Source organism: Pedobacter sp. MR22-3 (assembly GCF_026240075.1).
Classification (GTDB): Bacteria; Bacteroidota; Bacteroidia; order Sphingobacteriales; family Sphingobacteriaceae; genus Pedobacter.
In genome coordinates this window covers 1-57671 of the sequence record NZ_JAPIVF010000011.1, presented here as the reverse complement: position 1 = coordinate 57671, position 57671 = coordinate 1, and the positions used below count along the sequence as shown (strand labels likewise).

Genomic DNA, 57671 nt, shown 5'->3' with positions numbered 1-57671 from the left:
TCCAGCGATGGAGAAATCCTGGTAAACGAGGTGGCGCCGCGACCACACAATAGCGGTCACCATACCATAGAGGGCAATTATGTTTCTCAGTTTGAGCAGCACTTAAGGTCTATCTATAATTTGCCTTTGGGCGATACCACCAGCATTACCAATGCCGTAATGATTAACCTGTTGGGCGAAAAAGGTTCAGAAGGCGTTGCCAAATACGAAAACTTGGAAAAAATAATGGCTATTGACGGTGTTTTTGTTCACCTCTATGGAAAAAAATATACCAAAGCTTTTCGTAAAATGGGACACGTAACCATTGTTGACATCGACAGGGATAAGGCCATTGAAAAAGCAAGATATGTACAAAAGACTCTTAAAGTAATTGCTTAAATAAATAAAGAGCAAGGAACAAAGACTAAGGATTAAGGACAATAAGCGATAAAATAAATATCATGAGTGCAAAAGTAGGAATAATCATGGGCAGCAAATCAGACTTACCTGTTATGCAGGATGCCGCTGATGTGTTAAAGGAATTTGGGATTGATTATGAAATCACCGTAGTATCTGCGCATAGAACACCTGAACGCATGTTTCATTATGCGAAGGATGCCCATGCCAGAGGTTTAAAAGTAATCATCGCCGGAGCTGGCGGTGCAGCTCATTTACCCGGAATGGTGGCTTCTATTACCACATTGCCTGTAATTGGCGTTCCGGTAAAATCTTCCAACTCCATTGATGGCTGGGACAGTATTTTATCTATCCTGCAAATGCCTAATGGCATTCCGGTAGCCACAGTTGCACTTAATGCCGCTAAAAATGCCGGCTTACTGTCTGTTCAGATTTTAGCTACGGCAGATGAATCTTTAACCTTAAAAATGCAGGCCTACAAAGATGAGTTGAAAAGAAAAGTGGAAGAAAGCGCTGAAAGCATGTAATCCCCTATTTCCATTTTATGAACGCTCAAACTGAAGTACTCAATGCTAAAAACCATTATCAGATTCTGGATGGTTTACGTGGTGTAGCCGCTTTTTTTGTGGTGATGTTTCATATTATGGAAGCATTTGCGATGGGCAACCGTTTCGAACAGCTGTTAAACCATGGTTATCTGGCCGTTGATTTTTTCTTCCTGTTATCTGGTTTTGTAATTGCTTATGCTTATGATGACCGTTGGGAAAAATTAACAAAATGGGCATTCATTAAACGGAGACTGATCAGGTTACAGCCCATGGTCATCATCGGGACGATTATTGGTGCCGTTTTATTTTATCAGGGCGCAGGAGCAACATTCCCACCCATTGCGCAAACGCCTGTCTGGCAGCTCATATTAATTATGTTAGTTGGCTTTACTGTAATCCCCGTATTACCTTCTATGGATATCAGGGGCTGGCAGGAAATGCATCCTTTAAATGGTCCGGCATGGTCCTTATTTTTCGAATACATTGGTAATATTTTATATGCCCTACTGGTAAGAAAATTTTCTAAAACCGCATTATCCATTCTGGTTTTATTGGCTGCCTGTTTATTAATTTACCACACCGTATTGGGGAAGCAGGGCGATGTAATTGGCGGCTGGTCTGTGAATACCGAACAACTTACCATAGGTTTTACCCGGTTATTATTTCCTTTTTTTGCAGGTGTGCTGTTATGCAGGTTTGGGAAACTCATTCATATAAAAGGTGGATTTTGGATCTGTGCCGTTTTATTGCTTACGGTATTATCCTTTCCGAGGTTGGGTGGACCAGAAAAGCTTTGGATGAATGGATTATATGAATCAGTTGTAATTATTTTTATTTCCCCACTGATTGTTTCTATTGGTGCCGGAAGCCATATTGCTGGAAAAACCAGCCAGAAAATATGTAAATTTCTGGGCGATATCTCCTACCCGCTTTACATCACCCATTATCCACTTATTTACGTTTACACGGCCTGGGTGATTGACCATAAAATTCCAATGGAAAAAGGACTTCCAATGGGCTTATTATTATTTGCAGGAAGTATTGGTATTGCCTATTTAAGTTTGAAATATTACGATGAACCCGTTCGAAACTGGTTGCAGAAGAAATTCCTGAAAAAATTTAAAGCCTAATTTAAACTCGGATCAATCGGAAAATTGCTTACATGTGCATATTTGGGTCCGAGATTTACAATTACATCCCGCCAGAGTTTTTCATCATCATTACCAAAAATAAGATTGAGATCAGATACTTCGCTTACCATCCAGGCATTTTGTTGCAATTCTCTGTCCAGCTGCCCGTTATCCCAACCAGAATAACCCATAAAAAACTTAACCTCATGCTCATCGATGGCATTGGTATTGATTAAAACTTTAAGCGTTTCAAAATTACCGCCCCAATACAAGCCATTGCCAATGGGCTCCCCGCTTTGCAGTTTATCATAAGCCCTGTGGATAAAATGCAGGGTATCAGCAGCAACAGGTCCGCCGAAATAAATATGATTTTGAGCTTCCCATAGATCCTGCATCACATCTTTCAAAATAACATTCGCCACCTGATTTAAAATATAACCCACAGAACCGTCGTTGCCATGCTCAGACAATAATACCACAGACCGCTTAAAATTAGGATCAGACATAAAGGGTTCAGAGATCAATAAACGACCTGTTTTTGGTTTTATATTGTTAAGCATGATGATAATCATTTGTAGCACCATAAAAGATGCCTATTTTTGTTTTATGCAAGTTACTAATGAATATCTACAAAACCTGCGCCAAGAATATAAAAGCGCCACGTTAGATGAGTCTGACGTAGATAAAAATCCTATTACACAATTTAAAAAATGGTTTGACCATGCAGTTGAAGCGCAAATTTATGAGCCGAATGTGATGACCCTGGCTACTGCTGATAAATCAGGAAGACCAGATGCCCGTATTGTGCTATTGAAGGGAGTGGATGATGATGGATTTCGCTTTTACACCAATTACTTAAGTGCAAAAGGTAAAGAATTAAAAAGAAATCCTTATGCCGCACTGGTATTCTTCTGGCCAGAGCTGGAAAGACAAGTAAGAGTGGAAGGAATGGTAGAAAAGCTGGATAAGGAAACTTCAGAAGCTTATTTTAATACCCGTCCGGTAGCAAGCCAGATTGGCGCCATTGCATCACCCCAAAGCCAGGTGATTCCAGACAGATCTTTTTTAGAGGAAAAATTTGAGGATTTAAAAGCCAAAAGTGAAGATAAAGCCATTGTAAAACCAGCACATTGGGGTGGTTATATCGTTAAACCTACTCGCATCGAATTCTGGCAAGGCAGAAGAAGTCGCCTGCACGACCGCGTGAATTTTGAATGGATTAAAAATGAATGGGTTAGAACCCGATTGGCGCCATAATAATCTATCTAAAATACAATAGAGGTCTCCCATCCGGCAAGATCTCTATCTTTAACCAAATCATTAGCTATAATTTCAAAGGAAGTGTATATATGAACAAAACAGCCAAAACGATTAAAAACATCTCAGTAATCGGGTCCGGAACTATGGGAAATGGTATTGCACATTTGTTTGCACAGTTTGATTACCAGGTTAGCCTGATCGATATCAATGCATCTGCACTTGAACAGGCCATAAAAACCATTGATAAAAATCTGGACAGACAAGTGAGTAAAGGATTATTAACTCCTGCACAGAAAACAAGTGCCCTCCAAAACATCAAAACCTTTACATCCATCAGTGAAGGCGTGGCTCATGCAGATTTAATTGTGGAAGCGGCAACTGAAAATGTGGATCTGAAATTAAAAATATTCAAGGATCTTGATCTTTATGCGCCAACTGGTGCCATTTTAGCATCCAACACTTCATCCATTTCCATTACACAAATCGCGGCGGTTACACATCGCGGAGCACAGGTTATTGGAATGCATTTTATGAATCCGGTTCCGGTGATGAAACTGGTAGAGGTAATCAGGGGTTATCAAACCAGTGATGAAACCACCAAAACCATCATGTCGCTTTCCGAAAAGCTTGAAAAAGTTCCTGTTGAAGTAAACGATTACCCCGGTTTTGTGGCTAACCGGATCTTAATGCCCATGATTAATGAAGCCATCTATACTTTATTTGAAGGAGTTGCTGGCGTTTATGAAATTGATACCGTAATGAAAATGGGTATGGCTCATCCCATGGGCCCGCTTCAACTGGCTGATTTTATCGGGCTTGATGTTTGTCTGGCCATCCTGAAAGTACTACATGAGGGATTTGGAAATCCTAAATATGCACCATGCCCGTTACTCATTAATATGGTTGCTGCTGGTAAAAAAGGTGTAAAATCAGGTGAGGGATTTTATAAATATCATGCCGGTTCAAAAGATTTAGTTGTTGCTGAAAAATTCATTAAATCCTAATTTTTTTAGTATTTTATTTTATATTTGCAATATGAACGAAAATCTTGATCCGGATCCAAGCCAGCTTTCACCTACAGATCGTGACATTGAAAGGGTACTGAGGCCACAGGCATTTGAAGATTTTACGGGCCAGGAAAAGGTGATGGAAAATCTGCGCATTTTCGTTCAGGCAGCCAAACTTCGTGGTGAAGCACTCGATCACGTATTGCTGCACGGCCCGCCGGGTTTGGGTAAAACCACACTTTCTTATATTATTGCCAATGAAATGGGCGCCGGAATTAAGGTTACCTCAGGCCCGGTATTGGATAAACCGGGAGATTTAGCCGGACTTTTAACCGGCCTGGATGAAGGCGATATCCTTTTTATTGATGAAATCCATCGCTTATCACCTTTGGTAGAAGAATACCTATATTCTGCGATGGAAGATTTTAAGATTGACATCATGCTGGAAACCGGCCCAAATGCCCGTTCTGTTCAGATCTCGCTTAATCCTTTTACATTAGTTGGTGCCACCACCCGATCTGGTTTGCTGACTGCACCGCTTCGGGCAAGATTTGGAATCAACTGCCGTTTGGCTTACTATGATGCCAAATTACTAACCACCATTGTTCTTCGTTCGTCAGATATTTTAAATACCCCCATCAGTGATGAAGGTGCTTTTGAAATTGCTCGCCGAAGCCGGGGTACGCCGCGTATTGCCAATGCCTTGTTGCGCCGAACCCGTGATTTCGCACAAATTAAAGGTACAGGCAGCATCGATCCTGAAATTGCCAACTATGCCTTAAATGCACTAAATGTGGATGAGCATGGCTTGGATGAAATGGATAATAAAATACTGACTACTATTATCGATAAATTTAAGGGCGGCCCGGTGGGTTTAAAAACCATTGCCACGGCTGTTGGTGAAGATGAAGGTACCATTGAGGAAGTTTATGAACCTTTCCTGATCCAGGAGGGATTTATCATGCGTACTTCACGTGGAAGAGAAGTAACAGAAGCTGCCTACAAACACTTGAAAAAGAATTATCCGGCACAAACCGGAAAATTATTCTAACCTCATCATATACACTATAGCTGCATGTTAATAATAATGATGCTATGCAGAATGGTTTCCCGCTGATCAGTAAGGATTATAGCTGATTGAAATTGTTAATGCCCAAACATCACTTAAGATCTGCGTTTATCTTCAAAAATCTGCGGGAGAATATAATTGTTAATGGTTCCCGCTGATCAATAAAGATTATCGCTGAGTGAAATTGTTAATATCCACAACATCGCTTAAGATCTGCGTTTATCTTCAAAAATCTGCGGGAGAATATAAATGTGGATGGTTCCCGCTGATTAATAAGGATTCCCGCTGATTGAAATTTTTAATACCCAAACATCACTTAAGATCTGCGTTTATCTTCAAAAATCTGCGGGAGAATATAAATGTTAATGCTTCCCGCTGATCAAAATTGTTAATACTCAAACATCATTTAAGATCTGCGTTTATCTTTAAAAATCTGCGGGAGAATATGAAAATATTGTCACTCAAAAGGTCTCGCAAATCAATTAACCATCAATAAAATATACTGAAAAGGATATGAGCTCCATTTTTGAATCTGTTTTACTATTATAATTATTATTTAACCAAACATTTAGTGACGCCATCCGTTCAGTTAGGGTAAAACCAGCAAATTATGAATATTGAATTACGTAAGCTAACGCTAGAAGATTACGCCGACTTAAAAGAATCCATGTTGCAGGCCTATGATAGTATGGGCGGGTCTATATGGCCAAAAACCAGTATCGCCAAACTCCTGAATATTTTTCCTGAAGGACAAATCTGTATCGCCGTTGATAATAAGGTGGTAGCCTGTTCACTTTCCATTATTGTAGAGTATGATGAATATGGCGACCGGCATACATACAAACTTATTACAGGTGATTATTCTTTTACAACACATGATCCAAATGGTGATACGCTTTATGGTATCGAAATTTTTGTTCATCCTGATTTTCGCGGATTAAGACTTGGAAGAAGACTATACGAAGCCAGAAAGGAACTTTGCGAGAGTTTAAATTTAAAAAGTATCATTGCCGGCGGAAGAATCCCCGGATACCATACCTATGCCCAGACGTTGACACCAAGGCAATACATTGATAAAGTAAAGGCGAAAGAAATTTATGATCCAACCTTAACTTTTCAGATTTCCAATGATTTCCACGTGAGAAAGGTTTTAAAGAATTACCTGCCCGGGGATAAAGAATCAAAGGAGTTTGCCACCTTAATTGAATGGAACAACATCTATTATCAGGGGGTAGATGCCTCTGCCCGTTCGGCCATGACGATCAGGCTTGGTTTGGTTCAGTGGGAAATGCGTTTGTTTCCGGATATGGACGTATTTTATGAGCAGGTAGAGTTTTTTGTGGATGCCTTGAGCGGATATAAAGCTGATTTCATCATGTTCCCCGAATTGTTTAATACCCCGCTCCTTCAACCTTATAACCACCTTCCGGAAATTGAAGCCATGCGTAAGCTGGCCGAAAAAACACAGGAAATTGTTGACAGAATGCATGAATATGCCTTAAGTTATAATGTCAACATTATTACAGGTAGTATGCCTTTACTGGAAAATGGCAAACTATACAACGCCACCTATTTATGCCACCGTACAGGTAAAATAGATGAGTATCGGAAAATACACATCACCCCAAATGAGCAGAAATATTATGGAATGATCGGCGGAGATAAAGTACAGGTTTTTGATACTGATTGTGGTAAAATCGGAATTTTGATTTGCTATGATGTGGAGTTTCCTGAACTGAGCAGAATTTATGCGGATCAGGGGATGCAAATCCTCTTTGTACCATTTTTAACCGACACACAAAATGGTTATACCAGGGTAAGGCATTGCGCACAGGCCAGGGCCATAGAGAACGAATGTTATGTAGCCATTGCAGGTTGTGTAGGGAATTTACCGAAAGTAAATAACATGGATATACAATTTGCGCAATCAGCTGTTTTTACACCATCTGATTTTGCTTTTCCAACCAATGCAGTAAAGGCTGAAGCTACACCCAATACAGAAATGGTACTGGTAGTTGACGTGGACTTACATTTACTGGATGAGTTACACCATTATGGAACGGTTAAAGTCCTTAAAGACAGAAGAACAGACTTATACCAAACCAAATTATTAAAATAATTTTTTTTGCAGGTTCACGTTCTGCTTTAATCTGAACCTAAAAAAACATCATAAAAAATGCCGGTTGCATCAACAACCGGCATTCAATTTAATCTAAAGCTACTTATTTTCTTAAAGCAAACCATACGATCAATCCGATAATTACAGCAATCGGTAGGATCCATTTTAAAACAGAACCTGCGCCATTCTCATCTTTTTCCGTCACAGCTGGCTTTGCTGGTCCGGGATCTTCTTTATGATTTTCATAATCTTTCTCAATCGGTTTAGGAGCTTCTCCTGATTCCGTATGTTGTGGATCTATATTTTCCATATTTAGTTTATTGAGTAAACCCCTTAAATCTTCATTTCTGATTCATTAAGAAATACTATAAATTAATTTAGTTTCTAATTCAAGAACACGTGATTAATCAAAATGTTTTAAATCCTAAGCCTTATCTTTGCGTCAACGTGTACAATAATGCCGCAAAATATAGCCTGCTGATAAAAAATGAAGCCAAACGTCTTGGGTTTTTAGATGTGGGTATTTCAAAGGCCGAATTTCTGGAAGATGAGGCACCCCGGCTGGAAAAATGGCTTCATCAAAATTACCATGGTGAAATGAAGTACATGGAAAATTACTTTGATAAACGCCTTGATCCGAGATTGCTGGTGGAAGACGCTAAATCTGTTATTTCATTATCGCTCAATTATTATACGGACGAAAAGCAATTGGATCCCGATGCACCTAAAATCTCCAAATATGCCTACGGTCAGGATTACCATACCGTCATTAAAGATAAACTGAAGGCACTGACCTTTTTTATTGAAGAAAATATCGGAGCAGTATCAGGTAGGGCTTTCGTAGACTCTGCTCCAGTTCTGGACCGTGCCTGGGCAAAAAAGTCAGGTATTGGTTGGATAGGAAAAAACTCCAATCTGATCAGTAAAACAGAAGGCTCCTTTTTCTTTCTGGCGGAACTGATTGTAGATCTGGAACTGGATTACGATCATCCCTTTCAAACCGATCATTGCGGTACCTGCACGCGCTGTTTAGATGCATGCCCAACAGATGCTATTATTGCCCCACAGGTGGTAGATGGAACGAAATGCATATCTTATCTGACTATTGAGTTGAAAAATGAAATTCCTACAGAATTCAAAGATAAAATGAGCAACTGGATGTTCGGCTGTGATATTTGTCAGGATGTTTGCCCATGGAACAGGTTTTCAAAAGCCCACAATGAAGATGCTTTTAAACCAGAAAACGGACTTCTGGATTTAAGTGTTCAAGACCTGACCGAAATTACAGATGATGTATTTAAAAAGGTGTTTAAGGGTTCGGCTGTCAAACGCACTAAATTTGCAGGATTGAAAAGAAATATTGATTTTCTTAAACCAGAATAGCTTTAAAAGCAAAGTGGCCTTAATGACTAAGGCCACTCTGGTAAATATAAATTTAGCTATTTAATTCACATTAAAAGTATTATCGCCTTTTGCTTTATCCGGAACATGGCTGCTACCCATTACCACTTTATTGAGCTTTTTAGTTGTTTTAACCGGAATTAAAACTTCCTTGGCTCCCTTTTCCCATACCCCGATTGTCGTATGGCTTTTCGCTGTAGTGCCATCGCTGTAAGTCAGCGTCAGGTCTACAGGCAGTGGTTTGATTCCTTTGTTTTCTACAGCAACCATATACCCGTCATTGGTTTTATTTACAGCTTTAATACCTAAATCTAAAATGCCACCTTCAAAAAACCAGGTTTTCCAGAACCAGTTCAGGTTTTTACCGCTTCCTTCATTCATGCTGTTAAAAAAATCGTATGGCATAGGATGTTTGCCGTTCCAGTTTTTAACGTAAGTATGCAGTGCTTTGGTAAACAATTCATCACCCAGGTAATCTTTCACAAACAGATAAGCTAAACCGGGCTTAGGATAAGAATTTGTAAATGAACCCGAACCCTTCAAATCCGTTGTCAGCGTCATAATAGGTGAATCATCTTTTCCTCCTGATGATGAAGCAGTAGGCTGAACGCCGTATTCATCCACCATTGTCGAATCAATCATAGGAGAAATCAGCCACTCCCCAATCGTTGCCCAGCCCTCATCCATCCAGCCATATTTGGTTTCATTAATCCCCATATAAAATGGAAACATGGTATGGAAAATTTCGTGATCGGTAAGGGTAATGGCATCCTCGCGATTACTAACCGGATTGTCATTTACCATCATCGGATATTCCATTTGATCTAAACCATCAAAAATAGTTTCATGATTGTATGGAAAAGGCCATTTAGGAAAAACAAAACTCATCGATGATACTGTTTTACGCGCAAAATCTATCACCTCATAATAATCTTTATGCTTAGGATTAAATACCGCATCTACACGGGTTCTTCTCCTGGTTTTAGGATCAACCACCAAGCTGGTTGATTTCCATAAATAATGATCACTCAGGGCGAAAACAAAGTCAGTTACATGCTCAGCTTCAAACTTAAAAGTATTGAATGCATTGTTTTTAGTCACTTTTTTAGTTGTCAAATCCTGATCTGTGATCACATCAATCACTTCATCCTTCTTTTCTGCAGCTGCAAGTCTGGTCACAATCTGCTCCTGAAAAACGTCTGACGCATTTTTTAGATCACCTGTTGCCCAAACACCGTATCCGCCCGGAACTGTGATTTCTGCGTTAAACTGATCAAAATCATTATAGAACTCTTCGGCACCGGTATATGGAAATTTATTCCACCCATCCACATCATCATATACTGCTATCCGTGGAAAAAAATAAGCCACAAAATAAGCACCTTCATCTACCTGACCGGTACGCAGATGTGAACCTTCATTTAAGGTATAATGATAATCGATATCAAATTTAATTGTTTTGCCAGGTAGAACTGCAGGTACTTTAACCGTCATGTTTGTACCGTTAATCTGGTAATCGCTGATGATCCTTCCTGTTGCTTTTAGTTTTTCAATGGCTACTCCTTCGCCTAAATCAGATTCTGCGATTTTAGATTTACGGGGGGTACCTTTTTGGTAAATATTAGGATATAGCTTAAACCAGATTTCGGTTAAAGTATCCGGACTGTTATTGGTATAGACTACGCTAACCTTACCTTTTAATAAGCGATTTACCGGATTGAAATCTATTTTAAGATTATATTTAGCAGCATTTTGCCAGTAATTTTTACCGGGCTTTCCATTCACATTTCGGGTTTCATTTTGATAGGTTTTCTGAAATTCAGGCGCTATGGGTAAAATGGTTTGTGCACTGGCATAAAATGCCGTGCCCAATAGCAGGCTAAATATTTTTATAAATTTCATTTTTTTTAAACTTTAGGGCGAAGTGCCTGGCACATGGCAATCAGTCAAGCAATTAAACAATTTACGTTTCGCAAGCAATTAAATAATCTAAACAGTTACCCAATTATCTATTTTCCAAACTTCATTTTTAACTGTTCCAGCATATCGGTATTGATCGGCTCGGCAGGTTTTTCAGGTTTGGGCTGCGGTTTTTTAAACTGCGGACGAGGTGCGGATGGATTTTGCGGTGGCTTCGGTGTCTTGTTCTCGTTTTTCCGGGCATTAAACTTCGCCCATTCCTCATCCAGTTTCTTTTTGGTGTAAAGCGGGAAATCACCATTTTTCATCCAAGCATAATAGCTTGGTTCTACCGCAAAAACCTGTTGCGCGGTTTTGCCTTTATGCTTTCCGAAGTTAAAACAAACTTCATCCTGATCATTATAAACTAAACGACCAGCAAAATCTACAGGCTTATTTATGTTGGTAAAAGTGTGCAAAGCATCTACATCATTTACAACCGGAATGCTTTTAACCCCCTGTTTGCTTTCAAATTCAGTTTCCTTATACATTTCCAGCTGACCCAAAAGCACTTTATAGGTTGCTATTACATCTGCTTCAGCGGCATGTGCATTAACCAAATCTTCCTGGCAATAGAATTTATAAGCTGCTTTCAGTGTGCGCTGCTCCATCTGGTGGAAAATATTCTGCACATCAACAAACTTTCTTTCAGTCATGTCGAAATCAACTTCTGCCCTCAAAAATTCTTCCAGGAGCATCGGGATATCAAATTTATTGGAGTTATAACCGGCAAGGTCACTATCACCGATAAAATCTGCTATTTCTGTGGCCAGCATTTTAAAGGTGGGTGCATCGGCAATGTCTTCATCATAAATTCCGTGAATTAAAGAGGTTTGCAAGGGAATAGGCATTTCAGGATTTACACGCCAGGTTTTGACCACTTCAGTTCCGTCAGGCATTGCTTTTAAAACGGCAATTTCTACTATTCTGTCTGCTCCTACATTTATACCTGTTGCCTCAAGATCAAAAAATGCCAGAGGTCGCTTTAAATTTAATTTCATCAGTTTTACTATCAGATTGAGATGAAGCTGTAATCAACATCCATTAATATATATTTATTCAAAAGTGCTAAAAAGGATTGGTTTGTTTGTACAACACATTTATTTAATTCAAAATATTTCCTGGTTATCTTTCCGAATATTAAATTGCGAAAAAATTACGCTTTACATGAAAACCTTCTTGTTATCTCTTGTGCTTTGCTTTTCTGCATGGTCTGCATTTGCTCAAAATTTTACTTACGGACAGGTTACCCATGATGAGATGGACTTTGACCGGAAAAAAATCGACAGCAATGCGAATGCGGTTGTATTGAAAGAATTCGGAACAGCTTGCATCCAAAAGCATGACATCAGTGGGCAGCTTGAGCTCGTTTTCGAATACCATACCAAAATTAAAATATATAATAAAAACGGTTTCAGTGCAGCAAACATCATTATCCCAACCTATAAGGGTGCCAATTATGAAGAGCTTATTACTGAGTTGAAAGCCTCTACATTTAATTTTATCGATGGAAATTTCGCAGAAACCGTTATGGATAGAAAAGCTGTTTTTAAAGAAAACAGATCGAAATACATCCAGTTAACGAAGTTTACTTTACCCAACCTGAGAGAAGGTGCGATCATTGAATACAGTTACAAATTAAAATCGCCAAGATTGTTCAATTTTAAAACCTGGGAGTTCCAGTCTGATCTGCCTAAAGTATCAAGCGAATACCAGGTTTTTATCCCGGGTATATACAACTATAATGTTTCATTAAAGGGCTACCAGAAGCTTAGCGACCAAAAGGCTGAACTTTCTAAAGAGTGTTTAAGATTTGACGGGGCAAATATAGATTGTTCCAAAATCACCTACCTGATGAAAGATATTCCTGCATTTGTGGAAGAAGAAAATATGACGGCTCCAAGTAATTTCAAGTCTGCTATTTACTTCGAACTATCTGATTTAACTTATCCGAACGGTGCTAAAACTTCATATACCAAAACCTGGAAAGATGTGGATTATGAACTTACTACTGATCAGTCATTTGGTTCGCAAATGAAGAAAAAAGACATTTATAAAGATCTGATTGCAGGTATAATTCAAAATGCTCCGGATGACTTGCAGAAAGCCAGGGCCATTTTTAATTATATTAAAAAACAAATCAAATGGAATAATTACTATGGCGTATTTTCAGAAAACAGTATCAAAAAATCTTTGGAAAGCAGATCCGGCAGCGTGGCTGATATTAATCTTAACCTGATAGCAGCCTTATCAGCAGCTAACCTGGATGCAGAAGCTGTTATTTTATCAACCAGAGAAAACGGCACCATCAATAAATTATATCCTGTCATCTCTGATTTTAATTATGTGGTAGCTAAAGTGAACATTGGCGATAAAAGTTATTTATTAGATGCTTCTGAACCCCTGCTTCCATTTGGTTTATTACCATTGCGATGCATCAATGATCAGGGCCGGGTGATTAACCTTAAAAAGGCCTCTTACTGGATTGATTTGAATGCAAGCCAGAAAAGCATAACCAGTTATATTTTAGCAGGCAAATTAAATGCTGAGGGTAAGTTAACCGGAAATTTAATTACTTACACACAGGGTTATGCGGCATACAATAAAAGAAAGGACATTCAGAAATCCGGGTCAATAGATGAATATGTAGAGAAAATTGATGAGCGTTTACCGCGAATAAAAATCTTACACCATGAAATTGATAATTTGGACAGTATTGAGAATATACTCACTGAAAAATATGAAGTTGAATTTACGGTGAATGACGGCAGCTCAAACAAACAATTTTATCTGAGTCCGTTTTTTATTAATGCCATTACCAAAAATCCTTTTAATCTGAATGAAAGAAACTATCCTGTAGATCTGGGTGCAGCTACTGATGAGCGGATATCCATTCAGATTACGCTGCCTGATCAATATGAATTATTGGAAAAACCAAAAGACATGGCCATAGGTCTACCCGAATCCGGGGGAAAGTATCTGCTAAATACCTCACTGGAAAACAATCAGTTGTCACTGCATCAGGTTTTACAATTGAACAAAGCAGTTTATGAGCCATCTCAGTATCTGTATCTGAAAGCATTTTACAGTAAAATCATTCAGAATCAAAAAAGTGAGTATTTACTTAAGAAGGCAAATTAATGAAATATATCATTGCACTCGTATCGCTTTTACTGCTACCGAGGCCGGGTTTTACCCAATTACATTTTGATGCCGACCTGATCTCGCCACAGCTTCGCAACCGGGCAAATGCCTGTATCAGAAATGAAGAAATTACGGTAGATATGATTGCAGACGATCATGTAACTTACCTGCAGAAAAAAACAATTACCGTATTTAATCAAAATGGAGATGATAATGCACGCATAGCCATTGGTTATGATAAAAATAATGCTATCAAAAGTATTAAGGGTGAAATATACAATGCTGGCGGAATATTGATCCGGAAATTTAACCAGAACGATTTTTCTGATATGAGTGCTGTAGATGGGTTTTCTTTATTTACCGACAGCAGATTAAAGCTTTTTACACCATCCGTAAATCAGTATCCCTATACCATTTCTTATGATGTGGAAATCAGAAATAAACAGAACCTGATCATTCACGACTGGATGCCAACAGCTCAGCATAATGTTTCTGTTGAAAAGAGCAGTTATACTTTTATCAGTAAACCTGCGGATCAGGTTCGGATTAAAACCCAAAACTATCCCGGTAAGCCTATAGAAAGCGCTGATGAAAAGCATAAAAAACTATGCTGGTCCATTAGTAACCATTTTGCCACGAAATCAGAACCTTTTAGTCCTGACCCTGAAAATTACCTGACCAAGGTACAGATTGCCCCCCGGCAGTTTTATTATTACGGGCATAAAGGAAATTACAATAACTGGCAGGATCTCGGTCAGTGGATATATGATGACCTGTTGAAAGAGAGGACTGTATTACCTGCAGCTACTGTACAAATGGTTAAAGACCTGGTTAAAGGCGAAAACAATGATAAGGAAAAAGCCCGAAAGATATATCGGTTTTTACAGGAAAAAACACGCTACATCAGTGTTCAGATTGGCATTGGTGGTTTCCAGCCTGTTGCTGCCAGTGAGGTAGATAGGCTTGGCTATGGAGATTGTAAGGCACTGGTGAATTATATGCAAAGCTTACTTAAAGCTGCTGACATCGAATCTTATTATTGTGTTGTGCAAGCAGGATCAGTTAAAAAAAGTGTTGATCCCGATTATGCGAGCATGACGCAGGGCAACCATATCATTTTATGTATGCCACTCAAGGGAGATACCACCTGGCTGGAATGTACCAATCAGAAAATCCCTTTCGGATTTTTAAGTGATTTTACAGATGACAGAACCGTTTTTGCCTGTACGCCAACAGGCGGAAAGCTCATGCATACGCCCAAATTAACTACACAGCGTAATCTTCAGATCCGTAAAGCAATGCTGACCGTTAACCCTGATGGAGATGTTACTGGTAAAATGAATACGATATTTTCAGGAGGACAGTATGATAACCGTGAATCAATAACCGATAAGCCTTTAAGTGAACAATATAAGCTTTTAAGAGCGGTATATAATATTGATAACATCAATATTGAAGGTGTTCTCTTTACCGAAAAAAAAGAAAGCAACCCTCAGCTTACGGAGGATGTTCAGTTTAGTATCAGAAGTTATGCACCTTTAAATGGCCGTAAAATGTATCTGCAGTTGAATGCGTTTAACGTTCAGCCAACAGTTCAGGAATTGCGAAACCGCACGTTACCGGTTTACATTAACCGCGGTTTTACAGATGAAGATACGCTGGAATTTAATTTACCAGATAACTTAAAACCGGAATTGGTTTTGGTGGAAGATAAGCATTTTAATAATCCATTTGGCGAATACCTGCTTAAGGTGAGTAAAGAAGGGAGCAAGCTAACCTACTTCAGGAAAATGGTACTGCATGACGGCACCTTCCCTGCTGAAAAATATGCTGATTTTTCAAAGTTTATCAACGATGTTCACATGGCAGACCGCCTAAAACTGGTGCTTAGCTTAAAATAATAATGCCCAGCCCGATTCCAATGATCATGATGAGATACATAATAATTTCAGTTGATGCAAAGCGTTTGTATTTGGTCCAGAAAGAGTAATCATGATCTTGATTTGGCATAATTGAAATTTAAAACGCTAAAATAAGTAAATTCAGCTAATGATCAGTCCGGTATTTTGTGATTTGTCTGGCCATCCCCCTGAAGAGTACCAGATGAAAAGGCCACATGGTGTACCAATACATACGTCCCCACAATCCGCGGGGCCTAAAAGTGGCAACCTGTGATAAAAATGCCTTACCATGAAAATTCACCAATTTTAATTCCAGCCAGGCCTCTCCCGGAACCTTCATTTCCGCATAGAGCAAGAGCCTTTTATTTTTTTTATCGGCCAGTAATACCCGCCAGAAATCCAGAACATCTCCGGCCTGCAAATCCGTACTGCTGGTTCTACCACGTCTGGCGCCCACTCCGCCGAACATTTTATCTAAAAATCCCCTTAACTGCCATAGCCAATCCATATAATACCATCCCCGCTTTCCACCAATGCTCCATATATTTTCAAAAACTTCTTCTGCTTCCCTGTCAAACTGCATTTTCACCTTATATTCCAGCGTGCCATTTTGCGGAACTTTTATCTGATCCATAAAATCATTATCCAAATAGCCCCTGTTGAGGGCATCTTTCCAGCTGGAAACAATAGAATTCTGATCAATTTTTTCAAATGCAAGGTGCAAAGCTTCTGCGTAAGTTAAGCACTTTCTAGGCACCACCCTCTGAATACGGTTATCTTTACAAACGACCTCATTTTTCATGCTATCAACCAAACTTCTGGCCAACGCATATGGCACTGGCGTAATCATATTCAGCCAGAGTGACGATAATCTTGGAGTTAATACGGGTACGGTGATAATCCAGCGTTTAAGTTTTCGCTCTTTGGCATAACCTAAAAGCATATCCCTATAGGATAAAATATCGGGTCCGCCGATATCAAATGTTTCATTATAAGCTTTTTCATTATCCAGTACTCCCGTCAAATAAGCCAGCACATCACGTATACCGATAGGCTGACAAAGTGTTTTAACCCATTTAGGGGCCACCATCACGGGGATTTTCTCTGTTAAATCACGGATAATTTCAAAAGAAGCACTACCTGAACCAATAATAATGGCAGCCCTTAAAATGGTACAGGCTATTTGTGATGATTTCAATTCATCTTCTACCGCTAATCTGGAACCAAGGTGTTTGGAAAGATGCATATCATTTGCAATTCCGGTTAAATAGATAATCTGCCTGCAATTCGTTTTTTTTATGGCTGCAGAAAAATTTACAGAAGATTTTCTTTCCATATCAGAAAAACCCTCAGCACTTGACGACATGGAGTGCACCAGGTAATAAGCCGCATCTATATCTTCAGGTATTTCGTTCAGCGCATCAGCATTTAAAAGATCACCTGAAATCACCTCTACTTTGCTTTGCAACTCTGATGCTAAAATAAACCTTCTTTTATCCCGAACCATACAAACCACTTCGTGATTCTGATCCAAAAGTAAAGGCAATAAACGGGTCCCGATGTATCCATTTGCGCCTGTCAATAAAATTTTCATCTGGTATTTATTTTATGCATAACAGATTTGACGGTACTTTGTTACAAAATGCCGCATGAGTTTAAAAGTTTAATGATAGCCAAGTAAAACCTGGATGATCAGTCACAGAAAAGTAAAACACTTTGTAATGATAAATTTACAGCATTTCGCTTACAATAAATCTTTTTCTACCTCGTATAAGTACCAGTAATTTACCAAATATTCCTGAATGAGAAAAAGCATCCCTGGCCTTGCTGTGATTTTATTAGTGATCAGCATGGTTTGCACAAGTTGGACGGTAGTGGAATTTCCAAAACAACAATTATCTTTATTTACACCTGTTAAGGATAGTATTTATAATCTCTATGTTTCTAATATTTATCATCAGGCTAAACTCGACTCTGCCGGGTTAAGTGAGGTTGTATTTGAAAAAGCATTTACAGGTTTCTACAATCTGAAATACTCAGGCTTAACACAATCAAAAGACATCCTGTCTATTGTGGATTTTGATCAGGAAAGTTGTAAAAAGCGCCTTTACATTATTGATCTTAAAGACAATAAACTGCTGATGAATACCTGGGTGGCGCATGGTCAAAATAGCGGACATGATAAACCCGACAGTTTTTCGAACAAGCCCAATTCCAATCAGAGCAGCCTGGGTTTTTACCTTACCGGTGAAATTTATAATGGTAAACATGGCCGCTCGCTTAAGCTTGACGGAATGGATGTTGGTTTTAACGATAAAGCCCGTGAAAGAGCCATTGTATTGCATGGCGCGAATTATGTTTCGCAGGGAACAATTGATCAGCTCGGGCGGTTAGGGCGAAGTCAGGGTTGCCCGGCAGTTGCTTCCAAACTTTCAGATCCGATTATTAAAATGATATCAGGCAGAACGGTATTATTTATAAATCGTTCTGATCAAGGTTATAATTCTCAGTTTTTAAATGAAACCCTTGCTGCAAGTATGGTGTCCAATCAGCAGGAAGTTTTTGCTGTAAAAATGGATTAAAATCAAAATAATTAAAATTTTTCACTTATTTAAACTTCAAATTTGTAATTTATTTTATACATTTAAAGTATAATCAAAATCACTCTATTTTTTATACATCCCGGTTAATACCTGATTATGAAAATATTGTGTTTTTTGGTGATATATGTATCTGCCAACTGCGTTTATGCGCAAAATAGTCAAGGGCCCAGGCTCACCGCTCTTGCTGATAACGGAACTGCCGTAAATGATATATGGACATTACAGGCCAATCCTGCCGGAATTACCTTTCTCAATCATCCGGCTGTTTCATTAAACTACATCAAACATCTTTTAAGTGATGAAATCAGCACCCAGGCATTCGTTGCTGTAATTCCTTTTAAAAATAATTATGCAGGTATCAGTTTTCAGCGTTATGGATTTGCGTCCTACCATGAAAGTAAAATAGGCTTCGCCTACGCTAAAAAATTCGGACAAAAACTAGCATTAGCACTCAATGGCAATTATCATCAGTTAAAGATCGAAGATTATGGCGCATCAACTGCTTACACTATCGATGCGGGTGTATTATATCAATTTAATCAGCATTTCAGCACAGGTGCTTTCAGCAGTAACGCATCACGGCAGCAGTATAGTGCCAGTTTGCGCTCCGCGAAAATACCTGCTTCATATAATATCGGGGCTAGTTATCTGGCCAGTAAAAAAGTATTAATTGCAACAACGGTATCCAAAATTACAGATCAACCAATTGATGTCAGGATAGGCGTAGAATATCAACTTTTTGACTTACTAAGTCTTCGGGGCGGCTTAAGTACAAAGCCTTTTAAGCAATATGCGGGTTTTGGGATCAATTGCAAAAAATTTGTATTGGATATGGCTACTACTTATGAAGCCAGTCTGGGTTATGCACCTCAAATTGCAATCAGCTATGTATTTTAGGATCTTCACCGCCTTATTTGTAATAATGGGATTTATTGCAAATGCACAAGTTTCAGAACAACAGGTAGAAATAAGGGATATCCTGGAAAGTGTTGCAGATCATCTTCCTGATGATTATGACCTCACTGAACTGGTCGATGTTTTAATGCGTTACCGTAAAAATCCGATTAACCTCAATCAAACCAATCCGGATGAACTAAAAACGATTATTTTCCTTTCTCCATTACAAATCAGCAATTTCTTTAGCTATATTAAAGAAAACGGAAACCTGATTAATGTCCTGGAGCTTCAGTCCATTGATGGTTTTGATGAAAGAACAGTTCAAAATCTTCTGCCATTCGTTACCCTTCAGGATATGGGCGAATATGAAAAACTATCTTTTAAAAAGATGATGCAGTCTGGCGAAAATGATTTTTTGATGCGTTTTTCACAAATTCTGGAAAAGCAGAAAGGATTTACAGATTTACCCGGCAACAGGTATTTAGGTTCGGCAGAACGTTTTCAAAGCCGGTATCGATACCACTATGGTACTATATTATCTGCGGCCATTACCTTAGACAAAGATGCGGGTGAAAAATTCATAGCCAGGCCTTTTGACTTTTATTCAGGAAATATTGCACTGTTTAAACTTGGAAAGATCCAAAAACTGGTTATGGGCGATTACACCTTGCAGTTTGGACAGGGATTGACGTTATGGTCCGGGTTTTCATTTGGTAAAGGCCCTGATGTCACCAGCGTTGCCAAAAAGGACCTTGGGTTAAGACCTTATAACTCCACTAATGAATATTCTTTTTTCAGAGGAGTTTCCGCAACCATCAACCTGTACAAAGGCTTTGATATTACGCCGTTTGTTTCGTTTAGAAAACTGGATGCAAGTCAGGCACTAGACAATAATGGAGATTTGGTACAGTCAACCGTTAACCAAACTGGTCTGCACAGAACACCTTCAGAAATCGCCAATAAAAATGCATTAAATCAACAGGTTTATGGTGCCACACTGCAGTACCATAAAAATGAATTTTCACTTGGTACCATTGCTTACCATAGCCAGTATGGAAATCGTTTTATTACCCAAAAAGCATTATATGATCAGTTTAGTTTTACCGGAAAATCGCTAACTAATCTTGGCATATATTATAATTATACTTATAAAAACATTTATCTCTATGGCGAGGTTGGCAAAAGTATGCCGGGGGGCATGGCCTATCTGAATGGTGCACTTATCAGCTTATCGCCAACGATATCAGCAGCCATTACACATCGGAATTACCAGCGGAATTACCATAACTTTTTTAATCAGGCTGTGGCCGAATCAAGTGAAGCAGTCAACGAAAAAGGAATTTATATGGGTTTGAATATCAATCCCGATAAACACTGGGCCTTCTCTGTTTATGGCGATTATTTCCGTTTTCCATGGCTGAAATACAGGGTTGATGCCCCTTCAAAAGGTTATGAATTGTTAGGTCAGGTGATTTACACGCCAGATAAAAACTATAAAATACTGCTTCGTTTTAAAACAGAGATCAAACAGCAAAATACAGATACAAAGGTCCCTGTAAATTTTTTAGATGATGTAAAAAGAGAGGGCTACAGGCTCGAATCTATCTGGCAGGCCAGTCCGAAGTGGCGTTTCCAAAACCGGATGGAAGTATCTCAGTACCACAAAGGCCCTGGCAGACCTGAATTTGGCTACCTGATTTATCAGGATGTAGATTATTCTCCCATGTTTGCGCGCATAACAGGCAATATAAGGCTTGCATACTTTCATACGCCAAGTTACAATAGCCGGATTTATGCTTATGAGGATGATGTGCTCTACAGCTTTGCTTTCGGCATGTACAGTGGCGAGGGATTCAGAACGTACCTGAACTTAAAGTGTAACCTCGGCAAAAAGTTAAATATATGGGCCAGATATGCCATGTTCTATTATCGGGATGTGGAAAGCATTGGCACCTATTTAGATGAAATTCAGGGAAACCGGAAATCAGAGATAAAGATTCAGTTGCGGTATCAATTTTAACAGATGCTTAAGGAAGAATATTTTTTCGTCAGAATATTGGCAGCCCTGATACCTGGAATTGTCTTTTTTTATTTGGTTTCAGGAGATCATATGATTAGTGTACTTGGTACGGTTTGTTTTTTGCTGTACCTAACCATCTGCATGCTAAACATTTTTTATAAAAAACTAAATGCCTATCGGTTTAAAGGTTATACCGGACTGTTAATTTACCTCCTGTTTTTTTTCCTGGGTGGCTTATTAACTTTTATGAATAAGGAAGAGCTTAAGCCAGATTATTTCACTAAAAAAACTGTTGATTATTTAAAGGTTATGGTAAACAGTGAACCGGCATTTAGTAAAGGGATACTCAGGTTGAAGGTTAAAATAATTTCAGGATACCTGGAAAACAAACCTGTCAAACTGAGCGGACAAATACTCCTGGCCATCAAAACAGATCGCTTTAAACCATTGAAACTCCGATATGGGGATGAATTATTTATTCTGGCTAAATATTCGGCAGTAGAGCCGCCCTACAATCCCGGAGAATTTAATTTTAAGCAATGGCTGGCTATACAAAACATTTATGAACAAGCCTTTATCAATCAAAACCAGTTCATTAAAACAGGTCGAAATACGGGAAATCCCATGCTTAGGTTTGCCATAAACTGGAGGGAACAACAGGTTATTAAATACAGAAAATACATTAAAAATGATGAAGCTTTTGCAGTAGCCTCTACACTCATTTTAGGCTATCGTGCCGATCTTTCTGCAGAAACACTGTCGGCCTATGCTAAAACCGGGACCATACACGCCCTTTCCGTGTCAGGAAGCCATGTGGCCATCATATTTTTTGCGCTCGATTTTTTGTTGGTATTTCTGGATAAACAAAAAGCACTTAAAATTTTTAAATTCATGCTTATCTGTACACTAATATGGACCTATGCTTTAATTACAGGTTTATCCCCTTCGGTTGTTCGTGCTGCGATTATGATCACGATATTTATCATAGCAAAAACTTTTGCCCAAAATAAAAACAGTTATAATATACTCGCATTTGCTGCTTTTTGCCAGTTAATCTATCAGCCTTTTCTCATCTGGGATCCCGGATTCCAGCTTTCCTATCTTTCTGTTTTTGGTCTGTTGTACCTGCAGCCTAAAATTTACACCTGGATTTATCTGGAAAACAAATGGTTAAATAAAATCTGGGAATTGACCGCACTTTCGATTGCAGCACAGTTGGCTACATTTCCGCTCTGTGTATATTATTTTCACCAGTTCCCGGTTTATTTTCTGCTTGGAAACTTATTTATTTCCCTTCCGCTGATGATCATAATGGTTTTAGGTATTGTGATACTGCTCCCCTTTTCAGGCAAACTTACACCCTTATTTGAATGGATTATTGTAACGACGAACCAGGTTTTAAAATGGATTGCCGGTTTACCTTATGCTACTTTTTCATCCTGGTGGATCACACTACCCGGATTAATACTGCTCAGTTTATCACTTGCATTTTTTGTATATGCCATGGCAAAATACAATAAAACCTTTCTCTTTGCCGCTATGCTCACTTTCATAATTTACCAGTCAGTACTCTCTTATGATCGTTACAAAGCAGCCAGGCAACAAAAAATTATCTTTTTTACCTTGAGAAAAAATTATGCTGCAGCATTTATTCAAGGTTATCAAGCCATCTTATTAACAGATTTAAATCATGATGATCAGACATTTCACTTTTCAGTGAAACCGGCATTAGACCAATTGCAGGTGAGCCATATTAGCATAATGCATTTAAAAACAGATACCATTATACCCAATTTTATCTTCCAAAACCAACAAATTATCTTTCACGGGTATAAAATTCTCATTATCGATGAATCGTGGAATAATAAAAAAGTGCAGGCAGCAGGTAAATTTAATGCCATCTGGCTTACAGGCAATACTACTTTTAAAATTGAGAATCTTCCTGAAGAAATTCAATATGAAAATATTATTCTGGATGCTACCAATAAAGACTACAAAATTGAGCGGTTTAAAAAAAATGAATACAATTATAAAGCACGGCTTCAAATTTTAAAGAAAAATCCTGCATATTTGGTTCAATCAACAGAATAATATGGAACAACTGGTTTTATACAATGTAAGTGACCGAATAGCGACTATCACCATCAATCGTCCTGAAAAGCGTAATGCCCTGAATCCGGAACTGATTGAAGCATTGACAATCGCCTTTCAGCAGGCCGAAGAAGATGAACGCGTTAAGGTTATCATATTAAACTCTAACGGATCAACCTTTAGTGCCGGCGCAGATTTAGAATATTTACAACAATTACAAAACAACAGCTTTGAAGAAAATGTGGCAGATTCAAAGCGATTAAAGAAACTTTTTACCACTATTTACTACCTTCCAAAAATTGTAATTGCCCAGGTAGAAGGTCATGCCATTGCCGGCGGTTGCGGCCTGGCTACCATTTGTGATATTATTTTTGCCACACCTGAAAGTAGTTTTGGTTATACTGAAGTAAAGATTGGGTTTGTACCGGCCATTGTTTCCTGCTTTCTGATGCAAAAAGTAAATGAAACCATCGCAAAGGAGATTTTACTTACCGGAAAAACCTTCCCTGCAGAACAGGCCTTAAAATTTAATTTAATCAATTTTGTAACAAAATCAGAAGAAATAAATCAAAAGGTTAAAGAATTTGCCTTAAGTTTGTGTGTAGGGAGTTCAGGTAATTCATTAATGATTACAAAACAACTCATTAGCCACACCACTAAACCGCTTCTAGAAAAAACTTTAGAAACCGCTATACAAATTAATGCCCGTGTTCGGGAGAGTGCTGATTTTAAAAAAGGTATCGCATCCTTTCTGAATAAAGAAAAAATTAACTGGTAAATAACTAAAACTGAAATAAAAACATGTTCAAATCAATTAAAACAAGTGTTGTAGCCTTTATCTTGGTAGGTACAGCCGTAATCGCTCATGCGCAAAAGAAAATCACCGAGGGTACAATTACCTACGGATTGGAATATAAATTAACTGACGAGCAAAAATCTGCCATGGGCGGACAAGAGCCACCTGCTGAATTAAAAGTGAAGTTTAATAATGGCCTTACAAAAATTGAAATGGAACAAGGTCCGGCAATGATTGGAATCGTTTCTGATAACAATGATAAAACTGGTTTACTTTTAATTGATGTGCCTATTGCTCAAAAACAATTTGCCGTAAAACAATCAAAAGAAGATGTGGCCAAAGTAATGGGCGATATGCCAAAATATTCGGACTTCAAAGCGACCGGACAGAAACAAACTGTTGGTGGTTTCAATGCAGAAAAATATACTTTTAAAGACGATAAAGGAGGAGCACACGAACTTTGGGCAACTAAAGAATTAGATTTACCAAACGTTGGATCGCAGAATTATTTCCCAGGTCTTGGTGCTTTTCCGGTAAAATATACTTTGGTTCAAAGAGGTATAGAAACCACTACTACCTTAAAATCTATTGCTGAAGGTAAAGTTGGTACGATTTCTAAAGATGTTCCGACTGGATATGAAGTTGTAACCATGGAAGACCTTGCTAAAATGCAGGGTGGTGGTGAATAATTAAACACAATCAATTAATATATGGCTTTTTAACTGCCGGCTTTTTATTTAAATTAGCCGAAAAGTTAAAAAGCTTTTTTTATGACTAAAAATTTATGATTAAATACTTCCTATTCAGATTATCCATCATTTGCATTGCGCTTTTTGCTGTGTGCGATGCAAATGCTCAAGGTATTAATTGGGCAAAAGACGGAAATTCCTATTATCAAATCTCAAGTGGAGAGATTGTACTGGTTACCCTACCTAAAAATGACAAGAAAACTGTTGTTTCCAGAGGTTTACTTACACCCGCGGGTCAAAATAACCCCATCGCTGTCAGGAGTTTTCAGTTTTCAGCAGACGGAACTAAAGCATTAATTTACACCAACAGTAAAAAAGTATGGCGTTATGATACCCGTGGTGATTATTGGCTGGCCGATTTAACCAACAATAAAATCATCCAAATAGGAAAAGATAAACCAGCCTCTTCCCTGATGTTTGCAAAAATATCTCCTGACGGCACTAAGGTAGCCTATGTGAGTAAGCATAACCTCTATGTAGAAAATACCGACGGATCGGGAGCAAAAGCCTTAACCACTGATGGAACAGACCGGATGATTAACGGAACTTTTGATTGGGTTTATGAGGAAGAATTTGACTGCAGAGACGGTTTCAGATGGAGTCCGGACAGTAAAACTATTGCTTACTGGCAAATAGACGCCACCAAAATCAAAAACTTTCTGATGATTAACAATACAGATTCCATTTACCCTTATACCATTGCGGTAGAGTATCCAAAAGTTGGTGAAAATCCCTCGGCCTGCAAAGTAGGTGTGGTGAATATCGCAACAGCTAAAACCAACTGGCTAAAGGTTCCTGGCGATAACATACAGCATTACATTCCACGTATGCAGTGGGTTCCGAATAGCAATGAAATTATTTTACAGCAACTTAGCCGTGAGCAGAATGAAAGTAAGGTTTTTCTATGCGATGCAAATTCAGGTGCTGCAAAGGCAATTTATACTGAATCGGCAAAAGCCTGGATTGATGCACAAGATGAGTGGAAATGGCTGGCCGAAGATAAGGAATTCACCATTTTATCAGACAAGGATGGCTGGAACCACCTGTACAGAATAAGCCGTGATGGTAAGAAACAAACATTGGTAACCAAAGGAAATTATGATGTCATCGATATTAAACTTATTGACGAAAAAAATAATTATGTTTATTTTATGGCATCGCCGAATAATGCCACACAAAAATATTTGTTCAAAACCAAACTAGACGGCAAGGGTAAACTGGAGCAGGTAACGCCATCCATCCTGCCGGGAACACATAACTATGATATCTCCCCGGGTGCCACTTTTGCACGTCATACGTATAACAGCTCGGTGGTTAGACCCATTGCGGAATGGATGAATTTTACCACAGGAACTCCTTTTACGATGGATGGAAGCATTACCACACAATTATCTAAACAGGAAGCTCCAAAAAATAAAGTAGAATTTTTTAAAGTAACCACAGAAGATGGCGTTGAATTAGATGGCTGGATGAAAAAACCAGACAACTTTAACCCTGATAAAAAATATCCTGTAGTATTTTATGTTTATGGCGAACCAGCTTCACAAACAGCGGCTGACACTTATGGCGCAGGTGTGAACAAGTTATATGCGGGAGATATGGCTAAAGATGGCTATATCTATATTTCTATGGATAACCGTGGCGCACCTGTTCCGAAAGGAGCTATGTGGCGCAAAAGCATTTATAAAAATATTGGCGTCCTCAATGTACATGATCAGGCCATGGCCGCAAAAAAACTATTGGCAACAAACTCTTTTATGGATAAAGACAGGGTGGCCGTTTGGGGCTGGAGCGGTGGTGGTTCATCTACTTTAAACCTGATGTTCCAGTATCCGGAAATTTATAAAACGGGAATTGCCATTGCGGCAGTAGGCAACCAGCTGACTTATGATAATATCTATCAGGAGCGTTATATGGGTACACCTTTTCCAAGTAAGGAGGCCTATATTAAAGGGTCACCTATTACTTATGCCAAAAACCTGAAAGGTAATCTACTCTATATTCATGGTACAGGAGATGATAATGTTCATTACCAGAATGCCGAAATGCTGATCAATGAACTGATTAAAAACAAAAAGGTTTTTCAATTGATGAGCTATCCAAACCGGACCCATAGTATCTCTGAAGGCGAAGGTACCAGCGAACATTTATCACTTACCTACACCAAATTCTTAAAAGACAACTGTCCTCCGGGAGCGAGATAATTGGTATCACTTAAATCATTTAGCGGGGAATCGGTTGTCGATAGCCCCGCTTTTTTTTGGCCTGGTACCAGGTAATGATTAGTCTATGCCTGAAATCCTTTTTATCTGTCGTATACGTTTAAAAGATTAATCTTCTTTTTCAAAACAATTTACTAATTTTGTTAGTATTGAAACGATCAGGCAGCGCAGATTTACCATTACATTATGGCCACGTACCACCATGGCTGGCGCAGCGTATGGCCAGATTAGGTCTCGCCATTGTAGAGTCTATTTTAATGGAATATGGCAAGGCTGAAGTCATCCGCAGACTAAGTAGTCCGTTCTGGTTTCAAAGCCTGGGTGCAGTAATGGGTATGGATTGGCATTCATCAGGTATTACCACTTCTGTAATGGGTGCACTCAAAAAATCCGTTAATCCACTATCCAAAGAATTAGGGATTTATATTTGCGGTGGCAAAGGAAAATTTAGCAGGGAAACACCAAATGAACTTTTAAAAATTGCTGATCAAACTGGTTTAAATGGCCATGAACTGGTACGGGCAAGTAAATTGAGCGCAAAGGTAGATAATACTGCTGTGCAGGATGGTTTTCAATTGTACCTCCACAGTTTTATACTGAGTAATGAGGGCGACTGGGCAGTGGTTCAGCAGGGAATGAGTGATGCCAGCTCTACCGCCAGAAGGTATCACTGGCATTCTGAAAACTTAAAATCATTTATTGAAGCGCCACACTCGGGTATTTGTGGCATTAACCAGGGACAGATTCTTAATCTTACGGCTAATGAAGCGCATATTACGCGTCAAACGATGATGAATATTACCACAGAATCACCTGGCATAATGATGTCTGAAATTCAGAAACTGGTGCTGCCTGATCATCATGAAGTGAAAGCAAAAGATGTTGACCTGAAACGATTAGGTAGCATACTATGGTTGGCTCAGGAGAAACAGCCGGCTGATTTTGAGGAACTTTTGTTACTGGATGGCATGGGTCCGCGGACCTTACAATCACTGGCTTTGGTGAGCGAAGTTATTTATGGTACTCCATCCCGTTTTTCAGATCCGGCCAGGTATTCCTTTGCACATGGCGGAAAAGACGGTCACCCCTTCCCTGTTCCCGTAAATGTTTTTGACGAAACCATCAATGTTTTACAAAAAGCCGTTGAGAAAGCTAAGATTGGAAATTCAGATAAGCAGCAGGCGATTAAATCGCTTCATCAGATTGCCAGGAATGCTGAAAAGGATTTTATTCCAAACCTGAATTTTGAAAAAGTGATTGAACAGGAAAAAGCAGAAAGCTGGAAACATGGGGGCAGAACAATTTTTGGAAAAGAGCAAGCACCAACAGATCAATTAAGTTTGTTTTAATGACTGTTTTGGTCGCTGTTGAATCAGGTTAAGTATGTTGAGCATTGCTAAGAATTGTAATTAAGCAAAATTATCATCTTTAGCAATTCAGAAAAATCATCATCCGCTTCATCATCAGGATCTGCTAAAAAAAAGGTCATGGTTTGCACCATGACCTCAAAAAATATAAAAATTCAACCTACTTAAGCATAAGCAACAGCATCTTTGGAGGCGAGTTGAGTCACGCCCATTAAGTATTCATCTACTTTACGGGCGGCCTCTCTCCCTTCAGAGATGGCCCAGACTACTAATGACTGCCCTCTACGAACATCGCCTGCGGCAAAAATTTTACCAATATTGGTTTGGTAGGTATGTTCAGAAGCTTTTACATTTCCAAGGTTATCCAGCTCAACTCCTAATTTTTCAATCAAGCCTTGCTTTTGTGGATGCAGGAAACCCATGGCTAAAAATACCAGTTCACAAGGTAAATCCCTTTCGGTACCGGCAACCTCTTTAAAAGTTACCGGCCTTCCCAATGCATCAATTTCCCATTCTACATCCACTACCTTTAATGCTTTCAGGTTTCCATTTTCATCAGCAATAAAGTTTTTGGTATTAACTGACCAGGCCCTTTGTGCACCCTCTTCATGAGAAGAAGTGTTTTTTAACAACATGGGGTAAGTTGGCCATGGCATATTTTCTGTACGTGCCTGTGGCGGCATAGGCATAATTTCAAATTGCGTTACTGACTTTGCCCCGTGTCGGTTTGAAGTTCCGATACAATCCGAACCAGTATCTCCACCACCGATTACAATGACATTTTTACCTGTAGCTAAAATATTTTCGGCAACAATTTCTCTATTGGCTACACGCTTGTTCTGTTGTTTCAGGAAATCCATGGCAAAGTGAACACCTTTAGCCTCACGTCCCGGAATTGGCAAATCACGTGGAATCGTTGATCCGCCAGCCAGAACAATGGCGTTGTAATCTCTGAGCAAGGTGCTGATTTCGACATTTTCACCCACATTGGCATTGCATTTAAACATGATGCCTTCTTCTTTCATCAAATCAATCCGACGGTCGACCACATTTTTTTGCAGTTTGAAATCCGGAATTCCATATCTCAATAAACCACCCGGTGCATCGTCACGTTCAAAAACGGTAACTTCATGACCAACCTTATTTAATTGAGCAGCGGCAGCTAAACCTGCCGGACCTGAACCAATAACCGCCACCTTTTTACCTGTTCTGATCAATGGGGCCTTTGCCTTAATGAAACCCTTATCAAAAGCGATTTCAATAATGTGTTTTTCAATTTCTTCAATGGCAACCGGCGGACGGTTAATTCCCAACACGCAGGCTGATTCGCATGGTGCCGGGCATATTCTCCCTGTAAATTCAGGAAAATTGTTGGTGCTTAATAAAATATTGGCAGCGAGTTCCCATTTTGCCTGATATACAGCATCATTAAACTCCGGAATCACGTTACCTAACGGACAACCTGACTGACAGAAAGGTACACCACAATCCATACAGCGGGCGGCCTGATTATTTAATTCCTGTGCGGGTAATTCATGTAAGAATTCCCCATAATGTTTTACACGAGTTTTAGCCTCTTCTCTTGTGGGCGCAACTCTATCGTATTCCTGAAATCCTGTTACTTTTCCCATGGCTTAGTGTGTTTTTACTTGTTGATTACGTTTTGCTAAAACTGCTTTATATTCTTTAGGAAATACTTTTATAAAGTGGTTCGACTGTGTTTTCCAATCGCTTAAGATAAATTCGGCCACCTTACTGTCTGTCAAACGGATATGTGTTTTAAGTAAAGCCATTATCCTTTGTTCATCTTCAGCTTGTAACGGATCAAGATCAACCATTTCCTTATTGCATTTGCGTGCAAAAGTTCCATTGGCATCATAAATCCAGGCCACCCCACCACTCATTCCCGCGGCAAAATTGCTTCCCGTATCTCCAAGAATTAAGACTTCCCCACCAGTCATGTATTCGCATCCGTGATCACCAACACCTTCTACAACTGCTGTTGCACCAGAGTTACGTACAGCAAAGCGTTCACCAGCTTTACCCCGTGCGAATAACTCTCCTGAGGTTGCGCCATAAAGTGCTACATTACCAATAATAATATTTTGTTCCGGAACAAATGCACAATTAGCGAAAGGATAAATGGCTAAACGCGCACCGGATAAACCCTTACCCACATAATCATTTGCCTCACCCTCTAATGATAAGGTTACACCACGGGTGTTAAATGCACCAAAACTCTGCCCTGCAGAACCCACAAACTTAAAGTTGATCGTATCAGGCGGTAAGCCTGCGCCTAAATGTACTTTTGATATTTCATTGGATAACATGGTACCCAGAGAACGGTCTGTATTTTTTATGGTAAAGCTGGCAAAAACCGGTTCATTATGCGTAATGGCTGGCTGCGCAGCGGCAATTAACTGATGATCCAATACATGTGTTAGTCCATGATCCTGTTCTTCCGTATTAAATAAAGGCAGGCCATTATCTGCAGCTTTATAAAGAATGGCAGAAAGATCCAGGTGTTTCAGCTTCCAGTCTTCAGCGGGCAATTCACGCACTTTTAAAATATCGGCCTGTCCGATCATCTCATGAATGGTTCGGAAACCAAGCTCAGCCATAATCTCACGTAGTTCTTCTGCCAGGAAATGAAATAAATTCACCACATGATCTGCATCTCCGCTAAACAATTTTCGCAATTCCGGATCTTGCGTTGCCACACCCACCGGGCAAGTATTTAAATGGCACTTACGCATCATGATACAGCCTGCTGTTACTAAAGCTGCAGTGGCAACCCCCCATTCTTCGGCACCCAACAAGGCTGCAATGGCGATATCCCGGCCGGTTTTAAGCTGTCCGTCTGTTTGCAGCACAATACGGTTCCGCAATTTATTTTTCACCAAAGTCTGGTGTGCTTCAGCCAAACCAAGTTCCCATGGTAAACCGGCATGCTGAATGGATGTCAGCGGTGATGCTCCGGTACCCCCATCAAAACCAGATACTAAAATCACATCGGCATGTGCCTTGGCCACACCTGCCGCAATGGTTCCAACACCTGCTTTAGAAACCAATTTCACATTAATTCTTGCGGCACGGTTGGCGTTTTTTAAATCGTAAATCAGCTGCGCTAAATCCTCAATAGAATAGATATCGTGATGTGGTGGCGGAGAAATTAATCCTACGCCAGGTGTAGAGTGACGCACTTTTGCAATCCAATCATCCACCTTATGGCCGGGCAACTGTCCACCTTCTCCGGGTTTGGCACCTTGAGCCATCTTAATCTGCAACTCATCCGCATTGGTTAAATAATAACTGGTTACCCCAAAACGAGCAGATGCCACTTGCTTAATCGCCGAACGCATGCTGTCTCCGTTTTCCATTTTGGTATAGCGCATTTCATCTTCCCCTCCCTCGCCGGTATTGCTTTTCCCGCCAATGCGGTTCATGGCAATGGCTAAGGTAGAGTGTGCCTCATGAGAAATGGAACCGAATGACATGGCCCCTGTGGCAAATCTTTTTAAGATGGCTTCAGTAGATTCTACCTCATGTAAAGGAACGGCAGGACGACTATAATTAAAGTCGAACAAACCGCGAATGGTATAAGCCTGTTGTGTTTGTTCATTTACCAGTTTAGAGTATTGTTTAAAGATACCGTAATCATTTTTACGGGTTGCGTTTTGAAGTAGATGGATGGTTTGAGGATTAAACAAATGTGCCTCCCCCTTACGTCTGAATTTATAAGTACCACCTGCCGGCAATAAATTTTCCGTTTGCGTGGCTGGCCCAAAACTACGGTGATGCTTAATCAGCGTTTCTTTTGCAATTTCATCTAGGCCTAAGCCGCCGATACGCGAAACCGCACCTGTAAAATAAGTATTAACCACCTGCTTGTTGAGTCCTAAAATTTCGAAAATCTGTGCACCCTGGTAAGATTGTAAGGTGGAAATCCCCATTTTGGAAAAGATCTTCAGCAAACCGCTGTTAACTGCATAGATATAATTCTTGGTTAGCTGTTCTGCTGATAAACCAGATTCGCTCTGAAAACCGTTGATGGTTTCTAAAGCCAGGTAAGGATTAATTGCAGTAACACCAAAGCCCAATAAAGTAGCAAAGTGATGTACTTCCCAGATATCCCCTGCCTCAATCACAATGCCAACTGCACCACGGTAACCTTTACGAATTAAATGGTGGTGAACTGCAGAAACGGCCAGTAAAGATGGCATCGCCGCATGTTCAGAATCAATTGCCCTGTCTGTTAATACAATTACCTGGAAACCATCTTCCACCGCATCTACTGCATAACGGCATAAACGGTCAAGTGCTTTGGCCATGGCACCCGGTTTGCCATCCGCCCTGAAATAAGTTTGAAGTGTTTTCGCCTGGAATACCCCGGTATCGATACTTCTCAGTTTTTCCAGTTCCTGATTGGTTAAAATAGGATGTTTGATGGCCACACAATGCGCCTGCAAAGGATTTTGTTCCAGCAGGTTTCCATTGCTACCCATAAAACTAGCCAGACTCATGACCACCTTTTCGCGAATCGGGTCGATAGGTGGATTGGTTACCTGCGCAAATAACTGTTTAAAATAATTTGATAAATGCTGTGGGCGTTTGGATAAAATGGCCAGTGGTGTATCTGTACCCATTGAACCGATAGGTTCTTTGGCCTCGATAGCCATTGGTTTCAGCAATAAATCGATATCTTCTCTGCTGTAACCAAAAACCTGCTGATATTTAAAAATAGATTCTTCAGATAAACCGGTGAACATTACCCTCGGATCAGGCAATTCTTCCAGGCGAATCTGGTATTGATTGATCCAGTCTGCATATGGACTACCACCACAAACTTTGGCTTTGATTTCTTCATCACTGATGATCCTACCCTGCTCCATGTCGACCACAAACATTTTTCCCGGGGTTAAACGGCCTTTTTCGATAATGGTGCTCTGATCAATTGCCAATGCACCTGCTTCTGAACCCATAATCACCCGATCATCTGAAGTGATGGCATAACGCGAAGGGCGTAAACCATTACGATCCAGTGTTGCACCAATCAGTTTACCATCGGTAAATGCAATGGCTGCAGGTCCGTCCCATGGTTCCATTAAAGTAGCGTGGAATTCATAGAAAGCTTTTTTCACCGGATCCATATCTTCATTGCCATCCCAGGCTTCCGGAACCAGCATCATTAATACGTGTGGTAACGTCCTTCCGGCATGGAGCAATAATTCAATCACGTTATCCAAACAGCCTGAATCAGAGTTGGTTTCATCAATTACCGGCAATAACATATCCAGCTCTTCTTTGGTAAAATAGGCGGAAGCAAAAGATTTTACACCAGCCCTGAACCAGTTTAAATTTCCCTGCAGCGTATTAATTTCTCCGTTGTGCGCAATGAAGCGGAAAGGCTGTGCCAACCGCCATGAAGGAAAGGTATTGGTCGCGAAACGGGAATGCACTAAGCCCAAAGCTGAAACCATGCGTTTGTCGCTCAGATCTGTGAAATAGGTACGTACCTGTAAAGAAGTCAGCTGGCCTTTATAAATAATGGTTTGTGCGGAAAGTGATACAATATAAAAATCTTTACCGCCGTTAACCGTGTTGGCAATTAATTTAATGAGGTAGTTTTTAAAAACATAAAGTTTCCGCTCAAAATCTACACCTGGATTCACCACATAAGGACGGGCAATAAAAACCTGTTCAATTTCAGGTTCTACTGATAAAGCCATATTGCCGATATCAGTAGTATCTACATCCACTTTTCTGAAACCTAAAATTTCCAGCCCGAGTTTTTCAGCAGCACGGTAAATCAGTTCCCTGCATTCCTCTCTTGATCTGATATCCTTTGGCATAAATAGCATACCTACACCATAATTATTGGTTTCAGGAAGGCTAAATCCCGCTTTTAAACATTCGTCATAAAAAAATTCGTGAGGAATCTGAATCATGATACCCGCGCCATCGCCCGTGTTTGGTTCTGCTCCACATGCCCCTCTATGATCTAGATTTTCTAAAATAGTAAGTGCATCGGAGATGATTTGATGCGATTTTCGCCCTTTCACATGTGCAACGAACCCAATACCGCAGGCATCGTGTTCAAATTGCGCGTCGTACAATCCACTGTTTGGTTCCATTCTTTGCTCGTTAGTTTGTTAGTGTATAGGAAACACTAAGATATAAAAAACGATGGTTAAATTACAGAGTTGCTACAATTTTTGGAATAATTTTAGTTTTTAAACAATTTTAATCCATAATATTAAAATATAAACAAATATATAAGCTTATAATTATCATTTTAGTAATCAGCAAAAATAGCCTTTAATAGGTTATTTAAATGGCATTTTAGTAAAATTGTAAAGTTTCGAAAGGCAGAAGTATGAAGATCTTTTGCCATTTATCATATGATTCATCTGGCTGGTAGATCAGGTTATACTATAGTACTCACATTAGAAAGCTGCAGCAGCCTGATGAATGGCTATCTGCACACTACCCTACTGAAGCCTCGCCAGTCAAGTCGACTAAAAAGCCTAATGCATGGCCAGACTTTGCTAGTTTTAAGGTGACTTCGCCAGCAGGGCTAATCCCACGGCTATAACTATCTACCCCGACAAGCTCTCACCTCATCCGTCTCCATCATTTTATTCTCGTATTAATCAGCCAGATAGCCTGTATCATTAAAAAATTCCACAAATGCGTTTTGCAAAACAACTTCTTTTTCTACCTTTGTGCCGGGCAAGTCTTTTACGACCAGCTCCCTTTGAACTCCCCCAGGATGGGAACATAGCAAGGGTAGAAGGTTGTAGCGGTGCGATAGAAGTTGCTTGCCCATTTTTTTCTTTTCCCTTAATCCCCTGAAGGGGGAATTAAATTCTTCAGGGTTCAATCGTCGAAACTCAAATATTTAAGAATTATAACCATGAAATTTTTTATTGACACAGCAAATCTTGATCAAATCAGGGAAGCGCATGATCTTGGCATTTTAGATGGTGTAACCACCAATCCTAGCCTAATGGCGAAAGAAGGCATCACTGGCGAAGAAAATGTAATCAACCACTATAAAGCCATTTGTGATATTGTAGAAGACAACGTAAGTGCAGAGGTTATTGCAACTACTTTTGATGAGATTGTTAAAGAAGGTGAAGCATTGGCTGCTTTGAATCCTAAAATCGTGGTAAAAGTACCCATGATTAAAGATGGTGTTAAAGCCATTAAACATTTCTCTTCTAAAGGAATTAAAACCAACTGTACTTTAATTTTCTCTGCCGGACAAGCATTATTAGCGGCTAAAGCCGGAGCAACTTATGTTTCTCCATTCTTAGGCCGTTTGGATGATATTTCAAGCGATGGTTTGGTTTTGATTGAAGATATCAGAACTATTTTTGATAATTACGGATACGAAACTCAAATTCTAGCAGCTTCTATTCGCGGTCCGTTACATATTGTAAACTGCGCAAAATTAGGTGCAGATGTAATTACTGCGCCTTTAGCTGCAATTACAGGCTTATTAAAACACCCATTAACTGATTCAGGCTTAGCCACTTTCTTAGCAGACCACGCTAAGGCAGCAGGTAAGTAAGCTTGAAATCTTGAGTCCTAAGTCTTGAATCGGTTTTCCGGTTTAAGACTTAGGATTTTTTGTTTTACAAAAGGCGTATGCTAAAATGAATAATGGATGATGTTGAAATTTATAATTACATCTCCATTTTCTCTCTTATATTTTATTTTTTGGAGAGCAGTTACAGTGCTTATCGGTTACAATAGTCCTGCTTTACATTATATTCCGGTGATTGTTTAGTGTAAAACTGATTTTTAACAAAACCGGAATGCCATTTCAATCAGGTCTAGGTGGCAGAGGCAGTCGAAGGCCATAAATATCAAGTGGGATTTCAGGCTTAGATTTTTTTATGTATAGTACAACAGACGCTAGACTAAAGACTCCCGGCTAAGGACTTCCTTCACCTTCTCATAACTAATCTGCTCATCCGGTTCGATTAGGATGCCCTTTACTCCTGCCCCGTTGGCCGCTTCCACATCCCTCGGTTTATCACCAATCATAACAGATAATGCCGGATCAATGTCATACATATCAATTGCATCTAAAATCATTCCTGAGGCTGGCTTCCTGCATTTGCATTCGCCACCCACCGTGGGATGATGCGGACAGTAATAGAAACCGGCAATATCAGCACCTTTGGCCACAAATGCATTTCTTAACATCTGATGCATGATGGCCAGTTCCTGTTCAGAATATCTTTTCAATGCAATACCGCCCTGATTTGTAATCACAATGAGTAAATAGCCTTCATCGTATAACTTTTTTAAGACAGGGATCTGGTAGTCGAGTATTTTAAAATCTTCCACGCGACAGATGTAATCGTATATTTCGTGATTCAATACACCGTCACGATCAAGAAAAATAGCTTTATTCATTTGCGAATTATTAAATTGGAGACTGCATTTCTGAGGAGACAGTCTCGGGTAAAATTAAGCTTCAAAATAAGCAAAAAATAATGGTATACAAAAGCTAAACCTGCCTGGCCAACATTGGTATTTCAACTATATCCGTAAGCGCGGGTAATCAAAGCTTCATTTTTTCCCAAACGATATTTCAAGTATCGAAAAGTTGTATAAACGGGGAGCTACAGAGAGTAAGCAAGCAATAGCTAGTTCGTTTTTTTCTAAAAAATTGAAATTTGACGGAACTATGTTTCGAACTCTTGAAATGAATGTGACACCTAAACATATCTTAATGTCAAGCAAGTATTTATAGTAAAAAAACCGACATCAAACCATTAAAAATTTTGATGTCAGTCTTGTGATCTCGCTGGGATTGGCTCAGCCCCGCAATATCCCAAACTCGGCCCTAAGCCTTTTACAAATCGAACCCAGGCCCTGCGCTTCTGTTCGAAACTAAGCGGGTTGATGCCAAATGAAAAAACCTTTCATTTCTGAAAGGTTTTTGTTCTCTGTGATCCCGCTGGGATGTGAACTTCGTTCAATTTTCAGCGTTTAAAAGCTATCTGGAAGGTTTTTAAAAAGCGACTCACCGAATTACTCACCTTTTTGTCTGTATTTTTTAGTTGCAATTGCTATCAAGTAAATATAATATTTTATTTTAAAAATTTGAAGAAAGTTATGTCAGAATCTTCTTATTGGTTAGTAAGTCCACAAAACAGAAACTAAGCCACTTTCACCTACTTGGTAACATTGCTCCCATAACTTCCAATCTTTCTTTTTTTTGATCTCAAAATCCTCGGCAAACCATTCTATCGCATCTACCTTTTCTGGGTTGGGTTCTAGTTGACCTTTAGTAAAATAATCTCCCGCAACAGTCCAGGCAGGGACGTTGGAATTTATTGGAAGATAGGTAAATGGAAAATCATTGGAGTGGAATTTCCATTTGACCACACCTTTTTCCATATAAATGACCATCACGGGAAAACTGCCCAATGATATGTACCTTAGAAATGTAGCCAACAGAGAAGTTTGGAAATAGGCACTTACATCCTCAATCAAATTTATACTCAGTTTTTTGCCCTCGACCTTATTGACGTATAATGGTGCCGGCATTAAAAGCTCTGTAGCAAAATCATTTGCCTGTTTTTCGTGAATACCTTTCTTAAACCATTCAGAAAGAGTTAAGGGAGTGTCAGAAAATAATGCCGTGGCATCTTTATGGAGCAAAAAATGACCGATTTCATGTCCCAAAATAAAATTTCTTCGACCAGGATTTGTAATGGTGTTATTGACCGTGATGATTGCGGTATCTCCTTTTATGAGTATCCGCCCGTCGGAACCTTTTATCGGTTCATCTTTTACAAGAATACCTAATGCACCTGCAATATCTTCCAGTGTCAGATCGGATGGTTGTGTCCAACCAATCATAGCATGTAACTCCTGAGCAGCTTTTAAAGGGTTATTGCTCTGGATCATTATCAAGCTTATTTTTTAGGATTTCTATCAGGAGGAGTAGTTCCTGATCCTCTAAGATAGATTTTTCGTCATCCTTGGTCAGTTCATCAAATTTCCTGAACAGTGGCACTAATTGACCTGCTTCCTGTGGATTTAATAACTTTTTTAATTCGTCTAGGCCTTTTTCTCTAAGTTTTGCTATCTGGGCGAGTGCTTTTTGAAAGCGGTCTTTGTTTTCCAGAGCCCTTAGTTTTGCTGATAATTGTTTGACCTTTATTAAATGTTTATCTACTTGCCTATTTGATTTTTGTTGAAGTTCCTCTAAAACTTCTTCATCTAAACGGTGATAGTTGATCTCCATCATTAACCCGTATAGATTACTCAAAACTTGCTTTGCGTTTAACGTTGCCATGTTAATTTGTTGAAGATTGTGTTTTTTGAACCCGTCGCATTAGCTTTTCTCTTAATTTATCCAGCTGCCGGACATTAATTCCTAATAATTCAGCTATATCTGATCTTTTCTTTCCCTCTTTTAATCCTTCGATCATAAATTCTAAATTTTCATCCCCAGTAGCAGCGTCTTCTATCTGCTTTAATCTATTATCCATTTGCTGGTTTTCATTCTCATCATTTGGAGGTTCTGCCAGATCATAAAATTCTTCTTCAATATCAGTGTATTCTATCTTTAGCGCTTGTCCTTTAGGGGATGTTGCTTTAACGACTTCTTTACTGATATAACTATCAGCAATCCTTATCAACTGCTGCGATAAGGTAAACTCGTCTTTCCATTCCCACTCTCCGGTTAGCACTTTCTCATAAGCGATGCCTAAATAATGCTCTATCGGATCAGCGCCTAAGTTAGCTGCCGCATGGGCTCCAGACAGCGTCTTTTGTTTCAACTTCCATTTAATATGCTCTTCACATTTCGCCAGCGCAACCTTCCAATCATTATCTGTTAGATGGCTTAATTTGCTCTGATTACCATAATAGTACTTTCCAACTTCCATAATATTAATAACCAGGTAAATCTTTTTTTACACCAGTGGGGGGATTTTTAAAATGTTCGGTTATATCTATAATGGGGACACTTAAAGCAAGCGATCCCAACTTAACTATAAATATATAAAAATATGGCAATTATAATTACTTACGACATCCATTCGAAACATGTAGAATTTAAGAAGGTAATGTTTCAGCTTGGATACAAAGATCAGGTTTTAGACCAACACTCTAAGATAATCTATTTTCCTAATACTGTACTTTATCATCCTACTAAAACAGCCATTGAGGCGAGAGACGATGCCCAAGCTGTCTCTAAACAACTATCTGTCAAGTTGGAAAGATGTATCTCAACCATCTGGAACAGTTGGGCCGCTATTTATGGGGAACCATTTAATTAAGGAATATGGAAGAAGAAAATAAGAAATTTAGAATACTCTCCATTGATGGTGGCGGGATTAGGGGACTAATCCCGGCAAGAGTTCTGGCAGAACTAGAGGAAGAGTTTCAGCAGAAGGAACCTGATAAAAAGCTTTACGAGCATTTTGATCTAATCTGTGGTACCTCCACTGGAGCAATACTGGCTATAGGTATTGCTTTGGGCATTTCTGTAAAGGATTTGGCCAAATTCTATGAAGATAATGCAAAAGTAATCTTCCCCAGGTTTATTTTCCGCTTTTTGCCCCGTAAAGGCAGGGTGTTTTTTAATGCTATGTATAGCAATAAAAAACTCCTCAAAAAATTAAAAGAAGTGTATGCAGAGGCCAATGGGGGAGCTGATCCGTTGATGAATGACCTAAAGGTGAAAGTTTGTATCCCTGCTTTTAACGGCAATGATGGTGCGATCAATGTGTTTAAGACAAGGCACCATCCAGAATATAGAAGGGATTATAAATTGCCAGCATACCACGTTGCTATGTCAAGTGCCTCGGCACCTGTCTACTTCCCCCCGCATACCTTCTCATTTAAGAATGAATTTGGAGAAGGAACAAACATCAATATGATTGATGGAGGCATCTTTGCCAACAACCCTGCATTGATTGGGGTATTTGAAGCAACCGACAAATTGGGAATAGCAATAGGTGACATTAGTGTGCTTTCGTTTGGTACCGGAGAGGGCAAACAGATCATTAGGCGCTCTTGGCGACCAAAAAATGTATTTGACTGGTTATTCCCACATCCAAAACTTGTTGATCTGGTATTGGATACACAGGCTCAGATCACTGAACAGTACTTGCTGTTTTTACAAAGGGCACTGGAAAAAATTGGCAATACTTTCAGTTACCTGCGGATTCAGCATGATATGAAAGGAGATAATATAGAGTTGAATTCATCAAAGGACAAACACATCGCACGTATGAAGGCCATCGGAGACGAACTGGCCAAAAACAACATGGTAAAAATTATTAACTTTTTAAAATCGAAATAAAATGGCAGACTGTCACTTATTATTCCTGGACTATCAAGAAGAGATCGGCATAGGAAAAGCAAAAAAAGATCGGATGATCTTCTCGAAAGAGGCACTAAGAAAACGCATCCGCAAATGGTTTAAGGATAACCATCCTGACTATGAACCTAAGTTTTTTATTCAGGGTTCGCACAAAATGAAAACCGGCATCCGCACGAAGCAGGATATTTGCGATTTGGATGATGGTATCTACTTCTTCAGAGAACCTGATGTAACAGCAACAACTATGCAGGGATGGATTTGGGATGCAGTATACGGATATACAGCTACTACTCCTGAGCATAGAAAAAAATGTATCCGTTCCATATTTGCCGGAGATTATGAAATCGATCACCCAGTTTATTATAAGATAAATGGACAGGAATATAGAATTGCCATAAAGAACACTGGGTTTGAGGATAGTGATCCAAAGGCAGTTGTAGAATGGTTCAGAGGCAAAAAAGATAAAGCGGGTAAGGTGTTGAGGCATGTGATGTATTTGAAAGGCTGGTGTGATGATTGTTCACACAAGATGCCTAGTGGCCTGGCCATAACTATCCTAGCTTGCAACGCAAAAGAAAAGATTGTGTTAAATGACCGGGATGATATTACTTTAAGGGATTTACTAAAAGAGATAAAAAAAGCACTGGATCTTGAATTTAAATGCGTTGTTCCTTCTGTTCCCAATGATGATCTGTTCGAACACTATGATGAAAACAAGAAGAATAACTTCTTAAATGCGCTGGATAGGTTCATTGAAGATGCAGATAAGGCTTTGAAAGAAGAAAACCAGTTATCCGCTAGCAAACTCTGGAGAAAACACTTGGGCAATCGTTTTCCTGAAGGCAAAAACGAAAAACAAGAAACAAACAGCAGGTTGGCATCCGCGGTAGCAGCTGGGGCCGCAACCTCGAACCCTTGGGCGGATGAACAATAATTTTTCTCTTTTTGAAGCAGAGGCTAAGTTAATATGTTCGTCTTTACCTGGATTTTCTTTGATGATGACCGAGCAGGATGCTCCGATGCTTATTGGAAAGGTAATTTTAACGGATGGTCAGCAGAACCTTATCGACACTTATGAGGTGAAGATTCTGTGTACTGAGGATTATCCGTTTTCTTTCCCCTATGTCTATGAAACTGGTGGTAGGATACCGATAAACATTGACTGGCATATTTTTCCTGATGGACATTGCTGTATCAGCTCTATCCCTGAAGAAATGATAAAATGCAGGCAAGGGATAACTTTGCGGGGATTTATAGAGAATCAAGTAAAGCCTTATTTTTTTAATCAAAAATATCGGGAAATACATGGCTTCTTTCTGAAAGAACGCTCACATGGTAAAAAAGGTAACCTCGAATTTTTTACTGATACCTTCAAGGCCAATGATCTGAACTGGATTGTTCGTATGCTCTACTTTATCAAAGATCATGATGAACCTGATAGGGTTGCAAAATGTTTCTGCAACAGCGGAAACAAATATAGAAAGTGTCATCGTGAAGCATTTCGATTATTGAAACCATTACCACGGCAAATGATTGAGCAATTCATAAGTTTTCTTAGCTGACCTCATTAATTTTAACTATCATATTGAGGTAAGGTCGCCTTCCAAAGTTTAACGAACACAACCTTCCATATAATCGCCATGATTGATTTTTAATCTGTTGCGCCTGTAAAAGCTCGTTCACAACCAGAGTGTTGCGAATATTGAAGTTTACGCTTGAAAGATATTAAGAAAGAATTTATCGAAATGTTTGGTTTTTTTCTGTAGCTGGTATTCAATAATTTTATTGGAAGTTAACTTATTGGACCGCTCAATAATAAGCTACTTATCTAGTGATCAAGAATAGTGATCACCTTCACAAACAAAGAATCGTTGGATCCAGAGAAAAGTACATCTAGGACATATTAATCATATATTTAATCATTTTAACGGTTCTATTTGTCTTATTGATATGTCCTATTGATTCACTGAGGTATAGGAAATACTTTTTGGTTAGAAATTTATTAATAGCTTTAAAAAGTTGATTCGCGTATTCCAATAACAGGTGACGTGAAAACATAAGGTAGTTAATGCGATTTATATGACCAAGAAAAAAACCACGCAGTCGTTTTCTCAAAGGATGGGGTTGGAAACAGGTTTCAAAAAAATACAATTAAAGCAAATGGATGATGACCTAAAAAATTCTCTCTGGAATCTCATCCACGAATACGTCTTGTATTACAATAAACGTGATTCATTCACAGATGAAGGTCTCATGGAATTCAGAACTGATTTAATGAGTAATTTCATTAAGCAGCCTGTTCACACCATTCCGACTAACCATTTTGATTATGAGCGCCCCTATTATGATAAGTTTTCAATGTTATCCTGGAACAAAATTTATGACCTGATGCAGTTTTTGCTAGGCAAACCTTATGTTAGAATTGGTTACGCCGATCAATTGAATTATGTCCTGGAACGTGAGTTCAGTGGCTACCGGGTAATTAAAAATTTAATTGTGCCTGTGTCAAATGAACTGGAAACAGATACAATCGACGAGGCTCTAAATTCGGCGAAGAAATATACTGCCCTTGACGGGGTTAATGTACATTTGGGCAATGCGTTGGTACTGCTTTCTGATCGGAACGATCCCGATTACAGAAACTCTATTAAGGAGTCGGTCAGTGCTGTGGAAACTGCCGCAAAATTAATTACAGGCGAATCTACACTGGGAAACGCTTTGAATAAAATTGAAAAGACAGGTTTGCCTGTCAACAATCAGCTAAAAGAAAGTTTTAACAAAATCTATAATTTTACGAATGATAAAACTGCGGGTATTCGTCATGGGGTATCAGGCGAACACGTGGCGCCTGATTTCGAAACTGCAAAATATGTGCTAGTGACGTCCAGTGCATTTGTCAACTACCTGGTCGGACTTGCTGAGAAGGCGGGGGTAATTAGTAAAACCAAGAAAAAATAATCTCGCAGACATATGGCTAAATATTACGGAGAGGGCAGCGGAGAGGGATACACTTTCATTAAAGGTTAAACTTCGGGTACTACGTTGATCTTGACGAAGAAGGCTCAGTATGTTTGCTGCTGAAGTTAGAGCCAGCACTAACGATGTCTGTTATTGAAGGAAAGCCTATGAGCGTCATCATCCGTAATTCAAATTTAGATCATAGGGGATCAACGCTATACATCTGGGACGATAAAAGCAGGCCTGCTTTTATCGCCGGGAATTCTTTTGGAGCTGAAGATGCAACATGGAAAGGCTTCGACCAATGGGCGATAAAATTTGCCAATAGGGCTAATGAAATAACTGTGTGCTTTTTCAATCACAACAATCATAATTTCTTCAGCGCTAAGTTGAAAATTGAGTCTAATCCTGCTGACTTTGAAGCCTGGTTATTTAAGGTTTATAATGATCCTGAATATAAGGATGAGCGTCTGAAACCAATAAGAGGTGATTTCACTCCTGAAGAAGTCCGGAAAGGATTTGAGCTGAAAATTGCGAATGTAAATAACGAGCAGTCTCCAAAGATCAAATTCAGTGCTCCAGAATATAAAGCGGGTGCATTAAAGCACCCACTCACGCAAAAACCCTATTTTGATTATGCAGACTACTTGAAGGATGGAAAGCATGGGACTTTGCAGGAGATCAGTCTCACCAGCAAACTCGAAGTGTTATTTACAACAGATCATCAGTTGTTCATTTCCCCCAGGTATGAAAACGGACTGGAGTTCACAGACTTTTTGCTTTTTGATGGGGACTGCGTAATGGTTATAGAATCCAAATTCATTTTGAGTGATAAACCAACCAAGCGGCATTCCAACATAAGTAAGGCAATTAATCAACTCATGCGCGTTGAACTTCAAGTGAAAAGAAAAAAATGCAAATTACAAGGTGAGCAATTGCAGAAAATGATCAGTCGAATGAATCATGTATTGAAGATTTGCGTGATAAACGATCGGATCAGCTTTGATGATCCTTATGCGTCTTTGCTTGCCAAACAGTTTGAAAAACCTGACTTGCCTATATTCATTTCAATAACAGATTTTACCAATCTGCTCACAGGTTTAAATCTAAAAAACCCGGATTGCCTCAGTTATAATTTATTCAGTAACCTGATTAGGTATTATGTAGAGTTCCTGAATAGCGATCGAAAGGTATGCTGGTTTGGGGGTTTTAGTATTGAAGAGTTATCACTTAAGGAACTGAATGATTTGGGTAAAAACAGAAGCAGTGATTTGTATTAATACCGGGATTGTTCTTTTAGTTCGAACAACCTTTGAGGAAAGGCAGAAAAGTTCTAAGATAGCTGATGTATTGGACGGGACAATCAGTATCATGGTTTAATCCATCTCATCATAAATGTGTCTGTGGTGTGTGATAACAAATTTCAGGTCGTATCCCCCGAGTCTTGCCTGATAAGGAACTTTGTAAACTTTGAATTCGTAAATTCCGTTCTTCATCTTTATTTCATTTCCGCCAATCAATGCATCATTAATTTCCGGCTTAAGCTGTTGATCGAAAATCTTTTTATAAAGTATAGCGGCCATGCTGGCCAATTGTACCTGTGCCGTTGGAGTATGAGCGGGGTTAAGCAGTTGCAGCCAGAGTTTAATTTGTGTGGCTTCATGTTGGTTGCCATAGACACCATAGGTAAGGGAGTTGCTCAATACTTCGTCGTCAAGAGATTTTGAAAACGAAGTTACGCCCCAAAAATCGTCATAATAATTGATGTAGTTTTCAATTTTGATGCCTTCTTCAATAAGAAAATCCTTTGCCAGGTAGGGTGACCAGCCATCACCGGATAAGACAAGTGGCTTTTCCTTTTCGTTTTTCTGATTTTCTTTGATGTGCCGGATGGAGGTAAATATGTCTTCTTTGGTTTTCGGGTGTACCCTGAAGATGTGAATTCTCCAACGATCTAGTCCCTTCAGGTTGAAAAAGAAGTTAAGCATAACCAGTCTTTTGGTGCATTTAAGTAGACTGTTCGGTTGGATTTGTATTTTCATTACAGCAAAGGCTACTTCAAACCGCATGTATAAGGCTAGCACATATAAAAATGGAACAAATAATAGAGAATGGAAAACGGGTAACAGGAATTGAAAAATAAGTGAGGTTTTAAAAACAATGAACTGAAATTCAATGGCCACCAATAATATGATGACCACAATGTTTACACTGTCTATCACATTCAATTCTTTCCGATATTTTTCAGGGTTGCGAACATACATTTTAAAGCCAGAAAGAAAACCCACGAATACTGCAATTCCTAGTTCCACCCATAAACTGAAGGTGTAAAGCCCCATAATAAATTCGAGGATTGCCGTAAATTTGACCAGGTCAAGGAGTTTTGTCTTGAAATATATTTTAACGTCCTTCGTTCTTGCAATACCATACATCAATGGGAAAGCGGCCAAGAAAAACCATAGTATGGTGTCCTTTAGCATCGACAAGTCCCACATGTTAAGTGTTTTGAGCAAATACACACTACCCACGGTGTACAGGACGTTGAGCAGATAAATAACTAGGAAGCTTTTTTCAAACAGCGATGTGATTGCCGGGGCAAAAGATTTTCGGATTGAACTAATACAAATTACAAACAAACCTGATGCCAGCAGCAGGATTAGATAAGCTTGTTCACGTGTGTTGAGGATTTCTGCGAGTTCCATCTATTTAGGCTGTATACAAACTTCATGGACACAGTCGAACATTTTAATTCCTTTTTTTAAAGGGTTAAAAGGGTTACTAATCCGCCAGATGTTAGGTGTTTTACTGAGCGTTTCGTAGACGATATAGACATAGTAATTTTCAAAACCCTTGGCCAATTGATGCTCGAATTCTGTGAGGAAAAAGCTGAGCTGGCCTCTGGTTCTGCTGGTGGCTTTCACTTCAATTTGTTTTGGCGTTCCGTCTAGTTCAAAGCTTAACACATCATATCCTTGGCCATCAGTTTCTTTGGATATCCATTTTACTTTTTTGGCAAGGTCAAGACATCCGGCTTTTTCCAGGTCTCTTTTTTCTTTCAGGAAGACAATTTGCTCGCCTCGGTTTCCAATGGCTTTTGCTCTGCGGGATTTTTTCAGGTAATCAGGTGATTTCTTTTTATGGGATTTTTTCTCTTCTCTTCTAGGGTTATGGTCTTCGTCAACCTCGCTGTCTGCGAATTCTGCACTGACCATGGCAATGTCGATCAATGTCGGTACGCGGTTCTTTTCTTTTTTTCTTGATTTTTCCGGGTAGTAGTTTTGATCGAGCTCTTCATTTAAAAAAATAGCAAATTTAGTGAGCGACCAAGTATCCATTATCTCGTGGCTAGCTTTAAAATCGAGTAGCCTTTGCTGCTTTCTAATTGGTTTCTCCTTGAAACTGTCTAAATCGTCCAGGTTGAAATACTTCAGAATGTCATCTAAATACTCGTCGGCATATATACTTAAGTAGTCATTGGGGTAATAGGTAGCCAGGATTTTTCCTTTAAATTTCGGAGCTATTTTATTTTGAGCAATATTTTGGTGATCTTTTGCCGCTCCTGCTTTTAAGACTTCGCCTATGTTCCATTTGATGTCTTCAAACGCATTAACAACGCTGTTTCCATACTTTTTGGTGTTCCGATATTTGACCACTTTATCATCACCATGGGTACCGTGCCATACGCCATATTGTGAACAGGGGCTTCCAGAAATCCTACCATGGACATCCAGTGGTTTCTCCAACCAGTAACAAAACGTGCGTTCACCTCCCTGCAACATTGTGCCGTAAACATAATCCTCCTTTTTAAGTTTTGCGATGTTTTCTATTGGAAATTCTTTTTGGAATTCAGTGAGTAATTGGCCAATGTGTTGTAATCGGATTTTATCAAATCCGATTTCGAATTTTGCTATGCTTTTGTTGAGATCCTTCAATTTCATGAGACACGTTTGAACTTATTGTTTAGACTGATTTACATGCTAAACTAAACATTCCTGCGGATAACGACTAAATCCCGAAGGATGATTTTAAAGTTTACGAACTTAAGATTTAGGATAAATGTAAACCCAAGGAAGGAAATCAATCATTTTGACCGACTTTATGCTTTCTTTTTTTATGTCCAGTAATCCTTCATATATAAACAACACGGGAGCAGTAAATTTTGGCCGTTTTTGGTAGTCATATGTTTCGAGGTAGTATCCACCTTCAGCACGTGAGTGAGGATCATATATATCAGGGCTTTCATACAAGATATCAAGGTAGACCTTTAAGTGAACTACATATCTGTACTTATTGTCTTTCGAATCCAAATGGCTATAAAACTCTTCGATATTAATATTTGTGATTGATCTGGATATAACCTCAGACATCTCCCAGCCATCATCATACATGGGGTTTATATAAGTAATCAATGCATTGATGTCTTTGTCCAAGTCTTTCAAAATTCGTTCCTTTGTGAACTTCTGGCTGATCAGCTTTTCAGTCAAGAAAGGTAGATTCCAGCCACGTTGATGCAGGTATTGGGGTATAGAGGAGAGCACTTCTAAATTTTGCACTCCGTATTTCGCTTTAAGATCCTGGAACAAGGAATTCTGGGTGTAACCGTTGTCCTTAGTGATGAAAATGATCCTTGATTTTTCATGCACTATTTTCTTTCGCCCAATCTTGGTTAACGTATCTTCGCTATATTCCTTGGCAAACACCAGTAAGGAATCCCATATCAAATAATCCCTCATCTGGACATTTGCTGCTGAATTTCTGGAGTTTATTATGAATTTTGTCAGCTGGACACCGCTGATTTTAGTGTCCGGAAGTACAGTGATACTTTGGTTGAACTTCGGATCATTGCCTAATGTTTTCTTAAACCATACTAGGCTCTTTTCGACTTCAATATCAATATTCAGGTTCAATTTCTTCTCAAATTCAAAGAATGGATGCCTTTTAAGTGCACTCGTACTCGAGTTAAAAACGTCCTTCTTTTTATATAGTTCCTGTTTGAATTGATTGAGGAATTCTTCAGCGACAATTCTGGACATGATCACTTCGCCTTCGGTAGCGATGGAAAACGAAAAAAGATTAATATAATCTACGTTTTCGTAAAACTTGAAACCAAGTTCTCTGAAAATGCAGGTGTCCAGGATTATGTAGTCTGTCATTTAGGTTTCGCTTTAGATTTGGTGCTTTTTTTTGCCACTGTTTTAGCGGGCTTTTTATTGTTTGCAGCTGGAGTAGTGTTTTTAATTCTCCAACGATCAGGAAAGAACGGGGTCAGGAATTCCGTATGGGCCAGGTCAATCAAAAAACCAAAACCTGCTTTTCGTGTTCTGTAATCATAGCTAAATTCGCGTTTAGCCAGAACCGCTGTTTTAAGTTCCGGAAATTCTTCCCGATAAGAAATTTCAGAATGGTAACCTTCGTAATGCAGAGTGTGTGAAAATAGTGATATTTCATGACTATCAGAGCTCAACTCAGGCATAGTAAGAAGCTGCTGATCATCGTATGGTACAAATACGCCAAGTGTAATATTCAGCTCTATAAGAAACTGCTGGACTTCAATAAAATCATCTTTCAGGTCTAAAACGACTAGATATTCGAACAAAATACCCATTAAGTGCGAGGTGGTGTCAACGTAATAGATGTTCTTTTTTTGGGTGATCATGAACTGACTGACGTTTTTGACCCGCATGCTTGCGTCCGGCAATCTTTTGAAGGATTGATAACCCCGTATAATGGATGTCCACGTAAGTCGAAGCAGTTTGACGGCTTCGTCCTTTGCACCATTTTTGATGAAAAAAGAAATAGCAGCCACAATTGGAATCGAGTGCACGTCAAGTAATGGCCTGTGTGTTCCGCTATTGTTTTCGATCACTTTGCTAAGCTTTTTCACCTGTTCCTGAACGGATGGATCTTCGTTTTTTCTATCAAAATTAATGAGTTCGTAGTAATTTGCCAGTGAAGCTAGGTAGGATAATGAACGCATTGGATAACCGACCTGTTCATACCTGCCGCCATGCGGAGACCACAGTCCGTTTTTAAATTCTGCAACTGGTAATGTTTTACCGAAATAATCATCAAGGAAAGATCGGTAGGTTAACAGAAAGCGATTAAAATGTTTAACAGCTGCCCGATCTGTTTCAATGTTGTTGGCTAAGATCCAATTCCAATAGGCAAGTACGGCATAATTCAGGCATTGACGTGCTGGTTCCAGGTTCCCTGCCTCTTTGGCGTAAGTATGGACGACGTAGGAAATGAGTTTGAGCGTTTCACTCAGCAACACTTTTCTCCGTCTGCTCATTTCCTGGTATGCTCCGGCTTGTTCGAAAATCCTGTTGATCAGTTGTCTAAAGTCTGCATTATTGTTTCCTGGTGTGCTGAATAAAAGCAATACCCTTTTGAAGAGATTGATTGAAATGTCATCAACAAGCAGATATTCATTGAATAATTTCTCTGAGAACAACAGGCTCAATTCGTAAATACCCCATCGCTCATATTCAAATAAAATGGGTGCTGCAATTTTAGAAGTGCGTTCTGATGATTTCCCTCCTTTTCCTTTCGGCATTAGCTGACCGATTTTGGGAAAAGTAGCTTCGATAAACCCCTCATAGGTCTCCCGAACCCCTTCTTTCACGACCCCATTGTGTACAAACACAATTTTAATTGGCAGGTGATTGAATTCTGGATGCGAATGGTTTCTGAAAGGCCTGTCTTTTGCTTCTAATATGGATTCCCTCACACCATCTTGCTTAAAATAGTTGGAGTTGGTAATGTCTTTGTCGCTTTCTCCTTTGATTTCGAAATAGAAGCGCTTCTTGATCCCATCCGCCGGGTCGATTCCCACTGCTACGACATCCTTTCCAAATTGCTGATATCCCTTAGTGGTTTTAGGCGTGGTGATGATCTGAAAATCCATTACCTCTAGCAGAATTGGAAAAATGGCATCTAGCTCCCGGTCTTCCTTGAGGGATTCCAGGTATTCTCTTACAATTATATTTTTCATGGCGTTTCGTCGTCTGTATAATCCATCCCCGATAATTGCTGTTGATAAGCCCATTGATATTCGTCTGGGTTCATAAAATATCGCATGTCCATCAATCTGGAAGTAGAAACTGTCGATAATTTGCTGATTTTCTCGCTGCCTATGCTTTTGTAGGCATCGCCACGGATCACAGCAGTGTGACTTGCTGTTTGCGCAAAAAAGCTTTGTTGCTGAACTTTATCCATACTTTCCGCCCGCGATTCATGTTCGATTTTGAAATAATCTTCAAACGCTTGAAGTTCATTGATCCTTGGATCAAATTCCTTCAGCGCCTCTTTATGTTTTTTTACGATAATGTATTGATCAAACGCCGCTTTAAGCGATTCTAACATTGCAATGTCGTCTGGCTCTTGTTCATCCATATCCTTTTTAACCAGATCTAGCAGGTTTTCATCATAAGCATCAATAAGTTCATTAAGACCTTCTAATAACACCTTTCGCACTGCCTTATGATCACTTTTTCTCAACTTCAAGATCATTGGCAGCAGATCCTCAATGGAATGGGGATGAGGAAGAAGGGTTTTAATAATCCTGATCTGACCCTTTTCATTCAGTTTGAGAAAATCAACCTTGTACATGCCCATGTATTGACTACTCATAATTCTCATTCCCGCCAGTCGAATTACCGCCTGATTATCCACTAGGGTGCTAAGCAGTTCTAGTTCGAATCCTTCTGAATTGTGATGGTGTAATGTTGAAAACGCGCTAGAAAAAATTCCAAAATTCACTGCTGGGCCGTACATTATATAAGCCTGCCTTGTAATTCCGAAAAGGTAAGTAGGGTTTTTGATCTTTTTAAAAATATCTTCGAGATATCTGGGATTAATTAAAATCACTTTGTTGACCAGGGCAACTTTTTGTTCATCATTCCCTTCGATCAACCCCAGCCGAAATATCAAATCGTGGTTTAAACCCAAATCCTCTATATCAAGTAAACTGTCGATTTGCTTGAAGCACTCTTCACGAATCTCATCAGGACATTTTACATTTTCAATAACTCTTGTATAAAATTTTGGGAGCAGATTGCGAATGGTAACGATATCAAATTTAGGGTCGTGTAGCAATTCATATGCAGTTCTTATGTGATCTGCGGTTTGGTAATTTAAGGTGCTAAATCCTGAAGCACCTTCTACTGGTTTTTTGATAAATACATCTTTTATTTCTTTAAATGCGTACTCTGGACTGCGCTCATAGATTTTTGAAAGAAATCCAGACATGCAGTCTTCTAAAGCTATCCCATTGTTTTCTTTTGCATATTCGTAAAGCTCCTGCGCCCGCTCAATATTATGCTCTCCAACTTCGCTTATAGCGCTTTTGGCCAGATAGCTCTTTTCCGGGACAATGTAAAGGAATCTTAGCATTTCAAATGCTTTAGGAATATCATCATTAAGGTAAGGAAAGGCGGAGTAATACATCATATCAAAATGACGCAGCGGTACGTGGTCATCTTTCGCCTGCTGATCAATCGTGGGATAAAATTTGCTGATATCCTTATCATGTTCCTGGTTGAGCCAGACAAGTATATACCTTTCCAATTCAAATCCTAGATGTAAGTACCAAATAGTTCTAGGCTTTGGCTGGCAGATCATTTCTAGAAATTCTCTGACGTATTCTAGTGCAGGAACGATTTCGGTTGGCAACGACCGGTTCATCATTTCTTCAGCAACCTGCTGGTATACTCGGCATATAATTATGGAATCAAAATTGAACTCCACTCTGCCTTCGAAATGTTCTGTAAGTAATCCGTTCTTCACTAATTTCCCTGCACCATCTGCATCATTTTTAGCAAAAACTGCCTTTTTCCCCGCTATTGACGTTTTAATCAGGTTAAGAAGCTGCTGGTGAATTTCAATATGTTCTGCCAGATACCTATCGGCAGCGCTTATAGTTAATACGTTCATCTTACTTAGTTTATCCTTTCGTACGCTCTTGGTTAGATGAGAGTCGTAAATCCAAAGATACAATTTTGGAGTAGTATGCTACTATCAAAGAAGTTGACTTTAGGTTAGACATTTACGTATATAAAAATTGGAACTCTTCTCAATTTTGAGAGCGTATCTTGCTGAGCATGTCTGATATGGCGGAATGAATACTCTTAAAAAACATTTTGAAAAACTACCCTAGACCACCTACATTCCTGATTTTGCTGTTGTGGTGATTTTAGCTCCGCCGTTTACCAAAGATGTATTGAGATTGTCGAGCATAGATAGAAGTGTCTAGTTGACGCAAAAAAATATATTTATAACTGTTGGAATATTTAATACTTTTAAATAAATCAACATGATAGCTTGGATCAAATCAAGATTTTGTCAGAAAACTTAGCTTAGTTCATTCAAAAACCATAATTAATGAATTTAATTTATTTTAAACCCCGCAAGCCCTTTTCATTCTCGACCCACCCGTATGATTTGGGAACCTTCATGGGTTTATGGCATAACCATGATGACAACCATTTTCTGTTGAAGATTTACAGAATGGACGAAAAAGAGTATTCAGATTATTATAATTATCACCTGAATTATGCTCTAGAAAATAAATTGGAAAGTGAAGAGGATTTCTTTCGCCATGTATGGCAGGTCGTTCAAAACAGGATCAAACATTATGAAATACAGGATCCATTTTCACGTAACCACGCAATCCACAGGCAAAGCATCGAAAAACTCCAACAGTTTCAAAAGTACCTTCACAGCATAGATCAATGGAATGCAAGGCCATCACATATCGTTATCGCTGAAAAAGATGAACTTATCCATAACCAGAAACAAGAAATCGAAAAACTAAATGCTGAATTGGCGGAGTTGAATCAATATGAAGTTTCACTGAAGATCCTAATTGATGATGGACATCTGCCAACTTTCATACATGTTATTAAACAATTGCGTGATTTACAACTGCCATCTGGCAGGAAACTTATAAAGAGCGACCACAAAATCCCGTATGCTAAGATGATTGCCAAATATTTCTCACACGGCGGTAAGGATATTCCCATCGAAACCGCTAGAAACTACTTTGTCGACAAAAAAGGAGATGTAACTATTAAAGGTACTTCGATACAACCAGAGCATCGCCTTTTCAAAATCATACCAATAGAACCTGCAAAAAAATAGCAGGCAGTACATCTACTGTATATGACCAGACCAATCGGATGGTCATTGTTTCAACCATTTCCCGCTACAAATTTGCTTCCGTAAACTTAAAAACGGAGGCAATTATGCAGATCGAGATCTTAACGAGAGAAGAGCTCCAAAGGTTCAAGTCCGAACTTATAGCGGAGATCAAACAGACCATCAAAACAAATGAAACGGTAACCCACAAGCAATTCCTCCGCAGTTCGGAGGTAAGAAAGCTATTGAAGATTTCATCTGGCACCTTGCAGAACCTGCGCATAAAGGGAATACTTCCCTATGAAAAGATCGGCGGCATATTCTACTATGCACATGCGGACATCGAACAGTTGTTGGGCGAAATCAGTAATTCGTAATGGGAACGGCAGAACAACTGGCCAGCTTTCTGAAGCTTGCCAGCGGGAACAGGCGTTTCCGTCAATCGCACCTTAGCCTATATTCGGCCATACTCATGTACCACGACAAGGCATCACGCCAAAACCCGTTTCGGGTATCAAGGCGTGAACTGATGAAACATTCGGCCATCCGTTCTTATGCGACCTACCCACAAATGCATGGGCGAGCTGATCGCAAGCGGCCTCATCGAATACGAACCGTCGTACCATCCGAACCTTGCCAGCCGGGTTACCTTGTTGAACAATAACGGCGAACCATGAGGGGTAGGCACATTGCAGAAAAGTCCTTTTCCTTCTTCGGGAAAAGGAGCAAGCGGAAGTTGGGCAGAGCCCTACTTTGCTTGCCCCACGCTACGCTATGGGGGTTTCGAGAACCCTCCAGGGGTTCTCGTCCACTGTTAAAGTGGCATAGAAGTCGAAATTGGAACCCCCTTAAGGGTGCGATATAACTGGTTATAAAGATATACGGATATGCAGGAAACATTGAGAACGGTAAAATATTCAGTGCAGGATGGTGTGAAATTTGAAAAGATCGCCCTCAAGCTCGGCAGGTCAAAGCGTTTGGTGTTTTCCCAGATGCTGGATTATTTCTATCGGAGCAAAAAAGATCCGACCGACCTAAACGATGAATTGTTGAAGAACACCATCCTTAAAGGGCAAAAGGAATACATCGGCTTCATCAAAACACAGGAGACCGAACTGCTCATTCCCATCAAACGTGATTCGACTAGGATGATCGAAGCGATGAAGAAGATAATTGACCGCTTCAATGGTCAGATACTGAAGCATAATGATGAGATGCTGTCAAACCAGTCGGCACAGGCAAAAAGACTGGGCACTTTGCACGAAGTAGCCAGCAACATCGAGATGAAAATAATCACAAAGGAAAGGTTGAAGAAGAATTTCATGCTGATACTAAACAGCTACATCAGGGAACGGGAACGAATGGGCATGATGACATCGGGCAAGGAAAAAGAGGAACTAGCTGAACAGACGCGTAAACAAATAGAACTGCTCTGATATGTACATCAATATTACCGACAGCCTAACCGCAAACAACAAGGGAAGCAGCAGGGAGTTGGTGCACTATCTTGAAAAGGAGAACAGGATCAAAGATAAACTTGAGCCGGAATTTTGGTTCAATCATAGTGGCAACAGGATCGAATCCTATGAGGTAAGAAATGCAATAGACAGCAATATCGCCAAGCTTTGCAAGGCAGATGCAAAGTTCTTTCTGGTCAACATAAGCCCCAGCCAAAAAGAACTAAAATATCTTGAAGAAAGCTATGGTAATAAGGAGATGAAGAAACAGCTGAAGAAATATGCCGAAAAGGTAATGGACGAATATGCAAGAAACTTCAAGCGTGAAGGAATCAGTTCCGCCAAAGACCTGATGTGGTTCGGCAAGATCGAGAACTATCGCTATTACAGCCACAAGGACAAAGAAGTATCAAACGGTGAAAGAAAACGTGGCGAGAGAAAAGAAGGCAACCAGATGCACATTCAGATTATCGTAAGCCGAAAGGACGCCAGCAACAGGATCAAGCTGAGCCCCATGAACAATTCAAGAGGCAAAAACCAGACACATTCCAAAAAGCTTGGGCAGTTCAACCGTGTGGCATTCAAGCAATCGGGCGAAACCATCTTTGATAAGCTTTTTGGATTTGACAGAAGTCTAAAGGAGACTTTTGCGCATGCTAATGTCCAGAAGAACGGAAGCCTTGCCCAAAAAGAGCAATTGGACATATTGGAATTTGGGGCATCGCAGAATAACCGTTCCCAGGCATTTATCAACCAACTTGCAAGGGAATTATCAATAGGTGCTTTTACCTCTACCAGTGAAATGTTGGAGGTATTAGGGAAAACGGTTTCGGGCTTTATTGACCTTATGATGGATCCAGTCTATGTACCTAATAATGAAACAAGTCCTGTTGAAGAGGCCGAAAAAAGAAGGAGAAGGAAAAAAAATCAAATTGAACAATCTAGGGGGCATGGTGTATAGTTTGGTTATTACGGTTTCCCGTAATTTCAACTAAAAAGTTATCTTTAATTTAGCCATTTAACAAAAGATATTTTATGCAAACATTTCTAATTGGCTATGATTTAAATAAAACTGGGCAAGATTATGCAGACTTAATTGATGCAATAAAAAAATTGTCTTCCAAATGGTGGCACCACCTTGACTCAACTTGGATTATCAAATCTAATAGCACGGCTATTGCAATCCGAGATATTTTAGCAGCGCACATTGATGATAATGATGAGTTACTAGTGGTTAAATTAACTGGAGACGGTGCTTGGGCAGGATTTAATGATAAAGGTACGAAATGGTTGATTACTAACCTGCCAACAACATAATCACTAATTTTAAATTTAAATATATGACAGCTTACAGAATATCAGGCGTATGGAAAGACTCTCAAAATGTCATAACCCATTATGCTTTTCACACAGTAACAGCAACTGGAGTTACCAGAGCTACAAAAACATCCAAAAGTCAAGCAATAACCCTTTTAGAGACAGCAGGGAATAGTGCCATGACTTGGATGTGGGACTACAGCAATTCATTTTGGAAAGTCGGGGAAAATGTAACGGTTGTGGGGACTGGTAATAATAAATACTTAAGATTAAACCCAGATAACAAACTGACTGACAATTTAGCTCATCTCATTAATTTCGATTGGATAGCTATTTAACCAAACTTATAAATACCAATGATTAAGCACATCATTGTTCCATTTGGAGGCCTCGATATTAGATAAGAATATGAGGAACGATGTGTTTTCAAATTGAATAAATTTATCAGAACTACAAAGCAAATTAAAACCTAAAAAATATGTCAAGATGTACAGCACCAGTATATGGCCATCGTTCAGCAAGCGCAGCAGCAGATTGCCCCGCTTGCGGTGGTCGCAATCGTGGATACAATTCATACTCATCCTATTCATCACCTTACTCTTCTTCAGCATACACTTCGAGCAGCCGTAGTGGCGGAAGTGGATCTGGAAGAAGTGCTAAGCCGCGTTGGTCGCGACCAGGATCTTCCATCATGTATACAAATGAAGAGGTTCGGACGCTCACACCAGTTCGTGAAAATATCGAGAAGCGATCATCTATACC

47 protein-coding genes, 1 other RNA gene and 1 pseudogene (1 of these 49 running past the window's edge) are annotated in these 57671 nt (G+C 39.4%); 32 read left to right on the top strand and 17 right to left on the bottom strand.

Annotated elements, in window-relative coordinates:
• From OQ267_RS22020 to OQ267_RS22010, 3 genes are all read left to right on the top strand, one after another.
• On the top strand, window positions 1–378 hold the end of the coding sequence (locus OQ267_RS22020) for a 5-(carboxyamino)imidazole ribonucleotide synthase (protein ID WP_088302162.1). Its footprint begins 762 nt before the window's first position; the window shows 378 of its 1140 coding nt (coding positions 763–1140); its start codon lies off the left edge, out of view; the stop codon is at window positions 376–378.
• A gap of 62 nt (window positions 379–440) precedes the next feature.
• Window positions 441–923, top strand: coding sequence for a 5-(carboxyamino)imidazole ribonucleotide mutase (purE, locus tag OQ267_RS22015; RefSeq protein WP_265818313.1), 483 nt, complete (start codon window positions 441–443; stop codon window positions 921–923).
• Window positions 924–940: 17 nt separating this feature from the next.
• On the top strand, window positions 941–2074 hold the full coding sequence (locus tag OQ267_RS22010; protein WP_265838135.1) for an acyltransferase family protein: 1134 nt from the start codon (window positions 941–943) through the stop codon (window positions 2072–2074).
• Here the strand turns inward: OQ267_RS22010 and OQ267_RS22005 are convergent.
• Window positions 2071–2634: a YqgE/AlgH family protein gene (locus OQ267_RS22005; RefSeq protein ID WP_088302181.1), complete on the bottom strand. Its 564-nt coding sequence runs from the start codon at window positions 2632–2634 to the stop codon at window positions 2071–2073. The genes OQ267_RS22010 and OQ267_RS22005 overlap by 4 nt on opposite strands.
• A 46-nt stretch (window positions 2635–2680) precedes the next feature.
• Between OQ267_RS22005 and pdxH the strand changes: the two genes are divergently transcribed.
• The 4 genes from pdxH (at window position 2681) to OQ267_RS21985 (ending at window position 7529) form a co-directional block, all read left to right on the top strand.
• A complete protein-coding gene (pdxH, locus tag OQ267_RS22000) occupies window positions 2681–3331 on the top strand; it encodes a pyridoxamine 5'-phosphate oxidase (RefSeq protein WP_265838134.1) in 651 nt (216 codons plus the stop codon).
• A 92-nt stretch (window positions 3332–3423) separates the two neighbouring features.
• Window positions 3424–4338: a 3-hydroxyacyl-CoA dehydrogenase family protein gene (locus OQ267_RS21995; RefSeq protein WP_265838133.1), complete on the top strand. Its 915-nt coding sequence runs from the start codon at window positions 3424–3426 to the stop codon at window positions 4336–4338.
• 31 nt (window positions 4339–4369) lie between these two features.
• Entirely contained in the window at window positions 4370–5392 is a 1023-nt protein-coding gene (gene ruvB, locus OQ267_RS21990) for a Holliday junction branch migration DNA helicase RuvB (RefSeq protein ID WP_265818318.1), read from the top strand.
• 628 nt (window positions 5393–6020) lie between these two features.
• Complete coding sequence (locus OQ267_RS21985) at window positions 6021–7529, top strand: carbon-nitrogen hydrolase family protein (RefSeq protein ID WP_088302166.1); 1509 nt, start codon at window positions 6021–6023, stop codon at window positions 7527–7529.
• 103 nt (window positions 7530–7632) lie between these two features.
• Here OQ267_RS21985 and OQ267_RS21980 read toward each other — a convergent pair whose 3' ends face one another.
• Entirely contained in the window at window positions 7633–7839 is a 207-nt protein-coding gene (locus OQ267_RS21980) for a hypothetical protein (protein ID WP_088302167.1), read from the bottom strand.
• Window positions 7840–7976: 137 nt separating this feature from the next.
• On the opposite strand from OQ267_RS21980, the gene queG reads away from it, so the two are divergent.
• A complete protein-coding gene (gene queG / locus OQ267_RS21975) occupies window positions 7977–8912 on the top strand; it encodes a tRNA epoxyqueuosine(34) reductase QueG (RefSeq protein ID WP_088303341.1) in 936 nt (311 codons plus the stop codon).
• Window positions 8913–8972: 60 nt separating this feature from the next.
• On the opposite strand, the gene OQ267_RS21970 is transcribed toward queG, so the two are convergent.
• Window positions 8973–10832, bottom strand: a complete 1860-nt coding sequence (locus OQ267_RS21970) for a M1 family metallopeptidase (protein WP_265838131.1) — start codon at window positions 10830–10832, stop codon at window positions 8973–8975.
• A gap of 107 nt (window positions 10833–10939) precedes the next feature.
• Window positions 10940–11890: a 3'-5' exonuclease gene (locus OQ267_RS21965; RefSeq protein ID WP_088303339.1), complete on the bottom strand. Its 951-nt coding sequence runs from the start codon at window positions 11888–11890 to the stop codon at window positions 10940–10942.
• A 166-nt stretch (window positions 11891–12056) separates the two neighbouring features.
• Between OQ267_RS21965 and OQ267_RS21960 the strand changes: the two genes are divergently transcribed.
• Together OQ267_RS21960 and OQ267_RS21955 are read left to right on the top strand one after the other, a co-directional pair.
• The gene (locus tag OQ267_RS21960) at window positions 12057–14030 is read left to right on the top strand and encodes a DUF3857 domain-containing protein (RefSeq protein WP_265838130.1); all 1974 of its coding nucleotides are present in this window, start codon (window positions 12057–12059) and stop codon (window positions 14028–14030) included.
• Entirely contained in the window at window positions 14030–15934 is a 1905-nt protein-coding gene (locus tag OQ267_RS21955) for a DUF3857 domain-containing protein (protein ID WP_265838128.1), read from the top strand. Before OQ267_RS21960 ends, OQ267_RS21955 begins: the two co-directional genes overlap by 1 nt.
• On the opposite strand, the gene OQ267_RS21950 is transcribed toward OQ267_RS21955, so the two are convergent.
• Both OQ267_RS21950 and OQ267_RS21945 read right to left on the bottom strand, forming a co-directional pair.
• On the bottom strand, window positions 15921–16043 hold the full coding sequence (locus OQ267_RS21950) for a hypothetical protein (RefSeq protein WP_255353654.1): 123 nt from the start codon (window positions 16041–16043) through the stop codon (window positions 15921–15923). The genes OQ267_RS21955 and OQ267_RS21950 overlap by 14 nt on opposite strands.
• 36 nt (window positions 16044–16079) lie before the next feature.
• Window positions 16080–17528: an SDR family oxidoreductase gene (locus OQ267_RS21945; protein ID WP_265838126.1), complete on the bottom strand. Its 1449-nt coding sequence runs from the start codon at window positions 17526–17528 to the stop codon at window positions 16080–16082.
• A gap of 208 nt (window positions 17529–17736) precedes the next feature.
• On the opposite strand from OQ267_RS21945, the gene OQ267_RS21940 reads away from it, so the two are divergent.
• The 8 genes from OQ267_RS21940 to OQ267_RS21905 all read left to right on the top strand — a co-directional run bounded on the left by OQ267_RS21940 (window position 17737) and on the right by OQ267_RS21905 (window position 28661).
• Window positions 17737–18516 carry a murein L,D-transpeptidase catalytic domain family protein gene (locus OQ267_RS21940; protein ID WP_265838125.1) on the top strand — a complete coding sequence of 260 codons (780 nt, stop codon included), beginning with the start codon at window positions 17737–17739 and terminating at the stop codon, window positions 18514–18516.
• Window positions 18517–18633: 117 nt separating this feature from the next.
• Window positions 18634–19434: a hypothetical protein gene (locus tag OQ267_RS21935; protein WP_265838123.1), complete on the top strand. Its 801-nt coding sequence runs from the start codon at window positions 18634–18636 to the stop codon at window positions 19432–19434.
• Window positions 19435–19459: 25 nt separating this feature from the next.
• On the top strand, window positions 19460–21454 hold the full coding sequence (locus tag OQ267_RS21930; RefSeq protein ID WP_265838122.1) for a ComEA family DNA-binding protein: 1995 nt from the start codon (window positions 19460–19462) through the stop codon (window positions 21452–21454).
• A 3-nt stretch (window positions 21455–21457) separates the two neighbouring features.
• Window positions 21458–23545: a ComEC/Rec2 family competence protein gene (locus tag OQ267_RS21925; protein ID WP_322974903.1), complete on the top strand. Its 2088-nt coding sequence runs from the start codon at window positions 21458–21460 to the stop codon at window positions 23543–23545.
• A gap of 1 nt (window position 23546) precedes the next feature.
• Window positions 23547–24323: an enoyl-CoA hydratase/isomerase family protein gene (locus OQ267_RS21920; protein WP_265818329.1), complete on the top strand. Its 777-nt coding sequence runs from the start codon at window positions 23547–23549 to the stop codon at window positions 24321–24323.
• Window positions 24324–24346: 23 nt separating this feature from the next.
• On the top strand, window positions 24347–25030 hold the full coding sequence (locus tag OQ267_RS21915) for a hypothetical protein (protein WP_265818330.1): 684 nt from the start codon (window positions 24347–24349) through the stop codon (window positions 25028–25030).
• A gap of 95 nt (window positions 25031–25125) precedes the next feature.
• Complete coding sequence (locus OQ267_RS21910) at window positions 25126–27294, top strand: S9 family peptidase (RefSeq protein ID WP_265838120.1); 2169 nt, start codon at window positions 25126–25128, stop codon at window positions 27292–27294.
• 167 nt (window positions 27295–27461) lie between these two features.
• Window positions 27462–28661 (top strand): DUF763 domain-containing protein, encoded by a 1200-nt coding sequence (locus tag OQ267_RS21905; protein WP_265838118.1) that lies wholly within the window; start codon window positions 27462–27464, stop codon window positions 28659–28661.
• A gap of 182 nt (window positions 28662–28843) precedes the next feature.
• Here OQ267_RS21905 and OQ267_RS21900 read toward each other — a convergent pair whose 3' ends face one another.
• Both OQ267_RS21900 and gltB read right to left on the bottom strand, forming a co-directional pair.
• Window positions 28844–30310, bottom strand: coding sequence for a glutamate synthase subunit beta (locus OQ267_RS21900; protein WP_265838116.1), 1467 nt, complete (start codon window positions 30308–30310; stop codon window positions 28844–28846).
• Between the two features lie 3 nt (window positions 30311–30313).
• Complete coding sequence (gene gltB, locus OQ267_RS21895; RefSeq protein ID WP_265838115.1) at window positions 30314–34813, bottom strand: glutamate synthase large subunit; 4500 nt, start codon at window positions 34811–34813, stop codon at window positions 30314–30316.
• A gap of 596 nt (window positions 34814–35409) precedes the next feature.
• On the opposite strand from gltB, the gene ffs reads away from it, so the two are divergent.
• Window positions 35410–35509: signal recognition particle sRNA small type (gene ffs / locus OQ267_RS21890), an RNA gene on the top strand.
• Between the two features lie 86 nt (window positions 35510–35595).
• Window positions 35596–36255, top strand: a complete 660-nt coding sequence (gene fsa / locus OQ267_RS21885; RefSeq protein ID WP_088302965.1) for a fructose-6-phosphate aldolase — start codon at window positions 35596–35598, stop codon at window positions 36253–36255.
• Window positions 36256–36602: 347 nt separating this feature from the next.
• On the opposite strand, the gene OQ267_RS21880 is transcribed toward fsa, so the two are convergent.
• From OQ267_RS21880 to OQ267_RS21865, 4 genes are all read right to left on the bottom strand, one after another.
• Window positions 36603–37109, bottom strand: coding sequence for a D-glycero-alpha-D-manno-heptose-1,7-bisphosphate 7-phosphatase (locus OQ267_RS21880; RefSeq protein WP_265838112.1), 507 nt, complete (start codon window positions 37107–37109; stop codon window positions 36603–36605).
• Window positions 37110–37835: 726 nt separating this feature from the next.
• Window positions 37836–38612 (bottom strand): ImmA/IrrE family metallo-endopeptidase, encoded by a 777-nt coding sequence (locus tag OQ267_RS21875; RefSeq protein WP_265838110.1) that lies wholly within the window; start codon window positions 38610–38612, stop codon window positions 37836–37838.
• Entirely contained in the window at window positions 38596–39003 is a 408-nt protein-coding gene (locus OQ267_RS21870) for a hypothetical protein (protein ID WP_265838108.1), read from the bottom strand. The genes OQ267_RS21875 and OQ267_RS21870 overlap by 17 nt, the downstream gene beginning before the upstream one ends.
• A gap of 1 nt (window position 39004) precedes the next feature.
• Entirely contained in the window at window positions 39005–39598 is a 594-nt protein-coding gene (locus tag OQ267_RS21865; protein WP_265838106.1) for a hypothetical protein, read from the bottom strand.
• A gap of 398 nt (window positions 39599–39996) precedes the next feature.
• Here OQ267_RS21865 and OQ267_RS21860 point away from each other — a divergent pair, with 398 nt between their 5' ends.
• The 5 genes from OQ267_RS21860 (at window position 39997) to OQ267_RS21840 (ending at window position 45278) form a co-directional block, all read left to right on the top strand.
• Window positions 39997–41019, top strand: coding sequence for a CBASS cGAMP-activated phospholipase (locus tag OQ267_RS21860; protein WP_265838104.1), 1023 nt, complete (start codon window positions 39997–39999; stop codon window positions 41017–41019).
• Between the two features lies 1 nt (window position 41020).
• A complete protein-coding gene (locus tag OQ267_RS21855; protein ID WP_265838102.1) occupies window positions 41021–41974 on the top strand; it encodes a cyclic GMP-AMP synthase DncV-like nucleotidyltransferase in 954 nt (317 codons plus the stop codon).
• Window positions 41964–42602, top strand: coding sequence for a hypothetical protein (locus tag OQ267_RS21850; protein WP_265838100.1), 639 nt, complete (start codon window positions 41964–41966; stop codon window positions 42600–42602). Before OQ267_RS21855 ends, OQ267_RS21850 begins: the two co-directional genes overlap by 11 nt.
• A gap of 517 nt (window positions 42603–43119) precedes the next feature.
• Entirely contained in the window at window positions 43120–43998 is an 879-nt protein-coding gene (locus OQ267_RS21845) for an AbiJ-NTD4 domain-containing protein (RefSeq protein ID WP_265838098.1), read from the top strand.
• Between the two features lie 143 nt (window positions 43999–44141).
• On the top strand, window positions 44142–45278 hold the full coding sequence (locus OQ267_RS21840; protein ID WP_265838096.1) for a hypothetical protein: 1137 nt from the start codon (window positions 44142–44144) through the stop codon (window positions 45276–45278).
• A gap of 96 nt (window positions 45279–45374) precedes the next feature.
• Here the strand turns inward: OQ267_RS21840 and OQ267_RS21835 are convergent, their stop codons facing one another.
• From OQ267_RS21835 to OQ267_RS21815, 5 genes are all read right to left on the bottom strand, one after another.
• A complete protein-coding gene (locus OQ267_RS21835) occupies window positions 45375–46700 on the bottom strand; it encodes a hypothetical protein (protein ID WP_265838094.1) in 1326 nt (441 codons plus the stop codon).
• On the bottom strand, window positions 46701–47936 hold the full coding sequence (locus tag OQ267_RS21830; RefSeq protein WP_265838093.1) for a DUF3883 domain-containing protein: 1236 nt from the start codon (window positions 47934–47936) through the stop codon (window positions 46701–46703).
• A gap of 102 nt (window positions 47937–48038) precedes the next feature.
• Complete coding sequence (locus OQ267_RS21825) at window positions 48039–49151, bottom strand: PIN domain-containing protein (RefSeq protein ID WP_265838091.1); 1113 nt, start codon at window positions 49149–49151, stop codon at window positions 48039–48041.
• A complete protein-coding gene (locus OQ267_RS21820; protein ID WP_265838089.1) occupies window positions 49148–50992 on the bottom strand; it encodes a hypothetical protein in 1845 nt (614 codons plus the stop codon). Before OQ267_RS21820 ends, OQ267_RS21825 begins: the two co-directional genes overlap by 4 nt.
• Window positions 50989–52932 carry a hypothetical protein gene (locus tag OQ267_RS21815; RefSeq protein ID WP_265838087.1) on the bottom strand — a complete coding sequence of 648 codons (1944 nt, stop codon included), beginning with the start codon at window positions 52930–52932 and terminating at the stop codon, window positions 50989–50991. The genes OQ267_RS21820 and OQ267_RS21815 overlap by 4 nt, the downstream gene beginning before the upstream one ends.
• A 447-nt stretch (window positions 52933–53379) precedes the next feature.
• Between OQ267_RS21815 and OQ267_RS21810 the strand changes: the two genes are divergently transcribed.
• The 7 genes and pseudogenes from OQ267_RS21810 to OQ267_RS21780 all read left to right on the top strand — a co-directional run.
• Window positions 53380–54138 (top strand): hypothetical protein, encoded by a 759-nt coding sequence (locus tag OQ267_RS21810; RefSeq protein WP_265838085.1) that lies wholly within the window; start codon window positions 53380–53382, stop codon window positions 54136–54138.
• 38 nt (window positions 54139–54176) lie between these two features.
• Window positions 54177–54512, top strand: a complete 336-nt coding sequence (locus OQ267_RS21805; protein WP_322974902.1) for a helix-turn-helix domain-containing protein — start codon at window positions 54177–54179, stop codon at window positions 54510–54512.
• Between the two features lie 510 nt (window positions 54513–55022).
• Window positions 55023–55571, top strand: coding sequence for a BfmA/BtgA family mobilization protein (locus OQ267_RS21800; RefSeq protein ID WP_265838083.1), 549 nt, complete (start codon window positions 55023–55025; stop codon window positions 55569–55571).
• Window position 55572: 1 nt separating this feature from the next.
• Complete coding sequence (locus OQ267_RS21795; RefSeq protein ID WP_265838082.1) at window positions 55573–56553, top strand: DUF5712 family protein; 981 nt, start codon at window positions 55573–55575, stop codon at window positions 56551–56553.
• Between the two features lie 74 nt (window positions 56554–56627).
• The gene (locus tag OQ267_RS21790) at window positions 56628–56909 is read left to right on the top strand and encodes a SinR family protein (protein ID WP_265838081.1); all 282 of its coding nucleotides are present in this window, start codon (window positions 56628–56630) and stop codon (window positions 56907–56909) included.
• A 23-nt stretch (window positions 56910–56932) separates the two neighbouring features.
• A complete protein-coding gene (locus tag OQ267_RS21785) occupies window positions 56933–57247 on the top strand; it encodes a DUF3892 domain-containing protein (protein WP_265838079.1) in 315 nt (104 codons plus the stop codon).
• Between the two features lie 140 nt (window positions 57248–57387).
• Window positions 57388–57671: pseudogene (locus tag OQ267_RS21780) on the top strand (TIR domain protein); the annotation flags it as partial.

What these genes read in the sequence shown, in the direction of transcription:
- OQ267_RS21805 (WP_322974902.1), top strand. Translation starts at nt 54,177, where the DNA reads ATGGTCATTGTTTCAACCATTTCCCGCTACAAATTTGCTTCCGTAAAC.
- OQ267_RS21860 (WP_265838104.1), top strand. Translation starts at nt 39,997, where the DNA reads ATGGAAGAAGAAAATAAGAAATTTAGAATACTCTCCATTGATGGTGGC.
- OQ267_RS21785 (WP_265838079.1), top strand. Translation starts at nt 56,933, where the DNA reads ATGACAGCTTACAGAATATCAGGCGTATGGAAAGACTCTCAAAATGTC.
- OQ267_RS21800 (WP_265838083.1), top strand. Translation starts at nt 55,023, where the DNA reads ATGCAGGAAACATTGAGAACGGTAAAATATTCAGTGCAGGATGGTGTG.
- ruvB (WP_265818318.1), top strand. Translation starts at nt 4,370, where the DNA reads ATGAACGAAAATCTTGATCCGGATCCAAGCCAGCTTTCACCTACAGAT.
- OQ267_RS21915 (WP_265818330.1), top strand. Translation starts at nt 24,347, where the DNA reads ATGTTCAAATCAATTAAAACAAGTGTTGTAGCCTTTATCTTGGTAGGT.
- fsa (WP_088302965.1), top strand. Translation starts at nt 35,596, where the DNA reads ATGAAATTTTTTATTGACACAGCAAATCTTGATCAAATCAGGGAAGCG.
- OQ267_RS21970 (WP_265838131.1), bottom strand. Translation starts at nt 10,832, where the DNA reads ATGAAATTTATAAAAATATTTAGCCTGCTATTGGGCACGGCATTTTAT.
- OQ267_RS21810 (WP_265838085.1), top strand. Translation starts at nt 53,380, where the DNA reads ATGAATTTAATTTATTTTAAACCCCGCAAGCCCTTTTCATTCTCGACC.
- OQ267_RS21815 (WP_265838087.1), bottom strand. Translation starts at nt 52,932, where the DNA reads ATGAACGTATTAACTATAAGCGCTGCCGATAGGTATCTGGCAGAACAT.
- OQ267_RS21925 (WP_322974903.1), top strand. Translation starts at nt 21,458, where the DNA reads ATGCTTAAGGAAGAATATTTTTTCGTCAGAATATTGGCAGCCCTGATA.
- OQ267_RS21845 (WP_265838098.1), top strand. Translation starts at nt 43,120, where the DNA reads ATGACCAAGAAAAAAACCACGCAGTCGTTTTCTCAAAGGATGGGGTTG.
- OQ267_RS21965 (WP_088303339.1), bottom strand. Translation starts at nt 11,890, where the DNA reads ATGAAATTAAATTTAAAGCGACCTCTGGCATTTTTTGATCTTGAGGCA.
- OQ267_RS21950 (WP_255353654.1), bottom strand. Translation starts at nt 16,043, where the DNA reads ATGCCAAATCAAGATCATGATTACTCTTTCTGGACCAAATACAAACGC.
- OQ267_RS21790 (WP_265838081.1), top strand. Translation starts at nt 56,628, where the DNA reads ATGCAAACATTTCTAATTGGCTATGATTTAAATAAAACTGGGCAAGAT.
- OQ267_RS21870 (WP_265838108.1), bottom strand. Translation starts at nt 39,003, where the DNA reads ATGGCAACGTTAAACGCAAAGCAAGTTTTGAGTAATCTATACGGGTTA.
- pdxH (WP_265838134.1), top strand. Translation starts at nt 2,681, where the DNA reads ATGCAAGTTACTAATGAATATCTACAAAACCTGCGCCAAGAATATAAA.
- OQ267_RS21825 (WP_265838091.1), bottom strand. Translation starts at nt 49,151, where the DNA reads ATGACAGACTACATAATCCTGGACACCTGCATTTTCAGAGAACTTGGT.
- OQ267_RS22005 (WP_088302181.1), bottom strand. Translation starts at nt 2,634, where the DNA reads ATGCTTAACAATATAAAACCAAAAACAGGTCGTTTATTGATCTCTGAA.
- OQ267_RS21875 (WP_265838110.1), bottom strand. Translation starts at nt 38,612, where the DNA reads ATGATCCAGAGCAATAACCCTTTAAAAGCTGCTCAGGAGTTACATGCT.
- OQ267_RS21945 (WP_265838126.1), bottom strand. Translation starts at nt 17,528, where the DNA reads ATGAAAATTTTATTGACAGGCGCAAATGGATACATCGGGACCCGTTTA.
- purE (WP_265818313.1), top strand. Translation starts at nt 441, where the DNA reads ATGAGTGCAAAAGTAGGAATAATCATGGGCAGCAAATCAGACTTACCT.
- OQ267_RS21865 (WP_265838106.1), bottom strand. Translation starts at nt 39,598, where the DNA reads ATGGAAGTTGGAAAGTACTATTATGGTAATCAGAGCAAATTAAGCCAT.
- OQ267_RS21955 (WP_265838128.1), top strand. Translation starts at nt 14,030, where the DNA reads ATGAAATATATCATTGCACTCGTATCGCTTTTACTGCTACCGAGGCCG.
- OQ267_RS21835 (WP_265838094.1), bottom strand. Translation starts at nt 46,700, where the DNA reads ATGGAACTCGCAGAAATCCTCAACACACGTGAACAAGCTTATCTAATC.
- OQ267_RS21920 (WP_265818329.1), top strand. Translation starts at nt 23,547, where the DNA reads ATGGAACAACTGGTTTTATACAATGTAAGTGACCGAATAGCGACTATC.
- OQ267_RS21930 (WP_265838122.1), top strand. Translation starts at nt 19,460, where the DNA reads ATGGGATTTATTGCAAATGCACAAGTTTCAGAACAACAGGTAGAAATA.
- OQ267_RS21985 (WP_088302166.1), top strand. Translation starts at nt 6,021, where the DNA reads ATGAATATTGAATTACGTAAGCTAACGCTAGAAGATTACGCCGACTTA.
- OQ267_RS21940 (WP_265838125.1), top strand. Translation starts at nt 17,737, where the DNA reads ATGAGAAAAAGCATCCCTGGCCTTGCTGTGATTTTATTAGTGATCAGC.
- OQ267_RS21850 (WP_265838100.1), top strand. Translation starts at nt 41,964, where the DNA reads ATGAACAATAATTTTTCTCTTTTTGAAGCAGAGGCTAAGTTAATATGT.
- gltB (WP_265838115.1), bottom strand. Translation starts at nt 34,813, where the DNA reads ATGGAACCAAACAGTGGATTGTACGACGCGCAATTTGAACACGATGCC.
- OQ267_RS21880 (WP_265838112.1), bottom strand. Translation starts at nt 37,109, where the DNA reads ATGAATAAAGCTATTTTTCTTGATCGTGACGGTGTATTGAATCACGAA.
- OQ267_RS21795 (WP_265838082.1), top strand. Translation starts at nt 55,573, where the DNA reads ATGTACATCAATATTACCGACAGCCTAACCGCAAACAACAAGGGAAGC.
- OQ267_RS21900 (WP_265838116.1), bottom strand. Translation starts at nt 30,310, where the DNA reads ATGGGAAAAGTAACAGGATTTCAGGAATACGATAGAGTTGCGCCCACA.
- OQ267_RS21855 (WP_265838102.1), top strand. Translation starts at nt 41,021, where the DNA reads ATGGCAGACTGTCACTTATTATTCCTGGACTATCAAGAAGAGATCGGC.
- OQ267_RS21910 (WP_265838120.1), top strand. Translation starts at nt 25,126, where the DNA reads ATGATTAAATACTTCCTATTCAGATTATCCATCATTTGCATTGCGCTT.
- OQ267_RS21840 (WP_265838096.1), top strand. Translation starts at nt 44,142, where the DNA reads ATGTCTGTTATTGAAGGAAAGCCTATGAGCGTCATCATCCGTAATTCA.
- OQ267_RS22010 (WP_265838135.1), top strand. Translation starts at nt 941, where the DNA reads ATGAACGCTCAAACTGAAGTACTCAATGCTAAAAACCATTATCAGATT.
- OQ267_RS21830 (WP_265838093.1), bottom strand. Translation starts at nt 47,936, where the DNA reads ATGAAATTGAAGGATCTCAACAAAAGCATAGCAAAATTCGAAATCGGA.
- OQ267_RS21980 (WP_088302167.1), bottom strand. Translation starts at nt 7,839, where the DNA reads ATGGAAAATATAGATCCACAACATACGGAATCAGGAGAAGCTCCTAAA.
- OQ267_RS21960 (WP_265838130.1), top strand. Translation starts at nt 12,057, where the DNA reads ATGAAAACCTTCTTGTTATCTCTTGTGCTTTGCTTTTCTGCATGGTCT.
- OQ267_RS21820 (WP_265838089.1), bottom strand. Translation starts at nt 50,992, where the DNA reads ATGAAAAATATAATTGTAAGAGAATACCTGGAATCCCTCAAGGAAGAC.
- OQ267_RS21935 (WP_265838123.1), top strand. Translation starts at nt 18,634, where the DNA reads ATGAAAATATTGTGTTTTTTGGTGATATATGTATCTGCCAACTGCGTT.
- OQ267_RS21995 (WP_265838133.1), top strand. Translation starts at nt 3,424, where the DNA reads ATGAACAAAACAGCCAAAACGATTAAAAACATCTCAGTAATCGGGTCC.